The 57,671-nt window shown below is 42.5% G+C and carries 47 protein-coding genes and 1 pseudogene (2 of these 48 cut by a window edge); 27 read left to right on the top strand and 21 right to left on the bottom strand.

The features are described from left to right. The 4 genes and pseudogenes from HWQ23_RS04965 to HWQ23_RS04950 all read left to right on the top strand — a co-directional run. A protein-coding gene (locus HWQ23_RS04965; protein WP_292824399.1) for a choice-of-anchor K domain-containing protein crosses the window boundary here: on the top strand, positions 1 to 42 show its end. The gene continues 714 nt to the left of window position 1, outside the view; 42 of the gene's 756 nt are visible here — the last part of the coding sequence; its start codon lies off the left edge, out of view; it ends in the stop codon at positions 40 to 42. 761 nt (positions 43 to 803) lie between these two features. Continuing rightward, positions 804 to 1,514, top strand: coding sequence for a conjugal transfer protein TrbI (locus HWQ23_RS04960; RefSeq protein WP_292824396.1), 711 nt, complete (start codon positions 804 to 806; stop codon positions 1,512 to 1,514). 1,681 nt (positions 1,515 to 3,195) lie between these two features. Continuing rightward, positions 3,196 to 3,828: pseudogene (locus HWQ23_RS04955) on the top strand (S-layer homology domain-containing protein); the annotation flags it as partial. Between the two features lie 535 nt (positions 3,829 to 4,363). Continuing rightward, positions 4,364 to 5,608, top strand: a complete 1,245-nt coding sequence (locus HWQ23_RS04950; protein ID WP_292824393.1) for an S-layer homology domain-containing protein — start codon at positions 4,364 to 4,366, stop codon at positions 5,606 to 5,608. Positions 5,609 to 5,817: 209 nt separating this feature from the next. On the opposite strand, the gene HWQ23_RS04945 is transcribed toward HWQ23_RS04950, so the two are convergent. Further along, the gene (locus HWQ23_RS04945; RefSeq protein ID WP_292824390.1) at positions 5,818 to 7,173 is read right to left on the bottom strand and encodes a GAF domain-containing sensor histidine kinase; all 1,356 of its coding nucleotides are present in this window, start codon (positions 7,171 to 7,173) and stop codon (positions 5,818 to 5,820) included. Between the two features lie 285 nt (positions 7,174 to 7,458). Here HWQ23_RS04945 and HWQ23_RS04940 point away from each other — a divergent pair, with 285 nt between their 5' ends. Next, complete coding sequence (locus HWQ23_RS04940; protein ID WP_041566316.1) at positions 7,459 to 7,776, top strand: DUF3155 domain-containing protein; 318 nt, start codon at positions 7,459 to 7,461, stop codon at positions 7,774 to 7,776. A gap of 448 nt (positions 7,777 to 8,224) precedes the next feature. On the opposite strand, the gene HWQ23_RS04935 is transcribed toward HWQ23_RS04940, so the two are convergent. Both HWQ23_RS04935 and HWQ23_RS04930 read right to left on the bottom strand, forming a co-directional pair. Next, positions 8,225 to 8,761 (bottom strand): cofactor assembly of complex C subunit B, encoded by a 537-nt coding sequence (locus HWQ23_RS04935; RefSeq protein ID WP_292824387.1) that lies wholly within the window; start codon positions 8,759 to 8,761, stop codon positions 8,225 to 8,227. A gap of 149 nt (positions 8,762 to 8,910) precedes the next feature. Next, on the bottom strand, positions 8,911 to 9,258 hold the full coding sequence (locus tag HWQ23_RS04930) for a PadR family transcriptional regulator (RefSeq protein ID WP_292824384.1): 348 nt from the start codon (positions 9,256 to 9,258) through the stop codon (positions 8,911 to 8,913). Positions 9,259 to 10,082: 824 nt separating this feature from the next. Between HWQ23_RS04930 and HWQ23_RS04925 the strand changes: the two genes are divergently transcribed. From HWQ23_RS04925 to HWQ23_RS04910, 4 genes are all read left to right on the top strand, one after another. Beyond that, on the top strand, positions 10,083 to 10,661 hold the full coding sequence (locus HWQ23_RS04925) for a DUF3611 family protein (protein ID WP_292824381.1): 579 nt from the start codon (positions 10,083 to 10,085) through the stop codon (positions 10,659 to 10,661). A gap of 372 nt (positions 10,662 to 11,033) precedes the next feature. After that, entirely contained in the window at positions 11,034 to 12,314 is a 1,281-nt protein-coding gene (serS, locus tag HWQ23_RS04920; RefSeq protein ID WP_292824379.1) for a serine--tRNA ligase, read from the top strand. Positions 12,315 to 12,534: 220 nt separating this feature from the next. Continuing rightward, positions 12,535 to 15,996, top strand: a complete 3,462-nt coding sequence (locus HWQ23_RS04915) for a hypothetical protein (RefSeq protein WP_292824376.1) — start codon at positions 12,535 to 12,537, stop codon at positions 15,994 to 15,996. A 19-nt stretch (positions 15,997 to 16,015) separates the two neighbouring features. Beyond that, positions 16,016 to 17,002 (top strand): hypothetical protein, encoded by a 987-nt coding sequence (locus HWQ23_RS04910; RefSeq protein ID WP_292824373.1) that lies wholly within the window; start codon positions 16,016 to 16,018, stop codon positions 17,000 to 17,002. Positions 17,003 to 17,004: 2 nt separating this feature from the next. On the opposite strand, the gene HWQ23_RS04905 is transcribed toward HWQ23_RS04910, so the two are convergent. Beyond that, positions 17,005 to 17,178 carry a hypothetical protein gene (locus HWQ23_RS04905; RefSeq protein ID WP_292824370.1) on the bottom strand — a complete coding sequence of 58 codons (174 nt, stop codon included), beginning with the start codon at positions 17,176 to 17,178 and terminating at the stop codon, positions 17,005 to 17,007. Positions 17,179 to 17,250: 72 nt separating this feature from the next. Here HWQ23_RS04905 and rseP point away from each other — a divergent pair, with 72 nt between their 5' ends. The 3 genes from rseP to rpsN all read left to right on the top strand — a co-directional run bounded on the left by rseP (position 17,251) and on the right by rpsN (position 19,418). Further along, positions 17,251 to 18,351 (top strand): RIP metalloprotease RseP, encoded by a 1,101-nt coding sequence (rseP, locus tag HWQ23_RS04900; RefSeq protein WP_292824368.1) that lies wholly within the window; start codon positions 17,251 to 17,253, stop codon positions 18,349 to 18,351. A 16-nt stretch (positions 18,352 to 18,367) separates the two neighbouring features. Continuing rightward, positions 18,368 to 19,039, top strand: a complete 672-nt coding sequence (gene nth, locus HWQ23_RS04895) for an endonuclease III (protein WP_292824366.1) — start codon at positions 18,368 to 18,370, stop codon at positions 19,037 to 19,039. 76 nt (positions 19,040 to 19,115) lie between these two features. Further along, a complete protein-coding gene (rpsN, locus tag HWQ23_RS04890; RefSeq protein WP_292824364.1) occupies positions 19,116 to 19,418 on the top strand; it encodes a 30S ribosomal protein S14 in 303 nt (100 codons plus the stop codon). 56 nt (positions 19,419 to 19,474) lie between these two features. Here rpsN and HWQ23_RS04885 read toward each other — a convergent pair whose 3' ends face one another. Beyond that, positions 19,475 to 19,804, bottom strand: coding sequence for a hypothetical protein (locus HWQ23_RS04885; RefSeq protein WP_292760139.1), 330 nt, complete (start codon positions 19,802 to 19,804; stop codon positions 19,475 to 19,477). Between the two features lie 103 nt (positions 19,805 to 19,907). On the opposite strand from HWQ23_RS04885, the gene aat reads away from it, so the two are divergent. After that, a complete protein-coding gene (gene aat, locus HWQ23_RS04880) occupies positions 19,908 to 20,483 on the top strand; it encodes a leucyl/phenylalanyl-tRNA--protein transferase (protein WP_292824361.1) in 576 nt (191 codons plus the stop codon). Positions 20,484 to 20,652: 169 nt separating this feature from the next. Then, on the top strand, positions 20,653 to 20,829 hold the full coding sequence (locus HWQ23_RS04875; protein ID WP_292824358.1) for a hypothetical protein: 177 nt from the start codon (positions 20,653 to 20,655) through the stop codon (positions 20,827 to 20,829). Positions 20,830 to 20,855: 26 nt separating this feature from the next. Here the strand turns inward: HWQ23_RS04875 and HWQ23_RS04870 are convergent, their stop codons facing one another. Continuing rightward, the gene (locus tag HWQ23_RS04870; protein WP_292824355.1) at positions 20,856 to 21,665 is read right to left on the bottom strand and encodes a DUF3598 family protein; all 810 of its coding nucleotides are present in this window, start codon (positions 21,663 to 21,665) and stop codon (positions 20,856 to 20,858) included. A 249-nt stretch (positions 21,666 to 21,914) separates the two neighbouring features. Next, complete coding sequence (locus tag HWQ23_RS04865) at positions 21,915 to 22,817, bottom strand: cell division protein FtsX (protein WP_292824352.1); 903 nt, start codon at positions 22,815 to 22,817, stop codon at positions 21,915 to 21,917. Positions 22,818 to 23,216: 399 nt separating this feature from the next. Between HWQ23_RS04865 and HWQ23_RS04860 the strand changes: the two genes are divergently transcribed. The 3 genes from HWQ23_RS04860 to HWQ23_RS04850 all read left to right on the top strand — a co-directional run bounded on the left by HWQ23_RS04860 (position 23,217) and on the right by HWQ23_RS04850 (position 25,097). Then, on the top strand, positions 23,217 to 23,504 hold the full coding sequence (locus tag HWQ23_RS04860) for a Mo-dependent nitrogenase C-terminal domain-containing protein (RefSeq protein ID WP_292824349.1): 288 nt from the start codon (positions 23,217 to 23,219) through the stop codon (positions 23,502 to 23,504). Between the two features lie 815 nt (positions 23,505 to 24,319). Continuing rightward, positions 24,320 to 24,883 (top strand): peptide deformylase, encoded by a 564-nt coding sequence (gene def, locus HWQ23_RS04855; protein ID WP_292824346.1) that lies wholly within the window; start codon positions 24,320 to 24,322, stop codon positions 24,881 to 24,883. Positions 24,884 to 24,893: 10 nt separating this feature from the next. Beyond that, positions 24,894 to 25,097, top strand: coding sequence for a hypothetical protein (locus tag HWQ23_RS04850; protein ID WP_292805772.1), 204 nt, complete (start codon positions 24,894 to 24,896; stop codon positions 25,095 to 25,097). A gap of 56 nt (positions 25,098 to 25,153) precedes the next feature. Here HWQ23_RS04850 and HWQ23_RS04845 read toward each other — a convergent pair whose 3' ends face one another. Continuing rightward, a complete protein-coding gene (locus HWQ23_RS04845) occupies positions 25,154 to 28,768 on the bottom strand; it encodes a WD40 domain-containing protein (RefSeq protein WP_292824343.1) in 3,615 nt (1,204 codons plus the stop codon). A 590-nt stretch (positions 28,769 to 29,358) separates the two neighbouring features. Between HWQ23_RS04845 and HWQ23_RS04840 the strand changes: the two genes are divergently transcribed. The 6 genes from HWQ23_RS04840 (at position 29,359) to HWQ23_RS04815 (ending at position 35,578) form a co-directional block, all read left to right on the top strand. Further along, positions 29,359 to 29,598 carry a hypothetical protein gene (locus tag HWQ23_RS04840; protein ID WP_292824340.1) on the top strand — a complete coding sequence of 80 codons (240 nt, stop codon included), beginning with the start codon at positions 29,359 to 29,361 and terminating at the stop codon, positions 29,596 to 29,598. Positions 29,599 to 29,808: 210 nt separating this feature from the next. Then, complete coding sequence (locus HWQ23_RS04835) at positions 29,809 to 30,033, top strand: hypothetical protein (protein ID WP_292824337.1); 225 nt, start codon at positions 29,809 to 29,811, stop codon at positions 30,031 to 30,033. A gap of 103 nt (positions 30,034 to 30,136) precedes the next feature. Next, the gene (locus HWQ23_RS04830; protein ID WP_292824334.1) at positions 30,137 to 30,967 is read left to right on the top strand and encodes a PD-(D/E)XK nuclease family protein; all 831 of its coding nucleotides are present in this window, start codon (positions 30,137 to 30,139) and stop codon (positions 30,965 to 30,967) included. A gap of 327 nt (positions 30,968 to 31,294) precedes the next feature. After that, positions 31,295 to 31,945 (top strand): GNAT family N-acetyltransferase, encoded by a 651-nt coding sequence (locus HWQ23_RS04825; protein ID WP_292824331.1) that lies wholly within the window; start codon positions 31,295 to 31,297, stop codon positions 31,943 to 31,945. 91 nt (positions 31,946 to 32,036) lie between these two features. Beyond that, positions 32,037 to 34,478 (top strand): single-stranded-DNA-specific exonuclease RecJ, encoded by a 2,442-nt coding sequence (gene recJ, locus HWQ23_RS04820; protein WP_292824328.1) that lies wholly within the window; start codon positions 32,037 to 32,039, stop codon positions 34,476 to 34,478. A gap of 146 nt (positions 34,479 to 34,624) precedes the next feature. Further along, a complete protein-coding gene (locus HWQ23_RS04815; RefSeq protein WP_292824325.1) occupies positions 34,625 to 35,578 on the top strand; it encodes a DUF4351 domain-containing protein in 954 nt (317 codons plus the stop codon). Between the two features lie 113 nt (positions 35,579 to 35,691). On the opposite strand, the gene HWQ23_RS04810 is transcribed toward HWQ23_RS04815, so the two are convergent. The 3 genes from HWQ23_RS04810 to HWQ23_RS04800 all read right to left on the bottom strand — a co-directional run bounded on the left by HWQ23_RS04810 (position 35,692) and on the right by HWQ23_RS04800 (position 38,398). Then, on the bottom strand, positions 35,692 to 36,567 hold the full coding sequence (locus HWQ23_RS04810) for a hypothetical protein (RefSeq protein WP_292824322.1): 876 nt from the start codon (positions 36,565 to 36,567) through the stop codon (positions 35,692 to 35,694). 222 nt (positions 36,568 to 36,789) lie between these two features. Further along, positions 36,790 to 37,428 carry a pentapeptide repeat-containing protein gene (locus HWQ23_RS04805; protein ID WP_292824319.1) on the bottom strand — a complete coding sequence of 213 codons (639 nt, stop codon included), beginning with the start codon at positions 37,426 to 37,428 and terminating at the stop codon, positions 36,790 to 36,792. Between the two features lie 295 nt (positions 37,429 to 37,723). Next, positions 37,724 to 38,398, bottom strand: coding sequence for a cadmium resistance transporter (locus HWQ23_RS04800; protein WP_292824316.1), 675 nt, complete (start codon positions 38,396 to 38,398; stop codon positions 37,724 to 37,726). Positions 38,399 to 39,041: 643 nt separating this feature from the next. On the opposite strand from HWQ23_RS04800, the gene HWQ23_RS04795 reads away from it, so the two are divergent. Continuing rightward, positions 39,042 to 39,509: a cyclic nucleotide-binding domain-containing protein gene (locus tag HWQ23_RS04795; protein ID WP_099104163.1), complete on the top strand. Its 468-nt coding sequence runs from the start codon at positions 39,042 to 39,044 to the stop codon at positions 39,507 to 39,509. 20 nt (positions 39,510 to 39,529) lie between these two features. Here HWQ23_RS04795 and HWQ23_RS04790 read toward each other — a convergent pair whose 3' ends face one another. From HWQ23_RS04790 to HWQ23_RS04770, 5 genes are all read right to left on the bottom strand, one after another. Then, positions 39,530 to 40,912: an HlyD family secretion protein gene (locus tag HWQ23_RS04790; protein WP_292824310.1), complete on the bottom strand. Its 1,383-nt coding sequence runs from the start codon at positions 40,910 to 40,912 to the stop codon at positions 39,530 to 39,532. 7 nt (positions 40,913 to 40,919) lie between these two features. After that, positions 40,920 to 43,142, bottom strand: a complete 2,223-nt coding sequence (locus HWQ23_RS04785) for a peptidase domain-containing ABC transporter (protein WP_292824307.1) — start codon at positions 43,140 to 43,142, stop codon at positions 40,920 to 40,922. A 230-nt stretch (positions 43,143 to 43,372) separates the two neighbouring features. Then, positions 43,373 to 43,738 (bottom strand): beta/gamma crystallin-related protein, encoded by a 366-nt coding sequence (locus HWQ23_RS04780; RefSeq protein ID WP_292824304.1) that lies wholly within the window; start codon positions 43,736 to 43,738, stop codon positions 43,373 to 43,375. A 427-nt stretch (positions 43,739 to 44,165) separates the two neighbouring features. Beyond that, positions 44,166 to 44,945: a helix-turn-helix domain-containing protein gene (locus HWQ23_RS04775; RefSeq protein ID WP_292824301.1), complete on the bottom strand. Its 780-nt coding sequence runs from the start codon at positions 44,943 to 44,945 to the stop codon at positions 44,166 to 44,168. Positions 44,946 to 45,667: 722 nt separating this feature from the next. Beyond that, positions 45,668 to 47,107, bottom strand: coding sequence for a cobyrinate a,c-diamide synthase (locus HWQ23_RS04770; RefSeq protein ID WP_292824298.1), 1,440 nt, complete (start codon positions 47,105 to 47,107; stop codon positions 45,668 to 45,670). 107 nt (positions 47,108 to 47,214) lie between these two features. Between HWQ23_RS04770 and HWQ23_RS04765 the strand changes: the two genes are divergently transcribed. Continuing rightward, positions 47,215 to 47,850, top strand: coding sequence for a glutathione S-transferase family protein (locus HWQ23_RS04765; protein WP_375466502.1), 636 nt, complete (start codon positions 47,215 to 47,217; stop codon positions 47,848 to 47,850). A 192-nt stretch (positions 47,851 to 48,042) separates the two neighbouring features. Here the strand turns inward: HWQ23_RS04765 and opcA are convergent, their stop codons facing one another. The 4 genes from opcA to fbp all read right to left on the bottom strand — a co-directional run bounded on the left by opcA (position 48,043) and on the right by fbp (position 53,904). Then, complete coding sequence (gene opcA / locus HWQ23_RS04760) at positions 48,043 to 49,419, bottom strand: glucose-6-phosphate dehydrogenase assembly protein OpcA (RefSeq protein WP_292824514.1); 1,377 nt, start codon at positions 49,417 to 49,419, stop codon at positions 48,043 to 48,045. A 289-nt stretch (positions 49,420 to 49,708) separates the two neighbouring features. Continuing rightward, on the bottom strand, positions 49,709 to 51,238 hold the full coding sequence (gene zwf, locus HWQ23_RS04755) for a glucose-6-phosphate dehydrogenase (RefSeq protein WP_292824292.1): 1,530 nt from the start codon (positions 51,236 to 51,238) through the stop codon (positions 49,709 to 49,711). Positions 51,239 to 51,380: 142 nt separating this feature from the next. Continuing rightward, positions 51,381 to 52,526: a transaldolase gene (gene tal, locus HWQ23_RS04750; RefSeq protein WP_292824289.1), complete on the bottom strand. Its 1,146-nt coding sequence runs from the start codon at positions 52,524 to 52,526 to the stop codon at positions 51,381 to 51,383. A gap of 328 nt (positions 52,527 to 52,854) precedes the next feature. Then, positions 52,855 to 53,904 (bottom strand): class 1 fructose-bisphosphatase, encoded by a 1,050-nt coding sequence (gene fbp / locus HWQ23_RS04745; RefSeq protein WP_292824286.1) that lies wholly within the window; start codon positions 53,902 to 53,904, stop codon positions 52,855 to 52,857. 338 nt (positions 53,905 to 54,242) lie between these two features. Here fbp and HWQ23_RS04740 point away from each other — a divergent pair, with 338 nt between their 5' ends. Beyond that, a complete protein-coding gene (locus tag HWQ23_RS04740; RefSeq protein ID WP_292824283.1) occupies positions 54,243 to 54,947 on the top strand; it encodes a Uma2 family endonuclease in 705 nt (234 codons plus the stop codon). Between the two features lie 656 nt (positions 54,948 to 55,603). Further along, positions 55,604 to 56,143, top strand: a complete 540-nt coding sequence (locus tag HWQ23_RS04735) for a DUF262 domain-containing protein (protein ID WP_292824280.1) — start codon at positions 55,604 to 55,606, stop codon at positions 56,141 to 56,143. Between the two features lie 394 nt (positions 56,144 to 56,537). Here the strand turns inward: HWQ23_RS04735 and HWQ23_RS04730 are convergent, their stop codons facing one another. Further along, positions 56,538 to 57,671 carry the 3' end of a CHAT domain-containing protein gene (locus HWQ23_RS04730; protein WP_292824512.1) on the bottom strand. 1,620 nt of this gene lie beyond the right edge of the window, so the window shows 1,134 of its 2,754 coding nt (coding positions 1,621-2,754); the start codon falls outside the window, past its right edge; it ends in the stop codon at positions 56,538 to 56,540.

Genomic DNA, 57,671 nt, shown 5'->3' with positions numbered 1-57,671 from the left:
AAAAAATTCGGCCAGGTTGATAAAACACAAAGGCAGCGTTGATTGAATTCTTAAGTAAGCACGAGTACTTCGGTAGAAGTGGTTAGAGGCTGTTTGACTCAGCCCGCACCGCTCTAGGTGTCAAGAATCCCATCTCTAGCGAGACGCTTGCACGAAGGCTAAAAGCCGTCAAAGAAGTCAAACTAGGGAATTTTCCGGCTTCAATATGAGGTTTATAGTGGTTCTCGTACCTGCGGGAAGCCCTACGAACGGTACGCCAGTTGACTCAAGTCTGTTAACCTGCCCACACAACAGGCTCCAGTATTCCACGCAATTGAAAAACCCTACATACCCCATATTTCATACTTGTTGATCGCAATTGAATAAATTTTAACCCAGCACAAGAATTGCTGCGATCGCATCAAAATTTATTGTTAATAACCCGTTGCTGAATTCTGACAAAGAAAGCAAAAATCTTTCCCAAGCCCTAGCAAATAAATCTAGAATGGAAGCAAGAGTTCGCAGTCAGCCCATTCGCCTCTATTCAGTGTTCTTCTTGTGAACGTGAACAATGAAATAACTGCGGAAACTATTAGACCTATTTTGCGTCGTGTGAGTATCTCATCCCCTATTTGGTGACGCACATTAGCAGGATACAAATTCTCAGGAGCGATATCTCCGATGAACTACATCTACATACATGCTCCCCGTCATATAATCCCTTCACCTTCAGAATACGCCTATAGACAGGTCAAAAACAATCAGAAACAATCTCAGTGAATCCTCGTCATTAGATACATCAGATAAACAAAGGTCAACCTCTTATGACTCGCCTACATCAATGGAAATCTGGAACTGCTGCACTTATGGCAATGGCCGTTACTACAACCGTCATTAGCCCCCTATTCAACTTGGCTCCTGCTAATGCTCAATATATTGGGCAAAACAGAATTGGGCAATACGGAAACGTTACCATTCCTTCTGGGGTTGCTTTTCCTGTCACCTACGAAAAAGAGACAATTACTATTGCTCCAGGGGAAACTAAATCTCTAACCTTGAGAATAGCCAATGACATTATCGACAGAAATAGAAATGTCTTAATTCCTGCTGGTACTAAAGTAATTGGACGGCTAGAATCTGTTGACTTAAATAGTTATTCAAGAGATACAGATGAGAACAAAGGAAAAGGCGTGCGGTTTGTAGCTCAAGAATTAGAATTTTCCAATGGTCAGCGTCAGCCGATTAATGCAACTTCTCGGACATACACCACAACTGAAAGAGTTTCACAGGGCCCCAGCACAAATCAGGTTTTAACTGATGCAGCTATCGGTGCAGGTGCTGGTCTTTTAGGTTCACTAGTTACTGGTAACCGCAGAATTGACGATTTAAAACCTGTTATCGGTGGGGCTGCGGGTGCGGGTGCGAGTGTGCTGTTGCGGAAAAAACAAGCAGATGCCTTTGTCCTTAGACCTGCACAGGATTTGAAGCTGACACTGAATTCTAACTTGAATTTAGTACCACCATCCCGCTACTAGATTTAACTCCATTCAAGTCGTGACTTTAATCACCCATGATAGGCGATCGCCACTTTAACTATAGTGTGCGATCGCCTTCATTTTTAACCCTAAAAAATTCTATTTTCCAGCAACTATTCTATTTCTGTATCGTCTGACTCGGTATCCATATTTATTGGAATATTTATTTAGTTGCGTTATCGAGAGGGCTAGGAAAATCGGCTCTATTGTCTTCTGTGTGCAAAATAGTATTCAAAATTACTCAATATCCTGATATTTTTATTTAAGAGTACCGATAAAGGAGTATTTTATTATGGTAATTCCAGGTTTCAGTTTAAGCGCATATCTTGCAATTCCCGTGGCGTTAAGTCTTTTGGCTGGGGGAGAAAGGATAAAAGTATCTTTAGTTAAAAACCTCCGTCAGCTATCCACTAACAAGGAAATGAGCCTATCCAGCCGCGAGCTAATCAGCACTAACGCGACTCCGAAAACATACTATGTTAGTGGTACTGGAAACGACAAAAATAGTGGAGTTTCTTCTTCATCCGCCTTTAGGACAATTCAAAAGGCAGCAGATTTGACTAAGCCTGGCGATACAGTATTGATTATGAACGGAGTATACACAAATTTACCCAAAGTTGGGAGTGTAGTAAATATTAAACGTTCTGGAAATGCAAAAGGATGGATTAGGTATAAAGCATATCCTGGGCATTTCCCAAAAATTCAGCACAATACATGGAACGGTATCCTAGTTTCAAATGGAGCTTCATATATTGAGATAAATGGGCTGGAGGTCATAGGTAACAATGCCAATGTAACCCTTGATTATGCGATGAGTCAGAAGACTAACAAACAAAACCCACTGACGAACGGAAACTGTATAAACATTGACGGACGAACCAGTGATCATGTTCATCACATCCGTATTCTGAACAACAAAGTTCATGACTGTGGAGGAGGAGGTATTTCAGTAATCCAATCGGACTATGTGACAGTAGATAATAACGTGGTGTTCAATAATGCCTGGTACTCAATCTATGGTAATAGTGGCATTTCGATGTTGAGCAATTGGAATTTTGACAACAACCAGGGATACAAGATGTTGGTGACCAACAACAAGAGCTACAACAATCGCATGTACATCCCTTGGATTGCAGTCGGAAAGATCACAGACGGTAATGGCATTATTATTGATAGTTCAAGGAATGATAATAACCCAAAATTGGGTGCATACAAAGGGCGTACTTTAGTTAAAAATAATCTGACATTTAATAATGGTGGATCAGGTATTCATGCATTTTTTAGCGATCATGTTGATATTCTAAATAACACTGCTGTTTTAAATAATCAGAGTCCAGAAATTAAAGGCGCACAAATATATGCTCATACGTCATCTGATGTGAAAATTTTAAATAACATTCTCTATGCTTTCCCTGGAAAAGATATTAATATTAATATTAAAAATCAAAACGTTATTTATGATTATAATATCTACCTGAATACTTCTAAAATAAGTGTTAAGGGCCCTCACGATATTGTTGCAGACTCAAAGTTTTTAAGTAAGTATCCCACTCTGAAAAAAATATCTGCCGATTGGAAATCGCGGCTAGATAAACAAAATCCGCCAACGCGGACTTATGTAGAGTCTAAGTCGGCAGGTTTTGTTTGTGGGACAGTGACTTATCGTTTGCAAGGGAAACTCATCAAAGTGGGATGCTCCCTGCAATCTTTGGCTCAAACGGATCAAACGGCTCAAACTACTTTTTCTGATGTTTCATCTAACTATTGGGCGGCACAATTTATTCAACAATTGTCACAGCGAGGAGTAATTGTCGGATTTGGTGATGGTAGCTTCCGCCCTGAAGAACCGGTGACACGCGCTCAATTTGCCGCTATGATCAATAAAGCTTTCCAAAAAACACAACAACGCCAGGCGATCAATTTTACTGATGTGCCCAGCAACTATTGGGCATCCAGTGCGATTCGGCAAGCTTATAGCATTGGTTTCTTATCTGGTTATCCTAGAAATCGCTTTGCGCCTAACCAGGCTATTCCTCGCCAGCAGGTTTTAGTTTCTCTCGCTAACGGTTTGGGATATAGTCCTAGCGGCAATACCGAAAGGAGTCTGCAATATTTCAACGATGCCTCTAAGATCGCTAGCTATGCCCGTAGCCCGATCGCCGCAGCAACCCAAAAGCAAATTGTGGTCAACTATCCTAATGTGAAGTTGCTGAATCCAACTGCAACTGCTACTCGCGCCCAGGTAGCAGCTTTTATCTATCAAGCGTTGGTTAGTTCTAATCAAGCCTCAGCAATTAACTCGCCCTATATCGTGCCAAACCTCAGCAATTAACTGCCCTATGTCGTGGCTGTCGGGTCTACTACCCCAACACTTAATCATCTCCCATAGGCGATCGCCACTTTAACTATAGTGTGCGATCGCTTTCATTTTTAACCCTAAAAAAAATCTATTTAACAGCAACTATTTTATCTCTGTATCGTCTGACTCAGTATCCGTATTTATTGAGATACTTATTTAACTATTGTAAGAGATAATACGGTGATTAGGCTACTTCTATTGCCTAAATAGAGCGGCGTAAATAATTAAAGGTTTGTAGTCAGGACTTTAGTCCTCAATTTAGGGCTTCAGCCCTCGCTACAAGATAATCTCAAGGTTTTTTATATGACTTAGCCTAGTTTGTTTTATTCTCGCCTACTTGCCTAACTTTTTTCACAGATATTTTTTGCTCATGTTTGTATGTCTAAAGTAATGGTTTTTACAAAAAGCCGAAATAATTGGGAACCTAACACTTCAGTAAATGTCTAATTAATTAATAGTAAAAGCACTACTCGTACTGAAGTAAAAAATAATGCTTACTTTAAATCGTTGGCAATCTCGAACAGCTGCACTCATGGCTTTGAGCATCACAGCCGGTACTGTAGCGCCTTTGATTACAGCTTCGCCATCTTTGGCTCAAACTACTTTTTCTGATGTTTCATCTAACTATTGGGCAGCACAATTTATTCAACAATTGTCAGAGCGAGGAGTAATTGCCGGATTTCCTGATGGTAGCTTCCGCCCTGAAGAAGCGGTGACACGCGCCCAATTTGCCGCTATGGTCAACAAAGCTTTTCAAAAAGCACAGCAACGGCAGGCAATCAATTTTACTGATGTGCCCAGCAACTATTGGGCATCCAGCGCCATTGGGCAAGCCTACACTATAGGTTTCTTATCAGGTTATCCTGGTAATCGCTTTGAGCCTAACCAAGCTATTCCCCGCGAGCAAGTTTTGGTTTCCCTCGCTAACGGTTTGGCATATAGTCCTAGTGGTAATACCGAAAGCACTCTCCAATATTTCAACGATGCCTCTAATATCGCTAGCTATGCCCGTAGCCCGATCGCCGCAGCAACCGAAAAGCAAATTGTGGTCAACTATCCTAATGTGAAGTTCCTAAATCCAACCGCAACTGCTACACGGGCGCAGGTAGCAGCTTTTATTTACCAGGCGTTGGTTAGTTCCAACCAAGTCTCAGCAATTAACTCGCCCTATGTCGTGGCGGCTGTCGGGTCTACTACCCCAACAGCTGCATCAGTCACAATTCCCCAAGGGACTGCTATTGCTGTCAAATATGACAAAGCAGAAAAAATTCTGGTTACAAAGGATGAAACAGCGCCTTTGACTTTGACAGTATCCCAAAACGTGGTTACGCAAGACGGAACTATAGTGATTCCTGCTGGTAGTCAGGTTGTTGGTCAACTCAAACCTGCTACAGGCGGTTCTCAATTCGTTGCCCAGAAACTAGTTTTGGCCAATGGTCAGGAATATCAGCTCAACGCTACTTCTGAAGTGATTACCAAAACTGAAACCGTCAAGAAGGGTATTAGTACTAGTGCAATTATCAAGGATACTGTATTGGGCGCAGGTGCAGCGACTGCGATATCTACTGTGACAGGCGATCGCGCCATTGCTACAGAAGAAATCTTGGGTGGCGCTGGTATCGGTGCATTGGTTGGTCTGTTGTTGGGTAAGAATAGTGTTGACTTAATCGCCATTGACCCAAATACCGATTTACAAATGACAATCAATCAGAATTTGTTGGTTTCACTAAGATAGTTATTGGGCATTGGGCATTGGGCATTGGGCATTGGGAATTAGTATTTACAATTGACATCCTCACCGGACTAAAGCCACGGGGAAACACCCAAGACTCACAACTTGGATTTCTGTTTCCTTCCATTACTGGTTTTTCGCAACTGCCCTTTAGACTTCAAAGACGGGGTTTCTAGCCATTTTTCTGATGACAAATGACAAATGACTAATGACTAATTTTGAACTTCCGGCAACCAAATAATAAACGTAGTCCCCGGCGCATCGGGTGAAGTTAGCTTAGAGTTGATTGTAGGGCTGAAAACCTCGATTTCGCCCTGCATTTGCTCTATTAATTGTTTAGCGATCGCTAACCCTAAACCTGTGCCAGGGATTTCTGTTTGCGCTTGTACACCCCGATAATGCCGTTCTCCAAGATGTTCTAAATCCTGGGGCGGAATCCCAGGCCCATTGTCACTAATGACAATTCCCTGAAAATTAGCCTTTTTTTGCCCCGCCTGAATCAAAATTTTGCCGCCAGTGGGAGTGTATTTCAAAGCATTATCGATGATGTTAGTTAACACCTCTCGTAATGCTTTGATGTTGGCACGTACTAGTGGTAAATTATGTTGAATTTCAGTTATTAATTTTAGCTTTCGTTCTTGGGCGATCGCTTTGGCTGATATTAATAATGGTTCTAATATATCTGCTAGCGAGCAGTCAACTGCTTTATCTCCGGTTCCCGGCAATAATAACAGAGGTTTAGCGTCTTTTTGGATAGTTGCTTCCACAAATACTTCATCTTCCGCCAGATGTAGTGGTGCTAAATCTGCCTCTGTCAAGTCAATTACTTGATCAAATTGTTGCAGCAATTCTTGGAGGCGATCGCTTTCGCGCACAATACTATTTGCCACATCCCGGTTGACGTCTGCTGGTTGCAGTCGTTTTAATAGCAGTTTGCCAAAAGTCCGCAACGCCGTTAATGGGTTACGAAACTGATGCAATAGGTTATCTAGCAAATCGCGCTGTTTTTCTTGGAGAATTTGTTGCTCACGCAACTGTTGCTCAAACCATGCTCGTCGCTGATCTAAAATACAAGCGATCGCTAATGTTTGGGCGATCCGTTGAATCTGACTTTCCTCGTGTTCATTCCAGGTGCGGTCTTTCCTACCTGTCACCAGTAACCCCATCATCACACCCTCATAGACCAGAGGTAAAACAATTTGGTTGCCACTAACTAGGTATTCCTCTTTTAGATGGGGCCCAGACGCATCTGGTATCTCCGACTCCCGTGAGGAAGTTGGAGATTCTGAACCTGGTGTCAATAACCTTCTCTGACGATTGGGTAATATAAACACATTTCCAACTTGAAGTTGCTTGTGTGCTGTCGCTTCAGCAATCTCCTCCCTTGAAGGTAATAATGCTGTTTCCGGGTAAATCACCACAGGAATCAGTTTGGCTTCTCCTGAAGGAGTCTCTACCAATTCTTGTGTTAAGTACACAATACTTAAAGTTGCTCCCAGCCCTTGGGTTAGCAGCGCTATTTGCTCTCGACACAGAGCAAGAAAATCGGAACTGGCAGACATTAACATTTTTTAGCTCTTGCTCAAGATTACACATTTTGAGGCATGATTAAGAGAGGATACTTAATTTTTACCTCACTCATTCAATAAAGCTTAACTAAAATCTTCTTAGTGATGGCTTGTACCAGGGGATTATATCCAAATGGTAATTTTGTTTTCTCTATCTCCAAAGATATTAATTTTCTTATATTAAAAGGTGAAAAACTATTGATATTTTGAACTAGAACCTATATAATGACGACGGATTTTGTAGCTATCACTACAATCTATAGCTTGAAAGAGGAGGACAATAGATTGGCAAGGAGACGCAAAAGGAAGAGTCGTCGTCGTCAGGAAGGACGGCGCATTTTGGAACATGTGCCTCAATATAGCATCGAAAGTGGCGAAGAAAAACCTGTGACAGCAGCGAGAAGATTCATTCAAGCTGAAGGTATTTTGCCACCGGCGTTGCTACTTGTAAAGCGAAATGAACACACTACAGATCGTTATTTCTGGGCAGAAAAGGGACTGTTTGGTGCTCAATATGTAGAGGAAAACCATTTCTTGTTTCCTAGCTTGAGGGTGTTAGAACCTTCGCCAGGTCAAGAACCTCTTGCTTTAGCTAGTCGGTGAACCAAAGATGGTCATCTTAGGCATTGAATGTGGCTCCTGACTATCATTAACTGGCAAAATTGCTAAGTTTATGCAAAATTTAATTTTTTTTTAGTTTGTAGCTGATTTGCCAGTAAATCTAGTCCAGGTAATTGGAAAGTCAACTTGTCTCAAACCACACTAGGTTACATAGGTTGATAGTAGTCTCATGATGCAGAAGGGAGTTGGTATAGAGCCAAGCGCCTCCAAAAACGCTAGTGAAGTTGCGCTCTTATGCCGTAGATTGTTAAGCAAGCTCTGTCAACAAATTTAAGTTAATAAATTTAAATTTTTCCCCACGACACAAGTTGTGGGGAAAATTGACAAAGCACCAACATTGATTTCCTCCTGCCTACTTTCCATTGCCTAAAGAGTAGGTCAGGTCAGAAGTCTGCATATCATAGTTAAGAGATGGTCACAAAATCAACAATTATTCACCAGCCTTTAGCTGTAGAGTCCTCTGTAACTCACTGAGTTCATCTCGATGGGCAACTACAGTGATCTTACTTGAGGAGGTTTGTTCGCTCTGAGTTGTTTCTACTTTGAGCGACACCTTCTCAAGTCTTCCAGATTTTTGCCAATAAAACAGACCGCTTAAAGGCGACAGCAGTACCATAGCCAGAACAAGGGTACTGAGGCTGAGGCTAGGAAAAAGCATGGATACGACCAAAGATAGACAAACAATACCAGTAGCTGCTAGTAGAGTTAGAAATATAGCTAAGAACCAGCTGGGGCGAACATTACCTTCAAAAGTCACCTGATTTTGTTCTCGGTTTACCGCTACCACTCGGTAAGACCGCGATCGAAAATACTCTTTTAATTGAGACATTAAACCAGCTTCGTCTTGCTCAGATACCAGTTGTGCTGTTTGTGTGCGGTCTTTAGTCGAGGCACGAATAAAGAAAAACAGCCCAACCGATAACAACAAGGTTAGCAGGAACGTAGATGGCAGAATAGGAGTATCCATAACTAATTGTTAGTGTTTGACTGGAGGAGACTTATTCATTATCAATTATTCGTTATGCCAATTTGAACAATGATCGCGACAAATAAAGTGCCAAAAAGCGATTACCAGAAGGACTCTTCCACAATCCCAAATCTAAAATCTAAAATGGATTACTTTGTCCTGCCGTTGATGTAGTTTTGCCAAAGGAAAGCTAAATCCTGCGCTTGAACTTGCCATTCTGGAGAAACCTGGTACATCCGCCTGGGGCGTCCCCGTCCTTCGAGTTTCTTCCAATATCCACTGATTGCCCTTTGATCTTCCAGAAATTTGATTGCACTATAAAGTACGGTATCCGAAAGCCTATAAGTGGAATATTCAGTTTCTAATTGCTCAATCAACTCGGTTCCGTAGGATTCATTTTGTAACAAAACAGACAGTATGTAACAAACTGCTACTTCCTGACAAAGGTAAGTTGGCGGAGGATTCTCAAAGAATTGATATATATCCTCAAGTTTCATGGTTAGTGAATGGCTAAAAAAATGCCTTAGGGTAAATATAAAATCCTTGTAGTCAGTATACAGTGCTACTACTAAGTGAGTAATACATATAAAGCTACTTAGACTAAATTTCCAAAGCGTAAACACCAAATAATTACCCACGCCTGTGAAGTTGTGGGACGAGTTTGCGAGTTTTAGGGACACAAAATAGTGTACCCCTACCCAAGCTCGATACGGTGTGGTGAGGAGCGAACAGATAGCGGCAAAGTCACTATCTTGGTGTTAAGTGATGCCGAGCTGGTTAGAACTGCGTAAGCAATAAAATGCCATCGAAGAAATTTTACAGGTAAAATGCTATTTTGTCTGTAAAAGTTAATAAACACTTTGTTTTACAGTGATTTTTCCAATGCAGATTCTAAAAGTTTAAGCTAAGGAATATGTCTGGGTTGAAGCTGCTGCGCCTGTAGACACACCTAAGCAATAACCATTTCTGATTTCCTCGACTTGAGAATCTCTTGTCTTATTTGGCAAGTGTGATAGTAAATTTATCAAAGAAGACCTGACTTTTTACCTCATGTGGAAAACCTAACGATTAACCTAACCCCTTCCTGCGTCGGGAAGGGGGAAAATTCAAAGTCTCTGACGCCACTTGCTTTAAGTTGGCACGCAAGGGCGCAGTGGCTCTTCGTTCTCCTTCTAAAAGAGAGGTGAAGAAGAGAGGTTTTCCAGATATCGTGAAAAGTCAGAAAGAAGACCCAAAGACAAAGGGGACGAGGGGAAAGAACTCTTCGTGTCTCCGTGTCACCGTGTCTTTTAATCAAGCGCCCAGCACATTGGTTCACAGTATGTCACAAACTCCCGATGCTCCATCATCTTCCTCAACTCTTAGGGCAATTGCCCAAACTTTTCGCCTTACAGGTTGGATTAGCTTCTGGATTCAGCTAGTACTAGGCGTTGTTTCTAGCATAATTGTGCTGCTGTTCGCCATCTTTAATCAAAGAACTGGCAGTTCTAGTAATAATCCTGGGACTGGCTTTGGCGTATTTTTAGCAATTTCTGGACTGGTTATTTTGGGCGGGGGCATTTATTTAGCTTACCGTTACACTAGAATTGGCAAGCAACTGGTATCCTCAAATCCCAGCAACCGCCCTCGGAAAAGCGAGACTGTGCAAGTATTACGCTTAGGGCTGTGGGTGAATTTAGCAGGAACGCTGGTGACTCTTTTGGGGGCGCAAGCGATCGTTGGTACGCTGGTAGCAAGATCCATATCTCCCCAAGCTATAACTACCCAATTGTTTGACCCAACCCGGATTATTAGCGGTCTAGATATGCTTGTGGTACAGGCAAACACCAACACTGTTTCAGCCCACTTTGCCGGGCTTGTGGCGTCACTTTGGCTACTCAATCGCATTAACCGAGCTTAACGCTCTTTTATGACTCTAATGAAAGAAAAAAATGTAGGTTGGGTTGAACAAAGTGAACCCAACAAAACCAAGGATTTTTTGTGTTGGCTTACCCTGTGGGATCTTGCTACGTCCCTCAAACGCCACTTGCTTGCTTGTCGGCAGAGCCGCCCAACGCCGTGGCTCCCCAACCTACCCCGAAATTTATACCCATTATCTACTTTCCTAGCCCAGGCAGTGATGCTAGGGTAAAATTCTGATAACAGGTTAAGACTGATTTTTCTGAAAAACTTTGTTTTTCCAGTCACAGCAAACCAAAATTACTATATGCTGGATGCTTGTGTGGTAACTGTATTAACAAGAAGATAGTAGGCTAAAAACTGAGAAAAATCTGTGCTGGATATCAAGCAAATACGGGAAAATCCGCAATTAGTTCAAGAACGATTGAATAGTCGTAGTGGTAAATACGATATTGAACCGATATTAGAGTTAGATCGGCAACAACGGGAACTAGAGGGGAGGCGTAGTCAACTCCAAGCCCGTAGCAACGAAATCGGTAAAATTGTCGGGCAAAAGATTAAATCTGGGATCAATCCTCAAGACCCAGAAATTCAAGCTTTGCGGGATGAAGGTAACTCTGTCAAAGCTACGTTGAGCCAACTCGAACCCCAAGAAAAAGAACTCAAAGCTGAAATTGCCCAACTTGTGTTGGCACTTCCCAACTTGCCAAGCGACTCTACACCCCTTGGAAATAATGAGGAAGATAACGTAGAAGTGCGACGTTGGGGTGATGAGTACATTCCCCAAAATCCGAATATTCTTCCTCACTGGGAAATTGGCGAAAAGCTAGGTATTCTCAATGTTGAACGGGCTGTAAAAGTTGCCCAAAGTCGCTTTGTGACATTGATTGGTGCTGGTGCGGCATTGGAGAGGGCATTAATTCAATTTATGCTGAGTCTCCATACTCAAGCTGGTTATGTGGAAGTTAGTCCGCCACTGTTAGTGAATACTGAGTCTTTGACGGCAACCGGTCAGTTACCCAAGTTTGCTGAAGAAAGCTTTAAATGTGCTGATGACGACTTGTGGCTGATTCCTACGGCGGAAGTTCCAGTTACAAATCTCTATCGGGGTGAAATTCTCGCTGCTGAAGACTTGCCTATTTACCACTGTGCTTTTACTCCCTGTTTTCGCCGCGAAGCTGGTAGTTATGGGCGCGATATGCGGGGATTAATTCGCCTGCATCAATTTAACAAGGTGGAAATGGTGAAATTTGTCGAACCTAGTACGTCTTTTGATGAACTTGAGAAATTGGTGGGGAATGCAGAAGCAATTTTACAGGCGTTACAGTTGCCTTACCGAGTAGTAAATTTAAGTACTGGGGATTTGGGATTTGCCTCTACCAAAACTTATGATTTAGAGGTTTGGTTGCCCTCTTCTGGCAAATACCGCGAAATTTCTAGCTGTTCTAATACTATAGATTTCCAGGCGCGACGGGCTGATATTCGCTTCAAAGAGGCGGGGAAGAAAGGTACCCAGTTTGTACATACTCTAAATGGTTCGGGTTTGGCGGTGGGACGGACTATGGCAGCAATTTTGGAGAATTATCAACAACCTGATGGGACGGTGAGGATACCAGAAGTGTTGCAACCTTACTTGGGTCGTGAAGTTTTGTAATTTGTCATTGGTCATTGGTCATTTGTCATTTGTCATTTGACCAATAGCTTCTTGCATAAATATTTTTTTGTCTCATGCAAAGGCGAGCCAGTACTTTGGGCCGACGTTGATGTAACAATACATAGGTAAATGTAATAAATAATTTTTGAAAATAGATTATCCAGGGGGAAGCGGACACCCTAAAGGAATAACAAACAGGATAAGATTCTGTTGACCTTCAATGAGGATTTGGGGTGGGATAATGGAATTGTTGCGATCGCTCACCATTTCAGATTTAGAACCCTTTCTAGCTGACCCGACACACCTTAACACTCAACCCGTCGCCTTACAACTAGCAGTGGCGAGTTATTCCCCAACGCCACGCCCCTTGCTAGAAGTCTTAGTCAATAGCCCCCACGCGCCCGTTGCGGAAGCCGCACAATTGCACATCAACTGGGCAGGAGAAATCAGTGAAGATGGGCAGAATGCCGTTGAGGAAGTGTTAAAATCGCGCTATCTGGGGCAAAATGACAAATTAGCAGTTGAACTGCTCAAAATTGCGCCTGTTCCCCCCTTATTCTTCAGCGAGTGGGTTCCTAGCCAATATCTGATTCAAGCCCTCAGCAACCCCTATTTACCGCTACGATATCACCTCAAGCTGCTGGAACGCTTGGCGAAAGAACCCACGCTAGAACCACGCTTGCAAGTGGCAGAAAGCCCAGAAGCGCCCCTAGCAATTTTAGAATCCTTGGCGGGAGACTTGGAGTTAGCTATTCGTCTCGCTGTGCAACATAACCCCGTTTCTCCGCCGGAGTTGGTGCGCTTGGTACAAGGACAGCATGAGATAGCGAGTGATTGCGATACGAATGCAGAACAATTAGCGAATTTAGCACAAAGTCGTTGGGATTGGATACGTTTAGCAGTGGCGCAAAATCCCTCAACTCCTGAAGAAACCCTGCTGGCTTTGGCAGAGGATAAAGTCTTTAAAATTCGGTTTGCTGTGGCGAAAAATTCGGTTGCATCAGCCCAGGTTTTGGCGGTATTAGCGGAATCTGATCAGGAGATTCAAGCTGTGGTGGCGGGGCATGACAATGCTACTGAAGAGATTTTAGAAAGGTTAGCACAGTATCCTAATGCAAAAGTGCAATTGGCTGCTAGAAGAAAGCCAGAATCAAATATTGATCTTATTATTCAACAACGTGCAACTCCTGGAGAAATTATTGAAAAGATTGTTGATAGAGCAGATAATCGACAGAAAAAAGAAATCGCAAAGCATCCAAATGTTTCGAGCAACACTTTAGAAAAGCTTGCAGAAGATTCTAGTTCTAGAGTCAGGTTAGCCGTTGCTCAAAGTTTTTATATTTCTAGTAGTTTGAGAGAAAAATTATTAGAGGAATTAGCAACAGATGAGTTTGAAACTGTTCGGGCAGCAGTTGCAGGTTGGAGTAAAACTCCTCTTCATTTGATACAACAGATCGGATCAGATACATTATCTAAATCTGAACCTGATATTTTGGTCTGTGCAGCATTAATTGGTAATTTCAAAACTCCAATTGATTTAAAATCAACAATCATAGAATATTTCAATCTGCTCAACTTAGATTATGATAGAAATTTAGAACTATGTATAGCTCTAAAAATTAATGAAGATATTCCCATTATGCAGGAAGATAAACGAAGAGACCTTCTTTATAAAATTAAATCAAGAGATATAGATACAATAGCTAGAGATTTACATTCTCCTATATATCTTCTAGAGCAAATCGCAGCTTTAGGAACACAAAATGCACATTTAGCAAAAAATCCTGCAACTCCACCTGAGATATTAGTTCAGCTTGCTCGACAGCCTGTTGAAAAAACGATTAATAATGTTAAACCAGTGGTAGTGCGTCAAATAGTTTTAAATAATCCAGGCTTACCTACTTTAGAACGCTATCGGTTATTAGTTGCTCAAGAGCAAGAACAGGAAATAGCACAAGCAACTCAACTCCTTGCTAATCGTCCTAACAGTTCCTATGCTTTAGCTCAAGTTCTTGAAACCGGAGATCAAAACGCTAAAATCACCGTAGCGTGTAGCAACAAAACTCCAATTACTATCCTCGAACGACTAGCAAAAGATAGTGATCCAACCATTCGTCAAGTTGTCTCTCGGAATCCTAACTTACCGCTTTCTATTCTTTTTGATCTCACCCAAGATGAGAATCTAAACGTGCGCTTGAACTTGGTGCGTTATCGTTCCAATCAAATAGAAATTTTAGAACGATTAGCTCAGGATGAATCAGATTGGGTTAGAGCAGAAGTTGCAGGAAATAAAAATACCCCCGTAGAAATATTAACTCAACTCGCTCATAATTCGAGCAGAAGCGTATGTGAGAAACTAACTGGAAATCAGAATACACCTGTAGAAGTTCTAGAATTTTTGGGGGTAGAAAAGAAACTTGCTAATGCTTACAATCGTAAAACTCCAGGAAATGCCTTAGCAGCAGTAGTAGAAGATACTCTAAAAAATAGTTATTCACAAGAGAAAGTGTTCGAGTATTTGCTAAGAAATCTTGAAGGCTCTCAAATGCCTGCTAGTACCCTCGAAAAACTAGCAACGAACACAACTTCATGGATTAGATCAGACGTTGCACATCATCGCAATACTCCGTTGTCTGCATTGGAAAAAATGATAGATGATACTTATGAACCTGTTCTTTGGGGTATAGCTGGAAATCCTAATAGCTCACCACAATTGCTAGAGAGGTTGCTGAATAAGCATTATGAAGAAGTTGCTGGTGGAATAGCAGGAAGAAACGAAATTCCTGTCAATTTAATGGAAAGGTTGTTAGAAAATAAGTCCCAATATGTTCGTCAACCTGTAGCATCAAGTCACAATCTCCCTCCAGAATTAATGGCAAAAATAATTGCTACAGAACCAGAAGAACCTGTCTTAATTTCTCTTGCTCGTAACCCGAATCTAACATCAGAACTATTAACTCAATTTATCCAGCATTCTAATTCAAATGTGCGTACTGCTTTAGTCCGCCATCCCAACTTAACCGAAGTTCATTGGCAACAATTAGCCCAAGATAAAGCATTACCAGTCCGCGAAGTCGTTGCTGCTAGTGGGAATGTGCCGGCTCAGGTTTTAGAGCTTTTATCAAGGGATGAAAAAGTAGAAGTGCGGCTGAAAGTAGTAACAAATTCTCGGACTCCAGAAAGTGCATTAGTACCTTTGGCGCGAGATGAAGATTTAACAATTCGTGCTGCGGTGGCGACTAATCCTAACTTACCATCGCCTCAACTCGAACAACTTGCCCAGGATGAAAAAGTAGAAGTGCGTCGTGCTGTAGCGCAAAATCCTAACACCCCTGCTGCGGTGCGTGCTTCTCTGCAAGATTTAGTCATTCAACCGACTGCACGCCAAACCCAAACCAGTCCAACTCTGCGCGGTTTGAGCCGGCTCTACAACCCTCAAACTGATGATTTAGCGAGAGTGTTATCGGAATATGCCGAGTCAGATGTTCCTTTTGTACGTTTTGTGACGTTGTTGCACCCTCTTACCCCTGTTGAGGTGTTGCAACAGGGAGCGCAGTCAGCATCTTGGCTGGAACGTTACGCAGTGGCAGATAATCCAGCGACACCGACAGAAATTAAACAACAGCTTACCGAAGATGGCAATCAAATTGTCAGAGCAGTGGCTATGGCAAGTTTAGCTTAGAATATAAGAGGAAAAAATCATGAACCCTGAAACTGAGCAACGCTTAGGAACACTGGAAGTTCTTTTGGAAGAAGAAATACGCTATTCTCTTCCATGTCATGAAGATAGTGCAACCTTAAAACCCTATACTTGGGATGCAACTATAAAAGGTGAATTTACGCCCTTAAATCTGATTAAATCTGAAGGTTGGATAATAGAAACTGACCCAGAAATTGCTTTTAAAAATTGGCTGTGGATAGAACAGAATGGTTTAGCATCGAGTCTCATCTATCTTTACAGTAAAGATAGAGAAAAAATTCTACTAGATGAATCTAGTAAAAATAAAAGATATCAACAATATTCTAATTTACTAAATTTATTAACAGAGAGAATCAAGGATTTACAGGCTTTTACTTTCAGCTATAACTCTCATTATTCCCTATCCGTTGTTGTGGGGAGAGTTCCTGATAGTCAACGCTGGATTTGTCTTTCTTCAACTGTTCCCCAAGAAACACCTAAATTTATTAATGAACTTATTCACTGTTCGCCTTACAAAGAAGAACAACAATCTAATTTAGAAACAGAAAAATTGTCACAAGTTGAGATGACAATTAATGACATTCTTAAGGAGTTAGGCGAGATAAGGATATATGGCTACTATGATGGTGGCTATAATCATATTCATAATCACAGTATCGTTTTGGCATCAGGAGATAGTCAAGAAGAAGCAATTAACAATGCTTTGTTAAAATCTGGCTTAGTTGAAATTTATAAAGTTGAAAAATTTATGATTCAAGGAGATGGAGGTTGGGGCTTTTCTGTTGATGATAGAGATTTTGATCAAGATAATGTTACTAACTTAATCAAGTTCTTAAATACTATGTTTCCTAAATTGTTACTTTATCGCTTTTGCTTTTGGGATTATGAACATCTTTATATTTTAGGAGAGACAGACGATTCCCAACAGGATAGTTCCGCTTCCTGCGTCGGAGTTGCCATTCACAGTCAGTTTACCTACAATCCTTAACTCTACCGTCTATAGATTTTGATCCAGTCTGGATTATTGTTGCCGCCACTTTTTTCGCCTGTGAAGCAGTTGACCAACTTCCTTCCATCATCGCAACCACGATCGCACCTTACACGAGGAGAAGCAGTTACCTGACTAACTGTTAATGCATCTTTTAACTTGAAATAATGCCCCATGCCCCATGCCCAATGCCCAATGCCCAATTAGAATGGAGATAACCGTATCTTAATATCTTCACAATTTACTCTATGTCAGTTTTAGCAGCGATCGCAGTCTTGGCTGTTTTGATCTTGGTACACGAGTTGGGACATTTTGTTGCAGCACGTTCTCAAGGCATTCTCGTTAACCGTTTTTCTTTGGGTTTTGGCCCAGTTCTTTTGAAGTACCAAGGTTCACAAACCGAATATGCTGTCCGCGCCTTTCCCTTGGGCGGCTTTGTGGGCTTTCCCGATGATGACCCCGATAGCGATGTTCCACCCAATGACCCAAATCTGCTGCGTAACCGTCCAGTTTTAGACCGGGCGATCGTCATCAGTGCCGGAGTGATCGCAAATTTAATATTTGCCTACTTGGTGTTGGTTCTGCAATTGGGTATTGTCGGCGTTCCCAAAGAATTAAACTATCAAGCTGGTGTCGCCGTACAACCTGTTAATCAAGAATCTATTGCCTATCAAGCAGGAATTCGGGAAGGAGATATTATTCTGGCTGTGAACGGTCAGGAACTCCCGGCTTCTGATAAGTCAACTCCTTTGCTGACAAAAGAAATTCAAACTCATCCCAATCAGCAAATCGAACTGAAAATTCAGCGTGAAAACCAACAAAAAACCCTGAAATTAACACCAAAACTGGGAGCCGATGGCAAAGGTATAGTTGGTGTGGCACTCAGTCCAAATGCTACAGCAGTTTATCGCCGTCCTAATAGTCCTTTTGAAATTTTCGGCATTGCTGCTAACAGGTTTGAACAATTATTTGTTGGGACACTCAGTGGTTTTGGACAGTTGATTACCAACTTTCAACAAACTGCTGGACAAATTTCTGGGCCAGTTAATATCGTCAAAATAGGTGCAAAATTAGCTGATGACAATAGCGTAAATCTGTTATCTTTTGCCGCAATTATCAGCATTAACTTGGCTATTATCAACATTTTGCCTTTACCAGCTTTGGATGGCGGACAACTCGCTTTTCTGCTGATTGAAGGTTTGCGCGGTAAGCCTGTGCCTGCCCGCATTCAAGAAGGTGTAATGCAAACCGGTTTGGTGTTACTCTTAGGCTTAGGAATTTTTCTGATAGTTAAAGAAACTACTCAATTAACTAGCCAGTTGGAATGGGTGCAAAGATTGTTTCAGTGAAGATAGGGAGTGGGGAGTGGGGAGTCGGGAAAAGAAAGTTTTACCTTTAAAGAAGCGATCGCTAGAAATTTTAGCTCGTCTGAAGCATCTTTATCCAGATGCTACTTGCTCTTTGAACTACTCAACGCCAGTACAATTGTTGGTGGCAACGATTCTCTCTGCTCAGTGTACTGATGAGCGGGTGAATAAGGTTACACCAGAATTGTTTGGTAGATTCCCTGATGCTGAGAGTTTAGCGATCGCTGACTTGGTAGAATTAGAAACTTTAGTGCGTTCAACTGGGTTTTATCACAATAAAGCCAAGAACATTCAAGCCGCCTGTCGAATGATTGTCGCTGAGTTTAACTCTGTTGTCCCCAACCAAATGGAACAATTATTAAAACTTCCAGGCGTGGCGCGGAAGACAGCAAATGTAGTTCTTGCTCATGCTTATGGCATTAATGTTGGGGTGACAGTAGATACTCACGTCAAGCGCCTCAGCCAACGTTTGGGTTTAACTCAAGCAAAAGACCCTGTTCGGATTGAGCAAGATTTAATCGGTTTATTGCCGCAGCCTGATTGGGAAAATTGGTCAATTCGGCTGATTTATCATGGTCGTGCTATTTGTAAAGCACGCTCTCCCGTCTGCATCGCTTGTGAGCTTGCCGATTTATGCCCTGCTGCTAATAAGCCAGTGGTTATAGGGTAAGCGACACGAGTAACCCCAGAATTGATGGGGAGACTGTAGAATAGAGAATGCTGTCTTTAAAAAAGTTAGAGAATATATGGCAAAAAAGAGCTTGATTGAGCGCGAGAAAAAGCGCAGCAGGTTGATAGAAAAGTATGCTGACAAGCGAGAAGCTCTCTTAGAAGAGTTCAGAAGTGCAGCATCTCCTCTGGATAAGCTGGAAGTCCACCGGAAGATTCAACAGCTACCCCGGAATAGTGCGCCCACCCGCCACCGCAACCGTTGCTGGTTGACTGGTCGTCCTAGAGGTGTTTACCGCGATTTTGGGTTGTCTCGGAATGTGCTGCGAGAATGGGCGCATGAAGGTCTTTTGCCTGGAGTTGTTAAGTCTAGTTGGTAGTCAAGAGTCATTAGTCATTAGTCATTGGTAAAGAACAAAGGACTAATGACAAAATATTATTGACCACAACACTTATCAATTCCCAGACTTTCTAAGAGTAGATCGCTGACGGCGTTGGCGATCGCAAACTCTCCATAGAAGCTATTGGAAAAATCATACGACTGCATCTCTGTGACAATGGCAATTACCAGAGAACCAAGGTCGTTTTCTCCTTCCATCCGTTGACGCACAAAAATCTGTGCGGCTCGTTGGGCAATATTTTGGTTTACGGCTTCGGGGATAAATTCTGTATCTAGCCACCGTTGTAAGCGTTCTCGTAACCATTCACCTTCGAGTTGCGGATTTTCAGGGGGTGGTAGGGTGATGGGTGGTATTGGTTGAGTCATTTTTTTTTAAACGCAGAGGGACGCGGAGGGAAACGCTGAGGAACGCTGAGGTTGACTGTTAGCATCAAATTGCGTTTCTCTAGTGTTTTTTTATATTTATTTTATGCAATATGATATCGCCGCTATTGTTGAGGGCTATGCACAAGGCTATTTTCTCATGGCTGATGAGCGCGATCGCCTGAGTTGGTACGCAAGTCGCGATCGGACTTTTATTCCTTTGGATGAGCGGTTTCGCTACCCTAAGTCTTTACAGCGCGTTCTGAATCAAGAGCGGTTTACTATGGCGATTAATCGGGACTTCCAAGCTGTGGTGGCTGGTTGTGCTGACAGAGAGACAACCTGGATTTCACCGGAATTGCGAGAGATTTATTCGCTACTTTACCAGAGTGGTTATGCTTTTAGTTTTGAAACTTGGCAGGGTGACGAATTAGCTGGGGGAATTTTAGGGATTGTCATTGGTGGGGCTTTTATTGGAGAGTCGATGTTTTACCGGATTCCTGAAGGCTCGAAGGTAGCGATGGTAAAGTTGGTGGAAAGGTTGCGCCAGAGGAAATTTGTGTTTTTTGATGCCCAAATGATGAATCCTCATTTGGAAAGATTTGGCGCTTATGGGGTTGGGGATAAAGAATATCAAGCTTTACTCAAGCAAGCATTGCAACGTCGTTGTTCTTTGATGTAAACGCTGACAGACTTTTTAACTTTTATGTTTCGTAAATCTACATAGTTGAATTATGCAGAAGACAGCCCCAGCCAATTTAGCAAGTACTTATCAGTTGATCCAGTGTGCTTTTCCCCAAGGCATTGATGATCAGAGATATTTACCTTTGCTGTCAATACTCTAGACAAATATGTCCGATCGCAGTTTAGCTCAAGTTGTTGCTGAGTATACGGGCAAAGATTACCACGTTGTCTTAAATGACGTTTACCGAGTTGCTTCAATGACGACTTTTTCATCTGAGGTCATTGATTCGGTTAAGGAAAAGCTGATGAGTTGCAACTACGAAAAGTGGTTAGCAGATGAGTAATAAAGCGATCGCACTCTCAAAAATTTTTACACTCTTTCTTCAGTAACTAATGTCAGACTAACCCATTCGCCTTTCTCGTTGTAGCTGCGAATCATCCGTTGGCGCCGGTTTGGCTGGATTAACCAACCCACTTCTAGAAATAAAGGTTGACGTAACTGTACCTTGAGAGGAGAAGTTGCAGAAGCGCCATCTGGTAAAAGTAATACTTGTACCTGCTTTTGGGGATCTTGGTCAAAGAGAATGATCGGGTCTTTAACGGTAGCAGTTGAGAAAATTGTACGTTCTGCAAAAGAAGTATTTTGAATTAATCGCCCAGTATCATCAAGTTGTAATTTCAAAGTTGTAGAGTAAGTATCAGGCGATCGCCAATCTGGATATATTGTCACTGCTTGGCCTTGCCATTCTCCCAACAAGTCATTTATCTGCAAAGTTGGACGTTCTGCTACTGGGGTTCCAGCTAGATGTTCTCGAATTAAGATTAATTCCTTTAGCTGACCGGTCTTATCAAACAGTTGCACTAGACGCAAGCGCCGATTTTCATGAACCAAAGCAAGTTCTGCCCCAAATTCGGAAAATGGCCCTAGCTGAATTACACCCTCAGAAAATGAACCATTTTCAAAAAAAAGTAGACCCCCTCCCACAGAACTATATTCTCTAATGACATCATCTTGTTCTGAACGGCTCAAAGTTAGACGCACTGTCTGGTTATTGTTCAAACCTTCTAGGGAAAGACGACTAGGAGTATCGTTGAGAAGTATACCTTGGGGAGAAAAATTGGTGAATGAACCTTCCCAAACACCGAGATTCTGCAAAAAAGATTCCCATTGCGATTTCATAGCGATTTCTTCCTTTGTCCTTTACCTATGCCCGAATAATTAATTCATAATTCATAATTCATAATTCATAATTGATAGTCACAGAGCAACTAGATTTATTTATGGAAATTATGGAAAGCGCAGCATCATTGTTTCAAGCCCCCACATTCATGAGCCACTGTGGTCTTGGGGTTCCCCTCCAAGTGGAGCAAGTAGTCTGCGTCAGCTACTAATTATGAATTAGTAATTATCAATTATGAATTATTTTGACTATCCTTTAGCAAAGCGTCGGACAGCAAATAAGCTTCCCATTAATCCTACAGCTGCACCGAAACTCAAAAGAATCAGGGGCAATAATAAAATTTCTGATGTAGTGAGTTGCACCCTGTTGGTGATGACTTGGATAAACTCAGGTTGATTGACTAGCAACTTACCGAGAAACTGTTGAATCACAGAAATGAAACTCCAAGCGATCGCACCACCAACTAAGCCAAAGGTAATTCCTTGTAAAATAAACGGGAGGTAAATCCAAGCTCTGGTTGCTCCCACTAGTTGCATAATTTCAATTTCCTGGTGTCGCGCCATGACAATCAGCCGAATTGTGGTGGTAGTCACTGCGATCGCACTTAAAGTCAGAATAATCGTAATTGTTAAAGTAATCCAGTTCAGACCTTGGTGCAACTGGGCAATATGTTTGACTGCTTCATCGACATACTGCACCGTCTCAACTCCTGGCAACTTAGCCAACTGCGTTGCTAAAGTTGGCACAACTTGAGAATTACGCGCTTTCACCTTCATCTCATCAACCAGAGGATTCTCACCTAGCTGCTGGGTAGCACCTTCAATATCAGAAATTCTCATTTCCTTAACTAACTTAGCCCAAGCTTCCTCTTTGGTAATGGTTTCTATCGCCGCCACATCTGGCATTTTTGCGATTAGTGGCTGAATGCTTTCGATTTGCGTATCCGGTTGCAGATAAACTGATACTTCTAGCTGGCTACCAAACTGATAGAGGAGTTTTTCGACTTGCCAAGAGGTTTGCAAGCTCAAGCCGAATAAAAACAGTAACACCGTTACAGTACTTATAGCTGCCCAATTCATCCAACCTCCCCGCAGCAAACCCAGGAAAGTTTCTTTGAGCAGATAGTCAAGTTTCGTAAGAGATTTAAACACACATCACCTCAAAATTTGAATGAACTTAGCGCCTTGGCGTTAAGATTCAGTTTTTGCGTCTTTGCGTCAATAACACCACTATTTATAGTCAATAGTGCCAAGTTTGCCAATACATCAGCTTTTATACATTGCTACTTCCTTCCTGCTCCTCGGCCCTGGTGCTGTCTCGACCATTTACGTTATCTTCGTACCATTCACCATAGATACACTCACTGTTGCTTCTAACAATTATTGGTAACAATTGGCTACCTGCTCTGGTTCCTAAGCAATTTTACTGCTTTTAAAACTGACTTTAAAAAAGTTGAAAAATAGTTTGGTAGTTCTACGATGTTTTCTATCTGAGGATAGTTGTAATTTTAAAGAAGGAACAAGAGTAATTGATTGAAGGGAATTTGAAATATGAACTTCTCAAATAAAGCCAATTTAGATAATAACTTATTAAGCCAAATTCGATATCAACTTGATGCTATAGAAATACATAATTATCATTTGGCCACACTATTGTGCAAAGTAATTCCCTCCAGTTGCCCTTTTGAAACAACTGTTACAGTTTTCGGTCGGACTTTGTTTCAGATTCCACCTTTGTGTAAATTGAACCCCCTCTATGAACAAGTAGTTGGTCTTCGTTTTAAGTCTTTATTATATTTAGTCAATGAATGTGGTGAGGATGCCAGAAAATATTGTTAAATCTAGTTTTTCATCAATAAAAAATAGATTTAATAAATATTTTTACTAAGGAAAATATTTTATAGTAATCCTAGTTGCAATCAGACGTGAACAAGAAATGGGTTGTTAAACGACTTATAATCAATTTCACATTAGGTGAGGCTCAGAAGCTTGAAAAGTACTGTTTAATGACCTAACCCTAGATAAAATTATGACTCCAAAGATGGTGCAAGGTGGCTTCACTAGAATTATTTTGGAGATTGGTACTAGTACGCCCGGAAATAGAGCAACCATTTAAAATCCCTAAAAAGCTCATTCCATAATACTTTTGACTTTTGAATGCGTGATTTTTGACTTCCGCCTTGCGGTACTAGGTCTAACTAAGATTGATATAGCGGTTCTCGTTTACGTGAGGTACACCTGTCCATTGGTGTCAACAAAAGCCTAGAAACAGCAAAACTTTCGGCTTGACTCACCCGCCTGGAACTAAAGTTCTTTGGCTTTCAGCTAAAGTCTACTGAAGTAGACTAAAGATTTTTGGCTATATTTAGTTATCTTCTCTACCAGACGCACTCGCCGCTTAGAGCGAGTCAGACGCTACGCACAGTCGCTCTAAGCGTTGGCGCAGCCTCTCCAAGAGTTGCCATGCCGTAGGCTTTACGCTACGCTATGAGCGTCGGGAACCTCCCTTCGGGTTCACCACTACGGCAAGAAACCCGCCTACAGCGCTGGATTCACCGCAAAGCACTGGCTCCTTTACGTGGATTTCAAAAATCAAATATGAGTCTTATAGAATAAAGATAGTAGGAATTTTCACCATCTAGCTATCAAGACTCATGCCCTCTGAAATTGCTGTAGAGAAAAAAAAGTTAAAAAATCCACCTTTGGAGCTTCATTATTTAGGCGATCGCGTGCTGCGTCAACCTGCAAAGCGAATTTCTAAAGTAGATGACGAACTCCGCCAACTGGTGCGCGAAATGCTGCAAACTATGTACAGCAAAGATGGCATTGGTTTGGCTGCACCCCAAGTGGGAATTCACAAACAACTAATTGTCATCGATTTGGAACCAGAGAACGCAGCTAATCAGCCTTTGGTGTTGATTAACCCCACCATTAAACAAGTAAGCCGCGACATCTGTGTTGCCGAAGAAGGATGCTTGAGTATTCCCAATGTATACCTAGACGTGAAGCGCCCTGAAGTCGTGGAAATTGCCTATAAAGACGAGTATGGCCGTCCCCGGACATTAAAGGCTAATGACCTCTTGGGACGCTGCATTCAGCACGAGATGGATCACCTCAACGGCGTGGTATTTGTAGACCGTGTAGAAAACTCCTTGACTTTAGTCCAGGAACTATCTAAGAATGGCTTCTCGTATCAAGCGGTGAAACCAATAGCATAGGGGGGTAGTAGTGTATTTAACTCCAAAAAGCGGTTTATTTTTGGGTGGTTCTTGTGTAAGTGCGATCGCAGCTGTAGGTTCGATTTTTGAACTCAGTTACGGACAACCAGATTTTGGTGTCACAGCTACGGCAATTATCCTGGTATTAAGCATTCCACTCACCGGATTATTTTTCTTTGCCGCAGTTAAGGACGCAAGGGCTAACATGAAATAAGCATCAGGTACATAAAAAAGGTAAAAGGATGGATTAAAAAGGCAAAATTCGTTCTTTTACCTTTTATTTTTGCTCTCTATTTTTTCGACTGCCCCTAAAGCTTTCAGTGTTGCCTTCTGAGCTGCTGTTAAACCGATAGAGCCTGTAATCTCCATATCCTCGTATGGTTTGGGGATACTGAGAATTTTCAAACATTCACCAGTGTCTGGATTCCATATCCTCACGGTTTCGTCTTCACCACCACTAGCTAAGAATCGTCCATTGGGGCTGAAGACGACTGACCATATCCTCTTGGTGTGTCCTTGCAGCGTTTTAAGGCATTTAGTAGTGTTCACATCCCAGATTTTCAGGGTATTGTCATCACCAGCACTGGCCAAAACGTAGTTAACTTTATCAGTCTCACTGGCGATTGTATAACCTTGAGGACTGAAAGCAACGGCTCGTACTTTATCGGTGTGTTCCTTCAAACAAGCTTCTAGAGGTTCTGGGCTGTCGTTGGTGCTAGCCTTCCATAATCTCACTGTCTGGTCTTCACTGGCACTGGCTATCATTTGACCATCAGAACTGAATGTTACTGACCTTACCCAATTAGTGTGTCCTTTCAAAGGTTCTAGGGATTGACCGCTACTAAGGTTCCACAATTTCACTGTATGGTCTTCACTAGCACCAGCTAAAATGTCACCCTTGGGACTAAAGGCTACAAACCATATTCTGTTAGTGTCTTCTAACAAAGTTTTGAAGCATTTACCAGTATTCACATCCCATAACTTTACTGTTTGATCGTCACTAGCGCTAGCTAAGATATTACCATTGGGGCTGAAGGCAATTGACCATACCCAATTAGTATGTCCCTTCAAAGTTTTGAAACATATACCTGTATTAGCATCCCACAACCTGATAGTTTGGTCATCACTGGCACTAGCTAGGATTTGCCCATCGGGACTAAAGGCGACCGATCGCACTCCATTCGTATGACCCTTCAAAGTTTTAAGGCACTCACCAGTGTTTACATCCCACAGTCTAACTGTGTAGTCATCATTGGCACTGGCTAGGATTTGAGCATCGGGACTGAAAGCTACAGACCACACCCAATTAGTGTAACCCTTCAAAGTTCTCAAGCATCTACCCGTATCAGCATCCCACAGCTTTACTGTTTGGTCATCACTGGTACTGGCAATTGTCTGATTTTCAGGACTGAAAGCTACTGACCAGATTCTATCTGTGTGTCCAGGCAAAGTTTTTAGACACTGACCAGTGTTTACATCCCACAGTCTAACTGTTTGGTCATCACTACCACTAACTATCATGTCCCCTTGAGGACTATAGTCTACTGACCATACCCAATTAGTGTGACCTTGCAAAATTTTCAGGCACTTCCCTGTGTTAGCATCCCACAGCCTCACCGTTTTGTCATCACTGGCACTGGCGATCGCATCACCTTGAGGGCTGAAAGCTACTGACCAGATTCTATCTGTATGCCCTAAGAGTGTTTTGAGGCATTTACCACTGTTGACATCCCAAATTTTCACGGTTTGGTCTTTGCTGCCAGTAACTAAAGTTGTACTATTGGGACTGAAAGCAACTGACCGTACCCCATTAATATGACCCCTCAAACTTTTGAGGCATTTACCACTGTTGACATCCCAAATTTTCACGGTTTGGTCTTCACTAGCACTAGCGATCGCATCACCTTCAGAACTGAAAGCTACTGACCAGATTCTATCTGTATGCCCTAAGAGTGTTTTTAGGCATTCACCGCTTTGAACGTCCCAGATTTTCACTGTTTGGTCTTCACTGCCGCTAATTAGGGTTGTACCATTGGCATGAAAAGCAACTGACCAAACTTTATTAGTGTGTCCTTGATAAAGCAAAAGTTGTTGACCAGTAATAACTCGCCATAGGCGAATCTCACCGTTAGCATCTCCTGTAGCTAAAAGTTGGCCATCTCGACTAAATGCTACTGACAACACAGTGGCAAAGTTTTTAGCAAAGACAGACCGAGTTAGGTCGCTGTGAGCAAAACTGACCTTATGCAGATTCACATTCTGTAGATAAGCTTGCCGAACAGCTAGATGGGAGAAGTCATAACCAGTTAAATCAGTCTCTAATTGACACAGTAGATTGAGAACGTTACTCCCAGCATATCCAGGTTTGACAAAAAATTTGTCTCGTAGAGGTTCCAGAATTTGAATTAACTTGTCTTCTATATTTCTCTGAGTGATAAAAACACTCAGCAATCTTTTAATGATTGGCTTCAAAATCAGCCGAATTTGAATATCTCTGACATAATCTTTGACATTGGCTCCCATCAGAGCATGACTCATGAATAGTGGGATTTCACCTGTAGTAATTTCTTGACAAACCTGTTCAATTATGTTCTCTGTGATGTACTCCATAACCACAGGTTGGAGGGTGAACAGTGCTGTACTTTTTTCAATCAGCGATCGCCGCCGCAGTGATTCTAGTGCTTCCAGTAATTCTCTTTTTGCTAAGGGACGCACAATATCATCTAGCAATTCTTCTAGCAAAACTGCCTCACGCTTGATTGCCAACCAGTAGATAATTTCTTTTTCTAGCTCTGAGGCGCGTTCAAACTGCTGGTCTAATAAATTACGAGTATCACCAAAAATTATTTCTCCTTCCGCTAAAAAGCCAGCAATATCCCCACCAAATAATTCTCGGATTGTCTCAGAGACTAGCTTTAAAGCTAATGGATTGCCTGAATAATTCTTAACTAGTTTCGCCCAGTTTTGCGGCGACCCAGATAAGCCTTTATCTTTAAGAATTTCTTGCCCTTCTGTTTCTCCCACGCCAGGTAATGATATTGTTCTGACTGGTGATGCTTTGCCCTCTAAAGGTGCAAATTCTTTCGGTTTTTCACGACTAGTAATCACCAAGCAGCTTTCATGAGGTTCTTCCCCTATCCGTCTAAATAGTTGACCGTAACCTTCATATCCTTCTTGATAGTATCCGGCGCGAGCCTCCTGCGAAGAAGCTACGCTCATGCCTGTTTGCAAAATTGTCTCTGCATTATCAAACACTATAAGACAACGCCGCTTTCGTAAATAATTAATCAGCAGCGTGACTCTACCATTTACGGTTTCTGGTAAATTTGTTTCTCGCTCATCAGATAGAAATCGGATCAGATTCGCTAACATCTCTTGGATGGGTGGAGCATTGCGGAGAGTTCGCCAAACTAAGTAATCAAAATTCTCTTGAACTTCCTCTGCCAGTTTTACAGACAAAGCAGTTTTGCCAATTCCCCCCATGCCTAATAGTGCTACCAATCGACATTTATCGTTGACAATCCACTGTTTAAGGTTAGACAGTTCTGTTCCCCGTCCGTAGAAGGCATCACGGATACTTGGTGCTTCGCCCCAATCTTGACGCTTGTTAGCAGTCACTTCTATAGTCTGCAAAGATGCTTGATATTCACTTTCAATAATTTGCTGTAACTTAGTGAGTTTGCCCGGGCCACCGCCACTCACTTGGAATTTTTTGTAAACCTCGCTCAATCTTTTACGTACCGCTTCCGCGCTGATACGTAATTCTTCAGCGATCGCATTTGGCGATTTACCCTCAACAGCATATATAAATACCTCTACCTCACTGCTAGATAATCGCTGCTCTTGGGCTAAAGCCAAAAGAAAATCTTCGGAAATCTGGCTCATACTCACATTAAGACAAACTATACTCCAATGTTATCTCACTAGGTGAGAACTTAATCGGCTCACAGTGACGCTTTAACTATTGTCTGGTAATGAAAATACGTTGTTGAGTCAGTAATTTTTAAATAATTTTCTCAGTTTGACTTGCTAACCTAACTAAGTTAGTATATAGTGAGGTTATTGCCGCAAACTCGGATAACTTAGTAAGTTTACGGTTGAATTAGTCAAACTTAGTGAGGAAAAGGTAAAGGCAAAGGCTGGAGCAGTTAATCGATTTTGAAAAAGACAAGCATTCAAAGTCTGTAGGAATTGCATTTTAGGGGTTGATGCGCGTAGTGTGCGTTCTGCATCATCACGAGCATTGAGCATCTAACTTTAATTTCAAAATTATCTTTGCAATTCATTTACAAGTTTACTTTCACCATTTGTAAATACCAAAACCACTGTTGTTGATATTCAAACTTGATTCAGGTTTGGTAGGACTGGTGCGTGCTTTGACTAGCTATAAAGCAGGGCAAGTATTGACTCCTTTTTTAAGACAGTCGAGGTAGCCCTAGCTGCTGCTTAGATTCAATCAAAACAGGGCAAAAACTATGAAAATCAATCTCAAAGATGATGAAAATCTACTATTTAAGTGGTTTTGTCAGGGACTCAAGTATTTTCTGCTGACTCTGCTTGGTTTGGCGATCGCTCTTGTTTTATCTCACGTTTTTGGCGCTGCCTCAATAGCTGGAATGCTGTTATCCACAAGTCTATGGATATGCTTTGTGAGGATAGCAGTATCTCTGCTTTGTCTATTTGCGATCGCCATGATTGTTGAGTCTTGGAGTTGATTCCTCATCTAATAGACATAGGCGTGAAAAAGAATGTAGAGACGTAGCATTGCTACGTCTCTACAAGGGTTTTGGATAACGCATATTTAATTTCTGGAGATGTCTAATCATCAGCAACAAGATTGCAATTTTAGGTTCGTAGTGAAGTTTAATCAACTTTCTTGGGTTAAGTGCAAGTTAGCCCAAGATTTACCACTAGGAGATTATATCATGTCAAACAACAGCAACTCCTCCGGGGGAGAAACACTTTCGCCGCTTTTAGTCATCTTAGTGGCAGGGTCAATTTCTTTGGCGATCGTTAACAAAGCTAATCACCCAGCATATTTTGACATCGTTAAAATAGCTATGGTCTACAGTTTTGGCTCAATCAAGTCCCAAGGAAAAACTAAATATTCCAATAACCAGGATGATGTAGATAAGGAGGAGTTGAAATAGCAGACATGAGAACTATCTGTGAAGGCAGTAAAAAATAACTGTTTTTTACAGATAGTCTGGCAAAGGTGAGTTGCAGATTAAAATTTGCTTCTAAAATAGAAGAATGCTGTCAACTCCCACTCAACTACTGCGACTTTCTCAAGGACAACTTAACTTACTAGAAACTTGTCCGCGTAAATTTCAACATACCTACCTAGAACAACTCAATTCGCCCTCAAATCCAGAACAAGAAGAACGGCAAACTTTGGGTAGTCGTTTCCACTTGCTAATGCAGCAGCGAGAAATGGGTTTGCCAATTGATAGTTTCCTGCAAGCAGATGCTAAACTGCAAAGCTGGATGCTAGGTTTTGCTGATGCAGCCCCAGAAATCTTAACGGCTGCATCTGATAATCAAACTTTCCGTGAGAGTGAACACTACCGCACTCTGCAAGTTCAGGACTATTTGCTGACGGTTGTCTATGATTTATTGATTGCAGATAACCAACAAGCGCAAATTCTCGACTGGAAAACTTACCCTAAACCACCCAATAAACGCAACTTAGAATCCAACTGGCAAACACGGCTTTATCTGTATGTATTGGCAGAAACTAGCGACTATTTGCCAGAAAATATTTCGATGACTTATTGGTTTGTCCAATCTGAGGGCAAACCGCAAAATATTAAATTTAATTACAATACTGCTCAACACACACAAACAGCAAGGAAACTTAATCAACTGTTAAGTGATTTAACTAATTGGTTGGAAGATTACCAAAATAAACAGCAGTTTCCGCAAGTGGTGGAGGGTAGCAAAACCTGTGATTATTGTCAGTTTGCCAAAAGGTGCGATGCCTACGGCGGTAAACTACGCACACAAGTTACTGAAGAAGCTGTGAAAGACTCATTGCCAAATTTTGACAGCATTCAAGAAGTCTCACTCAACCCTATAGATTAGAGGATGTTTGTAAAGTCGAATAAGGGTAGGACTTACGCACAAGTTACGGAATAACGAACCACAGAGGCGCAGAGGACACAGAGAAATCAGAGTTTGAGAGATATTTTGTGTAAGTCCTAAGAGGATGTTTGAAAAGTCCTCTTGTTGGTAGCAAAACGTTTTAGATCCCCCTAAATTCTCCTTAAAAAGGGGTACTTTAATTCTGGTTCCCCCCTTTTTAAGGGGGGTTAGGGGGGATCAACTAGTGCCTAAAATCACAGTTAACTACTTTTCAAACAACCTCTAAAGGGTATAAATAAATTACAACTTCTAAATCTATGTCAAGTTATGTCAAACTTTGACGAAACTGAAACAATTTATGTACGCGAATTAGGAATTGATGACATTGCTCCCGTTTACCACTTGGGAGAAGGGTTATTTACCAGCGATTTATATCCTTATTTATACCGCACTTGGGACGAATGGGAGGTGATTGGACTTTACAACACCGATCCTGAATATTGCCTTGTGGCTGAAACAGATGGAGAATTAGCAGGATTCATTTTGGGAACTATCATCACCAAAGCATCCTGGACTTACGGTTACATTTTATGGCTGGGAGTTAGTCCGAGGTTTCAGCGTCGGGGAGTTGCAGATAAGTTGGTTGATAAAGTCGTCGCCCGGATGATTGAAGATGGGGCGCGGTTCATGTTGGTAGACACTGATCCCACCAATACTTCAGCGTTAAAGTTTTTTAACCGCAAAGGTTTTGGTAATATCCGCCAGCATATTTTCTTGTCGATGAATTTAAGTAAGCACGAATATTATGGCAGATTAATTGATTATGAACACCAAAAAGCTGAAAGAGCAGGTTACAAGCGATGTCTACGACGGGCTACGCCTACGCGCCCAGCAATTCGCGCCCGTAAACCTGATAGCGTTGCTAATGAAGTAGTTCTCAATCCTCTAGTGAATGAATCTCAAACAACCGAGGATTAATTATCAATCTAACAGTTAAAAGTTTGTAATTAGGAGTTATAAATTAAAACTCTTAACTCCTAACTTCTCACCCCTAACTCCTAACTTTAGTATGCCAGAACAACAGCAGTGGACTATAGCAGCAACCGAACAACCCCCGCAGTGGTTCATCCAAGCGGTGAAACAGCATACACCCGCATCAAGTGGAATATATGCAGCACAATTGTTGTGGCAACGGGGAATTAAAGATGATCAACAATTAACAGCTTTTATTAACCATAAAGCTTATCAGCCAGCAAGTCCCTTTGAGTTTGGGCAAGAAATGCACCTAGCGATCGCACGGTTGCAACAAGCATATAACGCCAAAGAAAAAATTGCCATCTGGGGAGACTTTGATGCTGATGGGATTACCGCCACATCTGTACTTTGGGATGGATTAGGGCAATTTTTTAAACAAAATACTCAGTTAATTTACTACATTCCCAATCGCCTTAAAGAATCCCACGGACTTAATGATCAAGGGATTGATAATTTAGCAAAACAAAATTGTAAATTAATAGTTACTTGCGATACAGGTAGCACAAACATTGAAGAAATTATCTATGCCAAACAGCTAGGCATAGATGTAATAGTTACAGACCATCACACCTTACCCGCCGAACGCCCACCCGTCGCAGCGATTATCAATCCCCGCTATTTGCCAAGGGAACATCAGCTATTTCATCTTTCTGGGGTGGCGGTAGCTTATAAATTGGTGGAAGCATTATATCAAAGTCTGCCTAATATTGCAAAACATCCGTTAGAGGATTTATTAGATTTAGTAGCAGTAGGCTTAATTGCCGACTTGGTGCAGTTAAGTGGAGATTGTCGGTATTTAGCACAGTTGGGAATTCAACGACTGCAAGCAGATTTTCAACAGCCAGCAGCAGCGCGGCGGCGTCCAGGGGTGGGGCGATTATTAGAATTGTGCCAGAAAAGTGGCGATCGCCCCACAGATATTTCCTTTGGTTTGGGGCCAAGAATTAACGCCGTCAGCCGCATCCAAGGTGATGCCAGTTTTTGCGTTGAATTATTAACTAGTCGCGATGCCAAACGTTGTAACGAACTAGCCGAAGTTACAGAACTCGCAAATGCCCGCCGCAAATCTTTACAAAAAGATGTGCAAGCGCAAGTAGCGCAAAAACTTACTCAATTAGACTTATCAACTACTAGCGTCATAGTCCTAGAAGATGCCCAATGGCCTGCGGGTGTATTGGGCTTAGTCGCCGGACAGATAGCACAACAAACAGGTCGCCCGACTATTTTGTTAAGTACGGAAGGGAGTGGGGAATCGGGAGTAGGGAGTGGGGAAGAAGATTCCGCCCCTACTCCCTACTCCCTACTCCCTACTCCCTTAGCAAGGGGTTCCGCCCGTTCGGTGAATTCCGTCGATTTATACCAACTGGTGAAAGACCAAGCACATTTATTACATCGTTTTGGGGGGCATCCCTTTGCAGCCGGTTTGAGTTTGTTAGTGGAGAACATTCCTTTATTTGCAGCCGCGATTAATCAGCAGTTGCGGCAATCTTTAGGTAGTACAACCCTAACGCCTACCGTGCAAGCAGACTTGACACTAACAGTCGCAGACTTGGGGAAAGAGTTATTTTTGGAACTGAAACTGCTAGAACCTTGTGGAATGGGGAACCCTGTTCCGAAATTGCTAATTCAAAACTGCTGGTTTGAAAATTCTTGGCATCGCAATCAGCAAGATTGGCAAGGTAAAAAGGTACAGTACATTAAAACCGAGTTTGATATTCGGGATGATTCCAGCAGAAGTGCTTTTCCTGGTATATGGTGGGGGCACTACAAAGATGAATTGCCCATAGGAAGGTGTGATTGCATAGCCGAACTAGACTACAACACCTTCAAAAAACGTTATGAAATCAGATTAATTGCCGTGCGTCCGAGTGTTAACTCAGCACTTAACACTCAAAATGGGCTAAACGCCCCGCGATCGCTAACACCACTCATCTTAGACTGGCGTAACTACCCCACTCCCCACTCTCTACTCCCCACTCCCCCACTCTTGCTTGAAGATTGTCCTACAAACTGGGATGATTTACGCGCATGGTTGCGGCGATGTCTAATGATCAGCCGCTCTAAGTCTGGGCTTGACAACCAGCAACAACTAGCGATCGCTTGGTCTAAACCCAACCTCCAACCACCCAATCAAATTTGGCTGACTCTTGTCGGAATTGCCAAATATCTCAGTCGCACAAATCAACTAGTTACCCGCGTCCAACTTTTAGAAAAAATCGGCATCAGCGACCAAACTTTACTTGTAGGAATCAAAGCTTTAAAATATTTAGGGTTCACAGTCAAACGACAAGACCGTTATTTGCAAATCACCTGGCATCCCAGCGATAGTCCAGAAAACTTGGCCGACGCAGCAGTTGCACGATTTTTAGCTGCTGTCCGAGAAGAACAATTTCAGCGACAGTATTTTGCACAAGTGCCTTTATCTACTATTGTGGCGATCGCAAGTTCCGACAATTACATGGGTACAAACGTTTAAAAACGTGAGTTCCACTGCTATTTTCGTGCAAATCCCTTCTATATTGATGAAAATCGCCAGCCTCAGATCCCCGACTTCTCCAAGAAGTCAGGGATCTTGTTGTTCACAAATGATTTAGGATTACTAGATGGTATAGCAATCAACTGATGACCGAGGAACTGGAAAGAGCAGATAATGATAGCCCGTGGAAAGAAATTTTAGAAGCTTACTTTCCCCAAGCAATGCAATTTTTCTTTCCCCAAACAGCAGAAGTAATTAATTGGGAACGTCCCCACGAATTTCTCGATAAGGAATTTCAACAAATTGCCCGCGAAGCAGAACTTGGTAGGAGATATGCAGATAAATTAGTTAAAGTCTGGCAAATTCAAGGACAAGAAACTTGGCTATTAATCCATGTAGAAATCCAAGCAAAATCAGAAGATACTTTTGCAGAAAGAATGTTTTCCTACAACCTGCGAATTTTTGACAGATTTGCGAAACCTGCGATGAGTTTGGCGATTTTGTGCGATACAGATCCGACATGGCGACCCAATCAATATAGTTATAATTATCCCAATACCAGACTTAACTTTGAATTTGGAACCGTCAAGCTGCTGGATTATCAAAATCGTTGGACAGAATTAGAAGCCAGCGACAATCCATTTGCAACTGTAGTAATGGCGCATTTGAAGACACAGCAAACAAATAAAAAGCCAGGAGAACGTAAAGCTTGGAAATTTAGCTTGATTCGCCGATTGTATGAATTAGGATTGCAAGAAAAAGATATTCGTAACCTTTACCGATTTATTGATTGGGTTATGATTTTACCAAAAGCCTTGGAAGCAGAATTTTGGCAAGAGTTTAAGCAATTTGAGCAGGAGCGGACTATGAGCTACATTACCACAGGCGAGCGCATTGGTTACGAGCGGGGAAAACAGGAACAAGGACAAACACTCGTGTTACGGCTACTACAAAAACGGGTAGGAGAGTTACCACAAGAGGTTCGGGGGCGCATTCAAACTCTTTCCCTAGAGCAATTAGAAGCACTTGGTGAGGCTTTATTGGATTTTACAACCATTGAGGATTTACTTAACTGGTTGGAAGCAAATCAAACAGCGTAGAAAATTTTTTGATGGAAATAGTTCAGGACTTACGAAACTGACACAGATATCTTCTGGTATAAGAGTCAAGGAACTCGATAAACACCTCAAGCTCTTATTCTGAAAAGGAAATATTAGAAAGATTCATCATCATCATCTTCAGACAGAGGCTCAGGTGGTAGCAGGATGACGGGATGAGGATTGTACGTACTTGGAGGTTGAAAGTACAGCAAAAGTACTCCTTTGGCTTCTAAGCTCTGTGGTTTTGTGTAGACATCGTAAGCTAAATCCACATACCAGGATTTAGATTTGTCTATTACTTCCGCCAAAGCGTTATCAATGCGTTCGGCATAACCCTTAAATACTTCATCTTCTAAGTTAAATAATAACTCTGAATCTGGAGCTTCTACCAACAGCCGCTCGTACTCAACTTCTATTCTTGCAATTTCTGGATCTTCATACACTCGCATTGCCGCCTGCATTGATTGTGATACCTCTAATAGGGAAAACTGCGTGATTATGTCTGGCGCATCAATTTGTTCGTCGTAAAACTCATAGCTTTTACCTTCTTCATTGTCAGCCGAACCAGAAATGAAGATGCGACCTGTGGCATCAGCTTCCAGTAGCACACAGTTGATGTCACGAGTCACCCAAAAATGAAAAGCATCACACCCTAGTTCCATTGCCAGGGTTGATAGCCGGGGACGACTAGCACCTTCTGCTCGCGCACAAAGCAGATCGACTGGCCAAGTCTTAACAATCGTCCAACCGCCCTTACCAGCAAACAAGCCAACAATCCACCCACCCGTTCCATTAAAAAAGCATACAATTCCCAGTTCGCGTACAATTACTTCCCACAGATATTTATCCAGATCGCATACAAGCTGAGGAGGCTGGGGAATACGCAGACAGTCTGGCTCCTGTTCTAACAAGCGCGTGACTTCCTGTTTGATCGCATCAAAATTGTCTGAACGAATACAAGTGGTATAATTCGCGTATCTAAAAAACACCTCAAACCTCCCCTACTCAAAACATAGTTTGGTTTTTTCACGCCGACTTACTCAGGTTGAAAGTACAATAGCCTGTCTAAAAAGCAAAAAAGCCCACGTAACGGTATCCTGTTAGTAGAAAAATCCCGTCGAACTCACGTTTTAAAAAGTAAAGCCTGTATTCATTACTGAATCAGGCTTTTGAGGCTATTTAGTACATTTGCACAGAGAACTTCAGTTTAATTACTGAACAGTGAATCCTTCAGGTCTGATTGCATCTTCCAAATCAACCCCCATCAGGTTAACCCCCTGGATGTTTGCATTTGTGAGATTTGTCTTTTCCAAGTCTGCGCCCTGTAGGTTAGCTGTTTGCAGGTTTGCTCCCATCAGGTTGGCTTTCTCTAGGTCTGCATCAAATAGGTTTGCTCCCAACAGGTTTGCTCCCAAAAGGTTTACCTTGCCTAAATCTGCTCCTTGAAAGTTAGCCCCTTGTAAGTTTGTTTGCTGTAAGTTAGCCCTTTCTAAGTCTGCATCTTGTAAGTTAGCACCCTCCAAGTTTGCTGCTTGCAGGTTTGCGTCCTTGAGCGTTGCTCCAGTCAGGTTACAGCCGACACATTCATTGGTTTGTAGTAAATGTCTAACATTTGCTGCTACAGACACTATTGGGGATACAACCGGAGATATTACTGGTGCTGGTAAAGACTCCATTGGTAATGTATCGGGAGATATTGCTGGAGCAAGTTCAGATTCCGTAGGTATAGATGGTGTTAGTGTTAAAGCTCTAACGTTGGGCTGGTCAAGCAGAGAAAATCCTGCTACAAGTACCAGAAATACTGCTGTTACGATCCACTGAGTTAATTTTTTAGAATTTGATTGGTTCATTAGTTTCTTCCTATGATGATTCGCTGTGGTGGGTTTGCTTTTATAGAAGCCATCAATAATGTGCTTTATTCTCACTTTAGATAAGTTGATTGATAAGAGCAAATATTATTTTGATTCAAATTGATAAATTCAGGTGATTAAAAAATTTTTGGGGATGTCAAGCGATCGCTGATTTTTTTGGTTAAATCAGGGATATAGCACCCATCAATAATTTCGAGTTTTACGAGCGGGTGCGTAGGTGTAGCCCGTCCTTAGACATCGCGCCAAACTTCCACCATAGGCGATCGCCTCATACTTAATTGGAAAGCATTGCCAGACTAGGTAAAAGTCGATATGTTTCACTTTTAATTAAGATAGAGAGTCCCAAGTAAATTAAGACAAACGGGAAGATTTTTCGACCATAGCGAGTTAAAACCGGAGTTATCATCGGATTACGAGTCAGGTTGTAAGATAGTAAGCACCACACCCCAACAGTGCAATAGCAAACACACAGAATTACACCCAAACTTGGAAGATTGCTACTGGCAAACAACGGTACATAAATTCCAATGTTGTTTCCTCCATTGGCAACGGTGACAGCCGAAACACGATAAGTTTGCGGATCACGTATGGTTGCTAATAGTGATTTCTTCTGGCGTGCAGATTTGGTAGGAGAGGTTAAGTCAACTGACACAGCTTGCACTGTCTCTTCCTCTTGTTCTCGACTGATGAGATTACTGATACCAATGGCGACGGGAAGCAAACCTAGCAAACCAATCCAGGTGGTTGGAATAATCATACCCCCGAAGAAACCAGGGAGACTAGCAAACACTAAGGCAGTGAATCCCAGAAATTCACCAATAATAATATGCTTAGGACGAAAGCTGCGATTGACTTTTCCGAAGAAGGCTGTCAAATATAAATTGTCATCAAAGGTGGTTGCAAAAGCGGCAGAGATTCCAATAAATAATGTACTAATTAGCCAAGTCATAATTGTTACTCACAATAATTCAATGCTGTTTGTCTTAGTCCTTCTCTACTCCTCGATGTGAGCGCAGATAAGGAGATTTTGTGACTGTTTTACCTAACGACAACCAATCGAGGTTTGTTAGTCATTAGGCAGTTCCCCAATTTTTAGAAGCGATACCTGCGGCGATAAACTACGCCTCCAATGAAATTGGTGATTTTTTTCTCAGCAAGGTACCTTGGGAACTCATGAACTCAATATTATGGCTTGCAACCAAATAAGAGCAAATACTCTTGTTTTTTAAAAGGATAAATAAAAGTGATTGATAACTTTACCATTATGTTATTCTCGTTCCTATGCTCCGCATGGGAATGCATTCATTGAGACTCTGGCTCAATGTCTGACTGGAAGCAGCAGCCCCGTCAGCAACCATTCCTATGCTCTTTATGGGAACGAGAGAATACCGAATACTGAGCTATTGTTTGAGAAGCTTGTGTGCGTAGTTTACCGCCGTAGGCATCGCTCTTATTCAAGAGGTGCTAAGTAGTTTTCTGTCGGTAAATTTTGAGATATTTTTGGCCGTTAGCGTTCAACATCGGTTAATATGACTAATTGCGTGGCTTCAGTTTGAAAATTTACAGTAATGTTTTATGTTTAACATGTAATTATGCTAACCAGTGTTGATCGTTTATTATTTGTCCGGCGAGTCCCGATTTTTAAGGAATTGCGGGATGATTTTATTGTGCGGCTGACTTCAGTAATGAACGAATTGTCATTTCCAGCTAATTACACCATCTTTCGACAGGGAGAAGAAGGGCGATCGCTCTATATTGTCGTGTCAGGTCGAGTTAAAGTTCACATTGGGAATAAACTACTTGCAGAGGTGGATCAGGGAAAATACTTTGGTGAAATGGCAGTATTTGATACTCAACCTCGTTCTGCCACGGCAACGACTCTGGAACCTTGTGAATTTTTAGAACTGACGCAAGAGCAACTTTATGATGCGATCGAAGAAACTCCCGAAATTGCAGTGAATATCATTCGTGAGTTATCCCGTCTGATTCGCAAATTGAATGACGATATGAGTGTAACGCATTCCCCACGGACAAATCCGGGGGCTTTTAGTAGAGAGTGAATCCTAATTCATCGATAACCTTATAAGTCTGCGATCAACCTTGCCTTCCTCAGAAAGAATTGCAGCACAGTCTCTTCTCTAGAAATAATATCGACTTTACCCTCCATTCCCAATTGGAGCGCACACTGGTGATTGTGCTTACCTAAAGAAAGGCTTTCTGGCTGAATCGTTACCCCATAGAAGGCATCAACACCTGCTATTTTTTCGCTGGTAGGTGTTGTGGAACCAGTGGTAGTAGCATTGGCTTGAGGTGCAATCGCATCTGGGGAAATTGTTTTAACCTTGCCTTTGAGAGTGCCGTAGTCTGGATAAGGACAGGCGGAAACCCGCATTTGTACCGTTTGACCTTGTTTCAACTTATTTTTATCCTGAAGTGCTACCACTGCCTTAAGCTCCAGGGGAACGTTACTGGGGACAATCTGGGCAATTTCCTGTCCAGCAGGCACAGTTTGACCTGAGTTTCGCAGGTTTAACTTAGAAACGATCCCGTCTGCTGTGGCAGTAATCACAGTCTGGCTAAGGTCGATATTTACTTGTTGGAGTTCGCGGGTGTCGCTCTCTAGCTGTTTTTGGATTTCAATTCGTTGCTGGATCAGGGCAAGGCGTTCTTTATCTAATGTAGCAATGCTGGCTTGACCCGTAGCTTTTTCTTGGGCAATGCGTTGAGAAGCGATCGCAACTTCTGCATTACTCGGATTAAGGGCAGTTTGGAAGTGTTGCAATTTGGCTTTAGCCGCCTGAAGAGCTTGTTCTTGCTGGCGAACAGCTAGTTGTGCTTCCTCAAATTGATCTTGAGACAAGGCTCCTGCTTTGGCTACACTCTCGTATCGATTCCGCTTTGACTGGGCTGCTTTAAGACCAGCGATCGCTGCATTTACATTGGCTTTTGCTTCTTCAACATCAGTAGCGGTGGTAATAAGTTTATCTTGAAAGTCTCGACTGCGACCGCTTAATTCAGCTTCAGCCCCAGCGATCACACGGTTGACGCGCTCAGTTTCAGCTACAACCTGGTTATTAATCGCATTAATTTGGGCGTTGATTTGAATAATTTGTAAACGACTTTGCCCAATGTTACTTTGCAGTTGGCTTTTTTTGGTTTGCAGCTTCGAGTTGTCAATAGTAGCAATGACATCTCCTTTTTTGACAACTTGATTTTCTGCAACAAAGACGCGCATCACCTGACCCTCCGTCGCAGCTTGAACGAGCCGCAATTCACCAGCAGGGCGAACGACAGCCTGTCCTTTAACTGTCACTTTATATTTGGTAATAGAGGCAAGTGGAACAGCTAGCCCTAGAGTACAGACAAACATTAGTCCGCCCAGAGTAGTCCAACGACCAAGTGGCGGCAGAAACTCGTTGTCTTGAATTCGGGGTAGGTAGTCTGGGTTGGGATGGGTAAGCATGACGGTATTATTTGGTGATTGCGCTTAATTTGCCGTTCAGGTGAGAATTAGAGGATTTGGGTACTAAACCATTTGTAAATGAGTCAACGCCGTCTAAGAAGTCTAAGTGTTCGCCAGCTTGATGGCGCAGAGCCTCTGGAGTGCCTTGGATTTTCAAACGCCCTTCTTCCAGCAGTACAATCCAATCAGCCCGCCCAATGACTTTCGGGCGATGGCTAATCATAATTGTGGTTTTGCCCTGCCGATGGGATAGCAGTCTATCTAGCAGTTTGGCTTCACTCACTGGGTCGAGAGCGCCAGTCGATTCATCTAAAATTAATATCGGCGGGTCAGTAACTATAGCTCTAGCGATCGCTAATCTCTGTCGTTGTCCACCAGAAAGATTCGCGCCAAATTCACCTAAAATAGTTTGATATTTATCGGGCAGTTTACTAATAAACTCATCTGCACCAGCAATAGAGCAAGCCTCTACAATTTGTTCAAAGGCAATTTGAGGATAGCTGAAACGGAAGTTTTCAATAATTGATCGGCTCCAGAAGTGCGCCTCTTGCGGAACTAAAACTACCTGTTGCCGTAAGCATTCCATCGAGAGGTCTTGCTGATTATAGATGCCATAGCGAATATTGCCAGATTGGAGGAAATATAAACCTGCAAGTAGTTTGGCGAGGGTGCTTTTACCACAGCCGGATTTCCCAATCAAGGCAATGACTTGACCGCCAGGGATAATCAGCGAAAAATCTTCCAGCAAGTCAACTCTACCTGCATGGTGGAAATTAAGGTTGGTGCAAGTAATATCTATATTGCCTTTAAGTTCTGCCCAAGGCTTTTTCTCGTCCTTTTCGTCTTCTGGGGTAGCATCAATCACCTCCGTCAGGCGTTGGATGACAATCTGGGCAGTGATGAACTCATCAACTAAGCCGATGACTGAACCCAAAAAGCCGAGAAAGTTGCCACTCATACCACTAAACGCCAGCAACTGACCGATGCTCAAAGTACGATTAATTACTAAGTATGAGCCTAACCACAGTAAGGCAATACTAGTAAAAGTAGAAATAATATTAGTAATTGTGCCACTGTAAAGCCCCAGCTTCATCGTACTCCAGCCCAAGTTAGCAAGCCGACCATAATTTGCCTGATACTCTTGCCAAGCTTGGGGAGTAGCTTGGGTAGTTTTTAGCACTTGGACACCGCGAAAAGTTTCAACGAGAAAGCCTTGGTTTTCTGTACCCAACACGATCGCGCTGCGGGTTTTCTGGCGCAAAGCAGGGAGAAAAAGCAGGTTTACGAGGGTGACAATAATAAAAGCAGCCAGGGAAGCCAAAGTCAGTCCCCAACTGTAAAAGAGCATGAAACCCAAGGAAACCAAGGCGATAAAAAATTGGCTGGGTAAACCCAAGACAATTTGAGAAACTAGCTGATTGATGTGATTGACATCGGCAATCCGACTGACTACTTCGCCGCTGCGCCGTCCTTCAAAGTACGATAAGGGCAAGCGCAGGAGTTGTCGCCCGTATTCTAGAACCAGCCCTAATTGCAACCTTTGGCCGAAGTGACCAATTAAGTGAGATTGTACCAAACCGATCGCACTGCTAAATAGACTCATCGCGATCGCTCCAATTGCCACCACGGTTAGCAGCTGGGTATCTCCCCGCACTAACACGTCATCGGTCAACAGTTGCATCATTAAGGGAGAGATAAGCGAAAGCAGCCCGATGGCGATGTTGATTGCGATCGCTTGGATGAGAATAGCGCGATAGGGTAAAACCCGCATCAGATAACGTCCAAAGCCGCCAATTTTATCATCTGATTGCTGATAAAAGCGGCTGTCGTCAGGCGTTAGCAGCAGCATGATGCCATTGCCCCACCCTTCTAGCAACTCCTCGCGGGTGAGGTAACGGATACCTACACCAGGGTCAGCAATGACATATTTTTTCCCCTTTTGCCCGTATAAAACGACCCAGTGATAGCCTTTCCAGTGAATAATGGCAGGTAGAGGGGCTTTATTTAATTGATCGAGCAGTTGCACCGAGGCTTTGACTTGACGCGTGTTAAATCCTAGAGTTTCAGCACCCCGTCTCAACCCTAGCAGAGAGGTTCCTAGTGACCCTGTACCAACTGCTTCCCGGATTCGACTAATGGCAAAGGTGCGTCCGTAGTGTTTGGCAATAGTAGCTAGACAAGCAGCACCGCAGTCTTCTTCACTGTGTTGAAGTACAATTTGGTATTTCATCGTCAAAACTCAAGCCATCTAGCTTTGTTGGTTCTATATCTGTTATTGATTTTTGGAAAGGTACGCTTCTTGCATCTTTCAAAACAATCGACCACAAATGTGTTGTGTTACTTTTTGTTAGAGAGAAAGGCGAGCAAGGGGAAAAGAGAAAATCTTGATCGCCTTAAATGTTCTACTGGTCTAATCAGTTTGTTTGATCAGAGTCCTGAGCGTTTAGCAAAAGTGCTGGCTCAATCGATTCGTTTGAAAGATGAGATTTTGTCATTCCAACTGCTGCCAAAGCCCAAGGGATAAAAACCAAGGTCGTACCTTCCCCTTTTGAAGGTTATGGATCTACCCTGGTAATTCGCATTCTCGTAAAATTCCCATTCACCATCCTTAATTAGAACCGAGCTAATCTCGTCGTTTGCTCTTGAACTCAGTGTAGCCCTGCCGCCAATGTTGAAACTGCCTAGCAAACCTGAAGCACCCAAAACACCAGTATCTTTGTAGAGTTCCAATGCCGCACCGCCTTGAATAGCAGCAGCAGTCTCATTGTCAAGTTCTGTTACTGCAATTGCATCAAGTTGATTAAAATGTTCTTTGGTGTTTAACATTGCCACTTTCCTTTTCTAGATTGATGTTGATGTGGAATTATAGCAATCCTATTTGAGTTGTGAAAATTTCTGTTATGGTCATTGGTCATTGGTCATTAGTCATTTGCAATTACAAAGGACAAATGACTAATGACAGCTAACTCCAAAAATATTTCACAAATGATTTAGGACTGCTATATTTGCCGATAAGATGGCTAAAGCATCTTAATATCGGCCTTTTACAAGCTACTTTGTTTGAAAAGTAAGCTGTCTTAATAGGAATCCGGTTTAATTACTGAAAGGTTTCCAAGATATGAGCATTGTTGGATAAAGCTTTTAGTCTTAGTATGCTTTCAAGAATCAATTTGCGTTCCTATATTTAGTAGTGTAGAAAATAAAATTTTTAGGTACAATGCACATTTTGTTGTTAAAACTATTCATTATGTTGCTAGTGATTGGCACTAACATTAGAACGCTGAGTATTACGCCAAGCTTGAGGCGTAGTACCATGAAACTGGCGAAATTGACGAAAGAAATATCCTTCATACTGATAGCCTATTGCACAAGCAATCTGATTAACTGGCTGGTTGGTTTCCAGAAGCAAAGTACGCGCAGCTAGCATCCGGCGTTCAAAGATCCAATCATTTACTGTTTTTCCCGTTTTGCGTCGCACTAGATTGGTTAAATAAGCTGCGGAATAACCAACTGCAACAGCTACGTTACTTAAACCAATCGATTGATGATAATTAGCTTCGATATAGTCAAAAACTTCCTTTAGTCGAGGGTAAGTAGGAAAGAGCCTCTGTGGTTCTGATATTCGCTGATATTTAGCCAAACCCCACTGCTTTGAGGCAACGTGTTTTTCCAGTCGAGGAGCGATCGCTGACAATAATTCTTCTGTGGAATCTAAAGTTGTCTGAAGCAAAGAAAGGGACTTTTCTAATTCTGTCTGTGTCTGGTGATCGGAAGCTTTCTCACGGCAAAATTGCTCTTTAGCAGTACTTAATTGAGCTAAAAGCTCTTGCACTTTTAACTCTAACGCTGTATTGGTTCTCTGCAAGGCTAAAAAACTCTGCTGGCGTAAGGGTTCACGTAGCGTCTCCTTGGCGCAGCCTCTCGTAGACAAGAGTTGCTGGTCGTAGACATCGCTTATATCATGATCCCAGATATGCGGCAGTGTGACTTGAAAATTGCCTTGTTCTAAAATACCGTTGCTAGAAGAAACCATACTTCCACTCCTTGCAATTACTGAATGAGGTTTTAAAGATTAGTTTCCATCCTCAAACTGCTGGTAAGCTGTTATACCTTTAATTTGCATCGAGAAAGCCAAATTGATACCGAGTTTTCAAAATCTCTTTCAAAGTCAAGCCTCTATTTCTAGATCAGGGGAAAATTGGTTGAAGAAGAATTCTGACTTCTGAATTCTTCTTCAATTTCCAATGAGAGAATAACTGTGATTGCGATCGCGAATAGCGTCTGTCTGCGACACGCTGTTCGCGTTCGTAGAGAGGAGGAATGACGTAGTTATGAATTTTCCCGCCTACCTACTTAGTTGAGCGTTTTCATCATTTTCTCCTCTAATGTTGTTAAAGTTCCTTGTTTCTTATGTCTGGGCACAAATCTCTAGAACTGTTGACAGAAGACTAGTACCGCAAGCCGGAAGTCACGCATTCAAAAGTCAAAAGTCAAAAAGCTTTAATTTTGGGCTTTCTGGCTGTAATCAAATAGTAGGTTTATTTACGCCATGCTGTACTAGAGTGTGCTAGAAACTTGCTGCAAAACTTGTTATTTGGAGTTGCTACCTATTACTCGGAGATTTATGCCTGTGTTTTACACAGGGCATTAGTTCTTGTAATATTTCTTCACAAAACTAATGGCAAAGGTGCGTCGCTACGAATTAATGAAATGCTGTACTACGAGAACCTCTAGACGCGGTTACTAGGTGCTGGCTTAAATCCAGCTTCCTGAAGATGCTACTTTCAGACATTCTTTAAGAAACTGCTGGGGAATTTCTCCACTTTCTCCCCAATGCAGATGAACATAAGAAGCATGAACATTTGCAGGTAAACCCCATCCCTCGCATCCCATATTTTCCTCACAATCGTAGCGAGAAGTTTCAAATAAAGGCTCAGTGGCAGTTAAAGTTAAATGGGAACGATGAAACTCGTGTCCGTAAACAGTTGTATTTGCCTTAACTAAGAGATTATCTTGCAAAGCTACTGCACGACGATAGCCCAAAGTTAAACGCCCACCCATCACAGCAGATGTCGGTAAAACTCCCGCCATCGACCAAGATTTACCCTCAAAATCGATAATTTGCTCACACAAATACATCAATCCTCCGCATTCGGCAATTGTCGGCATTCCTTTAAGTATTGCCGTTTTCACTGCATCACGAACGCTGGTATTTTCTGCTAATTGCTGGGCAAAAACTTCTGGGAAACCACCCCCAAAATACATTCCCTGCACATCTTTTGGTATGCCAGCATCTTCTAAGGGACTCCAGAAAACCAGTTCTGCACCAAGCTGTTGCAGCAAATCGAGATTATCTTGGTAGTAAAAATTAAAAGCGCGATCGCGGGCTACTGCAATCCTAACCAAGGATGGGGGATGGGGGGGATGGGGGGGATGAGGGAGAGGTTCAGATTTTAACAAAGGTAATAAGCGTTGCCAATCGAAGCAAGTATCACCTAAATCGGCGAGGCGATCAATTAAAGCGTTGAGTTCGAGAAGTTCGGCTGTGGGTACTAAACCCAAATGGCGATCGGGAATTGTGATGTTATCTTGACGCCGCAGTACGCCGAGAATATCTAATTGTAAGGGTTCTAGAGAATCTTTCAAAAGACAGAGGTGGCGATCGCTCCCGACGCGATTTAATACTACCCCAGCTATTTTAATTCGGGGATCAAAAGACTGGTAGCCGTGAGCGATCGCAGCTACAGAACCAGATAAACGACTGCAATCAATCACCAACACCACAGGTAAATCTAAAAGCCGCGCAATGTGTGCCGTACTCGCAAAGTCTGTTGGGCATTGGGCATTGGTTATTAATTCTTCTTCCCCCACTCCCCACTCCCTACTCCCCACTCCCCACTCCCTACTCCCCTTCACTCCATCAAATAACCCCATTACCCCTTCCACTAAAGCATATTCACTCAGTTGACTATAACGGGCAAAACATTGCTGAACGTAGGCTTCGGAAGTCAGTACAGGGTCTAAATTGCGACAAGCGCGACCAGTTACGTGTTGATGAAACATCGGATCAATGTAGTCTGGGCCTACCTTAAAAGATTGCACCAGGCGATCGCGACGACGTAAAGATGCTAAAAGGGTGAGCGTGACTGTTGTCTTGCCCACCCCACTACGTTCTCCGGCAATGATTAAAGCCATAAATGAAACAAATGAGATTTTTATGCAGCAACTATTTAAGTATTAGTTAAATTTTGACTGATAAAATTATTCTGTGTTTGACAACATCTGCAAAAGAGGAAGGTTTTATGATCGTTGTTCATCATCTTAACAACTCGCGATCGCAGCGTGTGCTATGGCTGCTCGAAGAATTAGGTATCGAATACGAGATAAAATTTTATCAACGCGATCCAAAGACGATGCTGGCACCAGAGTCGCTGCGCCAAATCCATCCGCTCGGCAAGTCACCAGTGATCACAGATGCAGACGTGACGATCGCTGAGTCGGGCGCGATCATCGAATACCTAGTTGATCGCTACGGTAATGGTCGGCTAGTCCCGGCATCGGGTACGCCAGAGCATCTGCGCTATACGTATTGGCTGCATTACGCCGAAGGCTCTGCAATGCCACTGCTGGTGATGCGGCTGGTATTGAACAATTTCGGGGCAGGAGACAGCAGCGCCGTTAGCGGATTCGTTGCGCCCCAGATCAAACTTCACTTTGACTACATAGAAGGCGAACTCAGTAAAAGTACGTGGTTTGTGGGTGAGGAATTTACCGCCGCCGATATCCAAATGAGCTTTCCCCTTGAACAAATCGCCAGGCTCAAAGAAGAGGTCGAGAGCCGGCCAAAGCTCAAACAATTTATCGAGCGTATTCATGCGCGACCTGCTTACAAACGTGCGCTTGAGCGTGGAGGCACATACGACCTATCCTTTCAATAATTTCAGGAAAGCAACAATACCCCAGTAGATGAACTATTGCTTTTTCCTTGATATGAATTACTAAGTTCAAAGCTTCTGGGCTAAAACCAAGGAAAATAGAAAAACCCTCCAGATTATTGAAATATCCAAAAATCTGAAGAGCTTGCGTTTGATTTTCGCAATTTTGGTAACTTTTATTCTTTCCAGGCGAAGCTAACTATTTGTTTCCAATTGGAAAATATTCGCTGTCAGTCCCAGGCTTTCTTCAAAAAGTGACTCGCGGCCCCAACGTTGCACCTGCTGACTCAGCAATGCTTCCGCCTTTTGTTCCGAAAGTGAAGTCACTTGTTGAAACAAACCGGCGGATTGGGCACCACCGTGGGTTTCCATCCGCATACAGCCACCAGTTTCCGAGCAGATTACTGTACCACAGTCTGCCTTTGGATTTGTCGAGCTGAGGCGCAGGGCAATCAAGTCGCCCATAATCTCACCCACATCAGCAACTGGAACTCCTGCTAACTCGGCTTCTACTTGCCGTTGATCTTGGGCAACGAAGCCAATTCGAGTGATGTCGTAATCTCCGGTTTCCTTTTCATAGGAAACTGGCAGCCATTGTAACCGACTTGCCAACCAGCCCAAAAATAGCAAAGCTTGGGCGGGGTTGCCTTTTTCGTAATCAATAGTTACTCGATCAACTTCCCTAAGCGCCGCGCGACGGTGGGGTGAGTCGTAGGCTTCAGCTGTCAACTCTTGCCATGATGCAAGGCGACGCCAGTTCAAGTCAGCTAAGGGAACACCACTTTCCACCAATTCTTGTAGGTGGAGTAAATCACTTTCTGGCTCGTTAAAGCGGCAAGAATCCACAATAACATTATTGGATACTGCTGCCAGCCGCTTGAATAGACTGTTGTTTGGATCTGGTGTTGCTTTCCACCAGACAAACTTTGGTAAGCCGCCAATTAACAATGCTGGAATCATGCCCCCTATCCGTTCCAAGGCAGCAGCAGTTCCACTGAGAGTTATATACTCGCAGCAGATTAGTGTGCTTGATGATTGCTTTTGGATGGGGCAATAGGCAGAAACCTGAGCCTTGACCCCTTCATCTTCGCCAGCAATCGGAAACAGTGCAATGATGCGGCAGGGGTTGCGGAGGGCAATTTCATCGGCAATTCTAGGGCTTGGGGCATTTAAGCTGGGAATACCAGTAGAACCATTATCCCCTGTAGCCCCGTTTCCTTGACGTTTGGCGAATTCTTCTCTCAAGATAGCCAGGGTTTGAGGTGTTGCTATTCCAGTATCTGGCAGTTTATATTTTCTCTGCACTTGCCGCAGCGCAGCTTCCATCTGAGGCCCTAAAATCCCGTCAAGCGGGCCGTTGTAAAATCCCAAAGTGGCCAAAAGATACTGGGTTTCTTCCGGTTCGTAAACCACTAAGGTAAATGTAGTAGCGCGAGTCGCAGCAGGAAGCCCACCGTCCTCGCCAGTAATGCCGTAGCTTTGCCAAATTTGATTCAGTTCCGCATCTAATTCGTTAAGCGAAATATCTTTTGGTGCCTGAAGTGAAAAAATTGTAGACGCTTGGGGAGCCATAGTCAATTTTGGATTTTGGATTTTGGATTTTGTGGAAAGTCTGAGCGCCGGAAACCGAAGATAAGTACCTTGCGGGGGTTCCCCCCGTTGTGGCAACTTCGGGCGTTGGCGCAGCCCGCCGCAGGCATCAGAACTTTCCAAGACGGATTTAAGATTTAAGATTTGAGGTTTTGGATTAAGAACTGGTAATTTGGTAATTAATAATAGGTAATAGTTTTTCATATTGCCTATTACCTATTCCCGATTTTGCCGTCCCCAATCTAAAATGTAAAATCTAAAATCTAAAATTTTAGAGTCTGCGCCAGCGACGGCCATCCTGGTTAATTAAGAATTCTGCTTCTGCTGGTTCCCAGGTACCGGCTTCATAGTGGGGAATAGTAGTTGGGTCGGCGGGTGCATCCCAAACGGAAAGGGCTGGATTTACTACCTGCCAGGCTGCTTCTACTTCGTCCGCCCGTGTGAACAATGTTTGATCGCCCATCATACAATCAAGGAATAGGCGATCGTAGGCATCGGATGTTGCTTGGATGCCAAAGGAACCATAACTAAAGTCCATGTCAACAGAACGGGTGCGGAATTCTGCCCCCGGCATTTTGACATCAAAACGCAGTGAAATACCTTCATTCGGCTGAATCCGCATCGCCAAAATATTGGCGTTTGTCTGTTGGGCGGCCGATTGGAACATCCGAGACGGAACTTCGCGGAAGTGAATCGAAATCTCACTGACTTTTTTCGGCATCCGTTTCCCGGTACGCAAATAGAAAGGAACACCTTTCCAGCGCCAGTTGTCTACCAAAAACTTCATTGCGACGTAGGTGGGTGTGGTGGAGTTGGGATCAACGCCTGGTTCTGTGCGATACCCTGGCACTGCTTCACCTTTCATCCAACCAGCACTGTACTGACCGCGTACTGCTGACCGTGACAGATTGTGAACATCAGCTAAACGGGTAGCTTTGAGTGCCTTCACTTTTTCTGTGCGGATGCTGTCGGCATCCATTGCGTTGGGTGCTTCCATCGCCGTTAGGCAATAAAGTTGCATGAGGTGATTTTGCAACATATCCCGCAGTGCGCCGGCACTTTCATAGTAACCAGCCCGGTCTTCCACTCCCACGGTTTCTGCCACGGTAATTTGTACGTGGTCAACAAATTGACGATTCCACAACGGCTCAAAAATCGCATTGGCAAAGCGAAACACCAGCAAATTCTGGACTGTTTCTTTACCCAAGTAGTGGTCAATACGATATACTTGGTTTTCTTTGCAAAATTTCTGTACCACTTGGTTAAGACTCTGGGCAGAAGCCAAGTCCCGACCAAAGGGTTTTTCAACTACTAGACGATGTTTGTAGGGATCTTCTAGCATCCCGGCGCTTCCTAGCTGCTTAATCGCTTCGGGAAAGAATGAGGGGGCAACTGAGAGGTAGAACATGCGATTACCTCGCGTGCCCCGTTTTTCGTCTAATTCACTCAATAAGTTTTTTAGTTTCTGGTAGCCTTCGGGGTTGTCTATATCTCCCGGACTGTAGAACAGACCTTGAGAAAAATCTTGCCAGAGTTCCCCTAAATCGACATCAGAATGTGCCTCTTCCATGCCTTTTTGCATCTGTTCACGGAAGTAATCGTGGCTCCACTCTCGACGTGCAACACCGACAATGGTAGTTTCTGGTGGAATACGCCGTTCTCGCCGCAATTTGTAAAGTGCTGGTACTAGTTTGCGCCAGGTGAGATCACCAGAAGCGCCAAAAATGACTATAATCTGGGGTTCGGGCATCCCTTGTTGTTGCAGACCAACGCGCAAGGGATTTTCTAGCAGACTAACCATAACAATTTTGGATTTTTGATTTTGGATGTTTGATTGGGGTTAGGGCATGGGAAACGATTTTAGATTTTAGATTTTGGATTAAAGAATTGAAGTCCAATCCAAAATCGCAAATCCAAAATCCAAAATTCCCAACACCCATCCCCTACACTGGTGACAATACCTTGATCTTTTCTTCTAAAGAGTTCATCAAGGACTGGAAGGGCTGGATAAACTTGTCAATACCATCGACTAACAGTTCATCCATTACGGTATCGATATCGATGTTGATATCGGGATCTTTGAGGCTTTCGATCAGCGTGTAAGCATTTTCTACATTGGTTTCTAAGCGATCGCCTACGTTACAATGATCGGCACAAGCTTTAATTGTTGCTGGTGGTACAGTGTTAACGGTATCTTGGCCGATCAACTCTTCGATATACATCACGTCTCTGTAGTTCGGGTCTTTGGTGCTGGTGCTAGCCCAAAGTAGTCGTTGTACTGTCGCCCCTTTTGCTGCCAAAGCTTGCCAACGATCGCTTTTAATGATTTTCTTGTATTCTTGGTAGGCAATCTTGGCGTTAGCGATCGCTACTTTCCCTTTAACAGCCAAGAGCTTTGCTTCCACGGCAATATCATCAACGCCTTTTTTCAACTTAGCATCAATTTTGCCGTCAATGTTGCTATCAATCCGGCTGAGGAAGAAGCTAGCGACTGAAGCAATTTTACTGATGTCTTTACCCTCAGCCACCCGTTTTTCTAAGCCCCGAATATAAGCCCAAGCTGTGTTGATGTAGCTTTCTACAGAAAACAGCAGCGTAATATTGACATTTATACCATCTGCGATCGCCTGTTCCACTGCTGGCAAGCCAGGTTCTGTGCCGGGAATTTTAATCATCAAATTTTCCCGACCAACTTCTTGGAAATAGCGCCGCGCTTCTGCTATTGTTGCTTCAGTATCATGGGCGATGGTTGGTGGTACTTCGATACTCACATAACCATCTAGTCTATTCGAGGCTTCATAAACAGGGCGTAAAATATCACAGGCATTACGGATATCTGCAAAAACTAGGGATTCGTAAATTTGCTGTATCGGTGAGCCAGCCCGAACTCCGGCTTCGATATCGGCATCATAAATGACGTTACCAGCGATCGCTTTTTCAAAGATAGCGGGGTTAGAGGTAATCCCAGAGATACCTTGATTTTCCACCTGGTCTTTGAGTTCCCCTGATTGAATAATGTCACGAGTCAAATTATCCAGCCAGATACTTTGACCGTATTGAGTAATTTCTAGTAGATGATTGGTAGTCATAGCTCTAATTTGTTTCAGTCCTGTATAGTGATGTTGGCAAAACCCATCAAATAAATATTGATGGTGACTTTTGAATTGTGGCGTTGCCAATCACTTATCGCATCGGCCAGCTGAGATAATTTTTAATACATCTTCCAGAAGTGCTATTCTCCATTGCCAATCCTAAATCACCATGATTAACTTTTAATTAATCCCATAGGCTAGATGCATCCTTGATCCTTTTGTGACCCTCTTCTAATGCAACATGGCAAAAATAACTATCCAGTTGAAAAAAGTTAAAAAGCTTGTAAATAAAGCTTTATTTTTTTTTGTCTTCTGCCTGGCGATACTAATGTCCGTTTTGAGTAAAAGACTCGACTTTTGCGACATCCTCTTTGCTACCAATAATTAAAGGCGTGCGCTGGTGCAGTTTTTTTGGCACTACATCCAAGATATCCATCTGTCCTGTGGTAGCACGACCGCCTGCTTGCTCAATCAAAAAGGCCAGAGGAGCGGTTTCATAAAGCAAGCGCAATTTTCCTTCTGGGTTTTGAATTGTACCTGGGTAGAGAAACACGCCGCCTTGAACCAAAATTCTATGGATGTCGCTCACCATTGCGCCGCTATAACGAGCGCTGTACCCTTCTGTGCGATGAACGTAGCGGATGTATTCTCGAATTGATTCTTCCCACTGCCAGAAGTTACCTTCGTTGACGCTGTAAACAGACCCGTGGTTAGGAATGCGGATATTTTCTTGTGTGAGAATAAACTCTCCTAAGCTGGGATCAAGGACAAAGGAATGAACCCCCTTACCTATAGTATAAACCAGCATTGTGCAAGGGCCGTACAGGATGTATCCGGCAGCGAGTTGCTTATGTCCGTTGGTGAGGAGGTCAGTTGCCTTGCGATCGCTATCAGTTCCTTCTTGTTGGCGAATCGCGAAAATGGAACCTAAGCTGAGATTGTTATCAGTGTTGGATGAGCCATCAATTGGATCATACAGCAGAGTATAGCGCCCAATGGGGCAATTTTCCGGGATGTAATAGGGATTTTCCATTTCCTCAGAAGCGAGGCGACAGACTAAGCCGCTTTGCTTAAACACCGAGATAAACACATCATTGGCATAGATATCCATCTTTTTGACGGATTCTCCTTGCACATTAACTTCCCCAGTAAATCCGAGAACGCCTTCCATTAAACCGGCGCGACTCATACGACGAGCGACCAGTTTCCCCGCCAGGGCGATGCGATTCATCAGCGCACTTAAATCCTGTGCATCTGGCGAAAAACTCTGAAGTTGCTGTAAAACGTGACGGGATAAGGTTGTACAATCACGATCTAGGGCTTTGTCTGTTGCCTCGTAGGTAGATAAGTCTAAAGATTCTGGCGCTTTAGTCATTTTTGTGTTATTTGCAGCCACTAGCTGTTAATTGGGTTTTAGTCGTGTATGGCAACTTATAGTAGTTGCTGCCTCTATCTTAGAAAGGTAATTTGAGAACTTAGATGCGACTTTAGATAAACTAAAGAAATGAATTTTTTGTGACTCCTGCGCCCAAAGCGCAGATACGTAGTTGCTTGTCGTAAATATTGCCAATATTGAGTCAATAATCTACTTAAATCAAATGATTACAGAAAGTAATAAAGGCAACCAACCACTAAGTATTATGTGCAGCCTGAGCTACCCTGAAGTTATGGGAAAATAGGTTTATATTTATCATTTGGGATTGAGAACTGCTTATGTTCAAGTACAATCCATTAGAATGCTTACCTTCATCAGCAGAATTGCCAGATTCTAATGACATCCCTGTGGATAACGAACTGCAAATATTAATTCCCAACTTATTGTTAGCTATATTAGCTGCTATTTGGCAAGCCCGTGATGATTGGTTTTTTGGGATCAACATGGGAATTTATTATACAGCCAATAAACCTGCCATTGTCCCCGATGGGTTTCTCAGTTTGGGTGTAGAACGTTTTGTTGGAGAAAATGGGCGTTCTAGTTATGTATTTTGGGAAGAAGATGGCATTTCCCCAATCTTATCGTTAGAAATTGTTTCCCAAACTTACAATTTTGAATCCGAACAAAAGAAAGTAGATTATGCCCAATTAGGCATTTTGTATTATGTGATTTATGCACCAACCCGCTTACGTCGTAAGCGTCAGCGTTTAGAAGTTTATCGGTTAGTTAATGGTGAATATATTTTACAACCAGGCGATAAAATCTGGATGCCGGAAATTGGTTTAGGTATTGGACGTGAACGGGGAACCTACCAAAGAATCACGCGAGAATGGTTGTATTGGTATGACGAAAATGGTAATAGATACTCAACACCAGAAGAAGTAACAATTGAGCAACAGCAACAACTAGAGCAAACTCAACAACAACTTCAGGAACTTTTAGCTAGATTACAACAGAAGGGAATCAACCCAAATAATCTCTAAATAAACTACATTTAGGGACTTCCAATAAATAAATTACCCAATCTTGTGGGGTGGGCATCTGCGTAGCGTGCGCTTCGCGCACTCCCCCCTAACCCCCCTTAAAAGGGGGGATCTAAAAAGCCCCCTTTTTAAGGGGGTTGGGGGATCTCTTATGCGTAAGTCCTATTTAAGAAAAAAATCGTGACTTTAAGAAAAAAATCATGACTTTAAGAAAAAAATCGTGACTTTAAGAAAAAAATCATGATTTTAAGAAAAAAATCATGATTTTAAGAAAAAAATCGTGATTTTAAGAAAAAAATCGTGATTTTAAGACGGAAAGCTTAGATATAAGACGTAATGAGTTGAAAAAGCAACGCTAGGGCATATAAAATTGAAAATATTCCGATAAATCTCAATTTTTTAACTTAATTGCCATAACGCACCGCCAGACTACGAAACTTAAAAAGCAAGATGTCAAGACACCTTGGGGGGGCGGGTTGGGGGTGAGGTTCAATCTGTAGTAATGCAAATATGCAAACCTAGATTGTGCTTTTGGTGGAAACCATTTACTCACTGATATTAATAAGTGAGTAAAATTACGCCATTGTACGGTTGTCGCGTAAGATTTAATTTACGTAAGGTTGAATTTCAAATCAAATAAATCTAATACAAAATATATGTCAGTAGGACAAGATTTTCTAACACAGTTAAAAAAAGTAAGAGTTGTTAAAAATACAATAATTCGCACAGTCAGGGATTTAATGGAAGACTTTAAGAATGAGAAAATCCTAATACCAGATTACCAGCAAACTTTTGTATGGGACGACGCAAAGCAGTGCCGATTTATTGAATCTATTTTTATGGATATTCCAATTCCACCTTTATTCTTAGTAGAAAAATTCAGGGATGAGACAGGCAAAACAATCTTTGAAATAATTGACGGAGTTCAAAGAGTCGCTACTCTTGGTAACTTTATGAATGGAAGTCTCAAACTCTCAGGTCTTGAAAGTTTACCAGATTTAAACCAAACCAGTTTTTCATCACTTCCACCCAGTATAAGTAGTCTGTTTTTTGAACGCCAAATCAATATCATTATCATTGAAAGGGATACCCACCCAGAAATACAATTTGAAGTATTTGGAAGACTCCATAAAGGGTCAGTTTCTCTTAATGCTCAAGAATTAAGAAACTGTATAGGACTCATATTTGATTTTTGAAATACACGTAGGGGAGCCAGTGCGTTGCGGAGGTTACTAACGCTATCCATTGTAGCAACTGGCATTGCGTTAAGCTTTTTAGCTTTATGAGCAACTTAAGATTCATATAGTAAATACCTTAACCTATAACCTTTTCTTAGTCGTCTTTAGACGACTTTCGGTATTAGACTCAGAATTGATTCTGAGGCTAACTAGATGAGAATGAAATAGCCCTGCCTATCGCGGTTCCCAGATGCATAAAGCACATATCAAAATCTCACCCCCAACCCCTCTCCTTAGTAAGGAGAGGGGAGATAAAGCTGTGCTTTATCGGGGTGAGGTTAAGCTGTATCTCATTATTTGTACGCAAACGTAAAACCATGAATTTCTCAACCGACCGTCCCCAGCCCCCAAATTACAACCAATTGCCAATCAACACATAGGCAGACCAAAAACTTGGTGCTTTGTAGTTAGGATGTTTCAGCAATTGTAGCTGGGCACGGTGGACAGCTTCGGCTTTGGTGATTTTGCCACTCTTAAGTTCTCGATAGAAGGCACTAACAAACATTGCCGTCGATTCATCATCAATCTGCCACAGGGAGGCGATGGTACTGCGTGCCCCAGCCCGTACAGCTGCTCCTGCTAGACCGAGTGTTGCACGGCTATCTCCTGTTGCTGTCTGGCAAGCACTCAAAACTAATAATTCTACTATGGTTTTACCCTGAGTGCGGAAGAGAGTATCAAAATCCTTGACATTTATCTCACCATCGAAATCCAAAATAAAAGTGTCTTCAAGACGGGAACTAAACTGACCGTGGGTTGCTAAATGCACTATGTTGAATGAAGCAGCAGCAATTTCACTCTCTAAATTCTTTTTCTTAAAATCTTTATCTATTAGGCTAGTTGTCGAAACTCCTGCTTTGGTAATGCCCTCGAATTCAGATTTGATTGCAAGCAAGGGTGCAAACTTGGAAAATCCTGGCGGCGGCTGAGTTAATCCGGCTGTTATAGCTTTTAGCTGCTGTTGTACTAGCGGTTTGGGGTCGAGGAGTTGCAGACCGACGCTCAGTGCGATCGCATATTTCTCTACTAAATATTGCTTACCATCATAGAGTGCTGCCATTGGTAAATTGCGTAACGCGCCATCCAGGACGAATACTAGGGTATCTACCCCACTTTTTTGCAATTGTGACTCAATCGGTTTGAGCAGCCAGTTGTAAACTTGATGCCCCTGGGTTTGGACGGCTTTGGTAGCCGTGGGATTGACAAGATGTTTTCGCAGTTGTATTAAGAGTTTCTCTACTTCTGTGTGGGAAATCTTAGTAGTGTAACTTTGCAGCGGTTGTTTGGGAATTTTGACAATTACCTGGAGTTCGTCAGGAAGAATAATCGGATAAAGGATGGCAGCCGTGGGATTATCTTTGTCTACCACTTGATCGAGCGCTACTCTTTGACCTTGTAGGCACGCTTCCCGGAAGAAGTCGTCCAATTCTGCTAGTTGGAGTGCTTCAATCCTCTGGCGTGCTTTCTCCAATATTTTCTCATCTGG

Origin of the sequence: Nostoc sp. JL33 (assembly GCF_017114985.1) — a bacterium.
In the GTDB taxonomy this organism is placed as follows: domain Bacteria; phylum Cyanobacteriota; class Cyanobacteriia; order Cyanobacteriales; family Nostocaceae; genus Nostoc.
Note: the sequence above shows the minus strand (reverse complement) of the source record. Positions and strands in the feature narration are given on the sequence as shown.

Bases quoted from the DNA above. Each gene is read 5' to 3' on its own strand.
- fbp (WP_292824286.1), bottom strand. From the start codon at position 53,904: ATGACTAAAGCGCCAGAATCTTTAGACTTATCTACCTACGAGGCAACA.
- HWQ23_RS04785 (WP_292824307.1), bottom strand. From the start codon at position 43,142: ATGAAATACCAAATTGTACTTCAACACAGTGAAGAAGACTGCGGTGCT.
- HWQ23_RS04815 (WP_292824325.1), top strand. From the start codon at position 34,625: ATGACCGAGGAACTGGAAAGAGCAGATAATGATAGCCCGTGGAAAGAA.
- HWQ23_RS04845 (WP_292824343.1), bottom strand. From the start codon at position 28,768: ATGAGCCAGATTTCCGAAGATTTTCTTTTGGCTTTAGCCCAAGAGCAG.
- HWQ23_RS04740 (WP_292824283.1), top strand. From the start codon at position 54,243: ATGTTCAAGTACAATCCATTAGAATGCTTACCTTCATCAGCAGAATTG.
- HWQ23_RS04885 (WP_292760139.1), bottom strand. From the start codon at position 19,804: ATGACTCAACCAATACCACCCATCACCCTACCACCCCCTGAAAATCCG.
- HWQ23_RS04795 (WP_099104163.1), top strand. From the start codon at position 39,042: ATGCTAACCAGTGTTGATCGTTTATTATTTGTCCGGCGAGTCCCGATT.
- rseP (WP_292824368.1), top strand. From the start codon at position 17,251: ATGTCAGTTTTAGCAGCGATCGCAGTCTTGGCTGTTTTGATCTTGGTA.
- rpsN (WP_292824364.1), top strand. From the start codon at position 19,116: ATGGCAAAAAAGAGCTTGATTGAGCGCGAGAAAAAGCGCAGCAGGTTG.
- HWQ23_RS04950 (WP_292824393.1), top strand. From the start codon at position 4,364: ATGCTTACTTTAAATCGTTGGCAATCTCGAACAGCTGCACTCATGGCT.
- HWQ23_RS04905 (WP_292824370.1), bottom strand. From the start codon at position 17,178: ATGGGGCATTATTTCAAGTTAAAAGATGCATTAACAGTTAGTCAGGTA.
- opcA (WP_292824514.1), bottom strand. From the start codon at position 49,419: ATGGCTCCCCAAGCGTCTACAATTTTTTCACTTCAGGCACCAAAAGAT.
- HWQ23_RS04825 (WP_292824331.1), top strand. From the start codon at position 31,295: ATGTCAAACTTTGACGAAACTGAAACAATTTATGTACGCGAATTAGGA.
- HWQ23_RS04930 (WP_292824384.1), bottom strand. From the start codon at position 9,258: ATGAAACTTGAGGATATATATCAATTCTTTGAGAATCCTCCGCCAACT.
- HWQ23_RS04915 (WP_292824376.1), top strand. From the start codon at position 12,535: ATGAGGATTTGGGGTGGGATAATGGAATTGTTGCGATCGCTCACCATT.
- HWQ23_RS04805 (WP_292824319.1), bottom strand. From the start codon at position 37,428: ATGAACCAATCAAATTCTAAAAAATTAACTCAGTGGATCGTAACAGCA.
- HWQ23_RS04860 (WP_292824349.1), top strand. From the start codon at position 23,217: ATGAACTTCTCAAATAAAGCCAATTTAGATAATAACTTATTAAGCCAA.
- HWQ23_RS04735 (WP_292824280.1), top strand. From the start codon at position 55,604: ATGTCAGTAGGACAAGATTTTCTAACACAGTTAAAAAAAGTAAGAGTT.
- HWQ23_RS04840 (WP_292824340.1), top strand. From the start codon at position 29,359: ATGAAAATCAATCTCAAAGATGATGAAAATCTACTATTTAAGTGGTTT.
- HWQ23_RS04765 (WP_375466502.1), top strand. From the start codon at position 47,215: ATGATCGTTGTTCATCATCTTAACAACTCGCGATCGCAGCGTGTGCTA.
- HWQ23_RS04775 (WP_292824301.1), bottom strand. From the start codon at position 44,945: ATGGTTTCTTCTAGCAACGGTATTTTAGAACAAGGCAATTTTCAAGTC.
- HWQ23_RS04910 (WP_292824373.1), top strand. From the start codon at position 16,016: ATGAACCCTGAAACTGAGCAACGCTTAGGAACACTGGAAGTTCTTTTG.
- HWQ23_RS04925 (WP_292824381.1), top strand. From the start codon at position 10,083: ATGTCACAAACTCCCGATGCTCCATCATCTTCCTCAACTCTTAGGGCA.
- HWQ23_RS04780 (WP_292824304.1), bottom strand. From the start codon at position 43,738: ATGTTAAACACCAAAGAACATTTTAATCAACTTGATGCAATTGCAGTA.
- HWQ23_RS04835 (WP_292824337.1), top strand. From the start codon at position 29,809: ATGTCAAACAACAGCAACTCCTCCGGGGGAGAAACACTTTCGCCGCTT.
- HWQ23_RS04770 (WP_292824298.1), bottom strand. From the start codon at position 47,107: ATGGCTTTAATCATTGCCGGAGAACGTAGTGGGGTGGGCAAGACAACA.
- HWQ23_RS04875 (WP_292824358.1), top strand. From the start codon at position 20,653: ATGTCCGATCGCAGTTTAGCTCAAGTTGTTGCTGAGTATACGGGCAAA.
- HWQ23_RS04870 (WP_292824355.1), bottom strand. From the start codon at position 21,665: ATGAAATCGCAATGGGAATCTTTTTTGCAGAATCTCGGTGTTTGGGAA.
- HWQ23_RS04800 (WP_292824316.1), bottom strand. From the start codon at position 38,398: ATGACTTGGCTAATTAGTACATTATTTATTGGAATCTCTGCCGCTTTT.
- HWQ23_RS04960 (WP_292824396.1), top strand. From the start codon at position 804: ATGACTCGCCTACATCAATGGAAATCTGGAACTGCTGCACTTATGGCA.
- HWQ23_RS04935 (WP_292824387.1), bottom strand. From the start codon at position 8,761: ATGGATACTCCTATTCTGCCATCTACGTTCCTGCTAACCTTGTTGTTA.
- aat (WP_292824361.1), top strand. From the start codon at position 19,908: ATGCAATATGATATCGCCGCTATTGTTGAGGGCTATGCACAAGGCTAT.
- HWQ23_RS04790 (WP_292824310.1), bottom strand. From the start codon at position 40,912: ATGCTTACCCATCCCAACCCAGACTACCTACCCCGAATTCAAGACAAC.
- def (WP_292824346.1), top strand. From the start codon at position 24,320: ATGCCCTCTGAAATTGCTGTAGAGAAAAAAAAGTTAAAAAATCCACCT.
- HWQ23_RS04945 (WP_292824390.1), bottom strand. From the start codon at position 7,173: ATGTTAATGTCTGCCAGTTCCGATTTTCTTGCTCTGTGTCGAGAGCAA.
- recJ (WP_292824328.1), top strand. From the start codon at position 32,037: ATGCCAGAACAACAGCAGTGGACTATAGCAGCAACCGAACAACCCCCG.
- zwf (WP_292824292.1), bottom strand. From the start codon at position 51,238: ATGGTTAGTCTGCTAGAAAATCCCTTGCGCGTTGGTCTGCAACAACAA.
- HWQ23_RS04830 (WP_292824334.1), top strand. From the start codon at position 30,137: ATGCTGTCAACTCCCACTCAACTACTGCGACTTTCTCAAGGACAACTT.
- tal (WP_292824289.1), bottom strand. From the start codon at position 52,526: ATGACTACCAATCATCTACTAGAAATTACTCAATACGGTCAAAGTATC.